The 57,671-nt window shown below is 39.4% G+C and carries 52 protein-coding genes and 14 pseudogenes (2 of these 66 only partly in view); 36 read left to right on the forward strand and 30 right to left on the reverse strand.

All coding sequences use genetic code 11. From position 1 onward, the window contains the following. From ftsW to lpxC, 8 genes are all read left to right on the forward strand, one after another. Positions 1-1,129 carry the 3' portion of a cell division protein FtsW gene (ftsW, locus tag V3224_RS11750; protein WP_180816745.1) on the forward strand. Its footprint begins 62 nt before the window's first position, so only the last 1,129 of its 1,191 coding nucleotides appear in the window; its start codon lies beyond the left edge, outside the window; its stop codon occupies positions 1,127-1,129. Beyond that, the gene (gene murG, locus V3224_RS11755) at positions 1,126-2,193 is read left to right on the forward strand and encodes an undecaprenyldiphospho-muramoylpentapeptide beta-N-acetylglucosaminyltransferase (RefSeq protein WP_334470654.1); all 1,068 of its coding nucleotides are present in this window, start codon (positions 1,126-1,128) and stop codon (positions 2,191-2,193) included. Before ftsW ends, murG begins: the two co-directional genes overlap by 4 nt. 103 nt (positions 2,194-2,296) lie before the next feature. Beyond that, on the forward strand, positions 2,297-3,730 hold the full coding sequence (gene murC / locus V3224_RS11760) for a UDP-N-acetylmuramate--L-alanine ligase (protein ID WP_442890318.1): 1,434 nt from the start codon (positions 2,297-2,299) through the stop codon (positions 3,728-3,730). After that, positions 3,723-4,643: a D-alanine--D-alanine ligase gene (locus tag V3224_RS11765; RefSeq protein WP_334470656.1), complete on the forward strand. Its 921-nt coding sequence runs from the start codon at positions 3,723-3,725 to the stop codon at positions 4,641-4,643. Before murC ends, V3224_RS11765 begins: the two co-directional genes overlap by 8 nt. A 1-nt stretch (position 4,644) precedes the next feature. After that, positions 4,645-5,442 carry a cell division protein FtsQ gene (ftsQ, locus tag V3224_RS11770; RefSeq protein WP_180816748.1) on the forward strand — a complete coding sequence of 266 codons (798 nt, stop codon included), beginning with the start codon at positions 4,645-4,647 and terminating at the stop codon, positions 5,440-5,442. A 49-nt stretch (positions 5,443-5,491) separates the two neighbouring features. Then, complete coding sequence (gene ftsA, locus V3224_RS11775) at positions 5,492-6,748, forward strand: cell division protein FtsA (RefSeq protein WP_334470658.1); 1,257 nt, start codon at positions 5,492-5,494, stop codon at positions 6,746-6,748. Positions 6,749-6,802: 54 nt separating this feature from the next. Further along, positions 6,803-7,969 carry a cell division protein FtsZ gene (gene ftsZ / locus V3224_RS11780; RefSeq protein WP_334470660.1) on the forward strand — a complete coding sequence of 389 codons (1,167 nt, stop codon included), beginning with the start codon at positions 6,803-6,805 and terminating at the stop codon, positions 7,967-7,969. Positions 7,970-8,065: 96 nt separating this feature from the next. Further along, a complete protein-coding gene (lpxC, locus tag V3224_RS11785) occupies positions 8,066-8,983 on the forward strand; it encodes a UDP-3-O-acyl-N-acetylglucosamine deacetylase (RefSeq protein ID WP_334470903.1) in 918 nt (305 codons plus the stop codon). A gap of 290 nt (positions 8,984-9,273) precedes the next feature. Here the strand turns inward: lpxC and V3224_RS11790 are convergent, their stop codons facing one another. Continuing rightward, positions 9,274-9,792, reverse strand: a complete 519-nt coding sequence (locus V3224_RS11790) for a DUF721 domain-containing protein (protein ID WP_334470662.1) — start codon at positions 9,790-9,792, stop codon at positions 9,274-9,276. A gap of 34 nt (positions 9,793-9,826) precedes the next feature. Between V3224_RS11790 and secM the strand changes: the two genes are divergently transcribed. The 3 genes from secM to mutT all read left to right on the forward strand — a co-directional run bounded on the left by secM (position 9,827) and on the right by mutT (position 13,665). Further along, on the forward strand, positions 9,827-10,330 hold the full coding sequence (gene secM, locus V3224_RS11795; protein ID WP_334470664.1) for a secA translation cis-regulator SecM: 504 nt from the start codon (positions 9,827-9,829) through the stop codon (positions 10,328-10,330). A 134-nt stretch (positions 10,331-10,464) separates the two neighbouring features. After that, entirely contained in the window at positions 10,465-13,176 is a 2,712-nt protein-coding gene (gene secA, locus V3224_RS11800) for a preprotein translocase subunit SecA (protein ID WP_334470666.1), read from the forward strand. A gap of 87 nt (positions 13,177-13,263) precedes the next feature. Then, positions 13,264-13,665 (forward strand): 8-oxo-dGTP diphosphatase MutT, encoded by a 402-nt coding sequence (gene mutT, locus V3224_RS11805; RefSeq protein ID WP_032115247.1) that lies wholly within the window; start codon positions 13,264-13,266, stop codon positions 13,663-13,665. Between the two features lie 106 nt (positions 13,666-13,771). Here mutT and yacG read toward each other — a convergent pair. From yacG to V3224_RS29940, 5 genes and pseudogenes are all read right to left on the reverse strand, one after another. Next, a pseudogene (gene yacG / locus V3224_RS11810) lies at positions 13,772-13,983 on the reverse strand (DNA gyrase inhibitor YacG). Between the two features lie 8 nt (positions 13,984-13,991). Then, positions 13,992-14,743: pseudogene (gene zapD, locus V3224_RS11815) on the reverse strand (cell division protein ZapD). Then, entirely contained in the window at positions 14,736-15,359 is a 624-nt protein-coding gene (gene coaE / locus V3224_RS11820; protein ID WP_334470669.1) for a dephospho-CoA kinase, read from the reverse strand. The pseudogene zapD and the gene coaE overlap by 8 nt, the downstream one beginning before the upstream one ends. Positions 15,360-15,481: 122 nt before the next feature. Next, on the reverse strand, positions 15,482-16,675 hold the full coding sequence (locus tag V3224_RS11825; RefSeq protein ID WP_334470671.1) for a type II secretion system F family protein: 1,194 nt from the start codon (positions 16,673-16,675) through the stop codon (positions 15,482-15,484). Next, the gene (locus V3224_RS29940) at positions 16,672-16,971 is read right to left on the reverse strand and encodes an ATPase, T2SS/T4P/T4SS family (RefSeq protein WP_442890321.1); all 300 of its coding nucleotides are present in this window, start codon (positions 16,969-16,971) and stop codon (positions 16,672-16,674) included. Before V3224_RS29940 ends, V3224_RS11825 begins: the two co-directional genes overlap by 4 nt. 62 nt (positions 16,972-17,033) lie before the next feature. Between V3224_RS29940 and V3224_RS11830 the strand changes: the two genes are divergently transcribed. After that, positions 17,034-17,906 carry an IS982 family transposase gene (locus tag V3224_RS11830; RefSeq protein WP_334470673.1) on the forward strand — a complete coding sequence of 291 codons (873 nt, stop codon included), beginning with the start codon at positions 17,034-17,036 and terminating at the stop codon, positions 17,904-17,906. A gap of 10 nt (positions 17,907-17,916) precedes the next feature. Here V3224_RS11830 and V3224_RS11835 read toward each other — a convergent pair. Beyond that, positions 17,917-19,134 (reverse strand): annotated as a pseudogene (locus V3224_RS11835) (ATPase, T2SS/T4P/T4SS family). A 35-nt stretch (positions 19,135-19,169) separates the two neighbouring features. Further along, positions 19,170-20,144 carry an IS701 family transposase gene (locus tag V3224_RS11840; RefSeq protein ID WP_334469652.1) on the reverse strand — a complete coding sequence of 325 codons (975 nt, stop codon included), beginning with the start codon at positions 20,142-20,144 and terminating at the stop codon, positions 19,170-19,172. Positions 20,145-20,696: 552 nt separating this feature from the next. Between V3224_RS11840 and pdhR the strand changes: the two are divergent. The 5 genes and pseudogenes from pdhR to V3224_RS11865 all read left to right on the forward strand — a co-directional run bounded on the left by pdhR (position 20,697) and on the right by V3224_RS11865 (position 29,008). Continuing rightward, a pseudogene (gene pdhR, locus V3224_RS11845) lies at positions 20,697-21,467 on the forward strand (pyruvate dehydrogenase complex transcriptional repressor PdhR). Positions 21,468-21,633: 166 nt separating this feature from the next. Next, complete coding sequence (gene aceE, locus V3224_RS11850; protein ID WP_334470675.1) at positions 21,634-24,297, forward strand: pyruvate dehydrogenase (acetyl-transferring), homodimeric type; 2,664 nt, start codon at positions 21,634-21,636, stop codon at positions 24,295-24,297. Between the two features lie 12 nt (positions 24,298-24,309). After that, positions 24,310-25,929, forward strand: a complete 1,620-nt coding sequence (gene aceF / locus V3224_RS11855; RefSeq protein ID WP_334470677.1) for a pyruvate dehydrogenase complex dihydrolipoyllysine-residue acetyltransferase — start codon at positions 24,310-24,312, stop codon at positions 25,927-25,929. A 203-nt stretch (positions 25,930-26,132) separates the two neighbouring features. After that, positions 26,133-27,557: a dihydrolipoyl dehydrogenase gene (lpdA, locus tag V3224_RS11860; RefSeq protein WP_334470679.1), complete on the forward strand. Its 1,425-nt coding sequence runs from the start codon at positions 26,133-26,135 to the stop codon at positions 27,555-27,557. A 279-nt stretch (positions 27,558-27,836) separates the two neighbouring features. Beyond that, positions 27,837-29,008: pseudogene (locus V3224_RS11865) on the forward strand (tyrosine-type recombinase/integrase). A gap of 37 nt (positions 29,009-29,045) precedes the next feature. Here the strand turns inward: V3224_RS11865 and V3224_RS11870 are convergent. Both V3224_RS11870 and V3224_RS11875 read right to left on the reverse strand, forming a co-directional pair. Next, entirely contained in the window at positions 29,046-30,254 is a 1,209-nt protein-coding gene (locus V3224_RS11870) for an IS256 family transposase (RefSeq protein WP_334470681.1), read from the reverse strand. A 58-nt stretch (positions 30,255-30,312) separates the two neighbouring features. Next, positions 30,313-30,501 carry a helix-turn-helix transcriptional regulator gene (locus tag V3224_RS11875; RefSeq protein WP_334470683.1) on the reverse strand — a complete coding sequence of 63 codons (189 nt, stop codon included), beginning with the start codon at positions 30,499-30,501 and terminating at the stop codon, positions 30,313-30,315. A gap of 303 nt (positions 30,502-30,804) precedes the next feature. On the opposite strand from V3224_RS11875, the pseudogene V3224_RS11880 reads away from it, so the two are divergent. Next, positions 30,805-31,726, forward strand: a pseudogene (locus V3224_RS11880) (IS701 family transposase). Positions 31,727-31,787: 61 nt separating this feature from the next. Here V3224_RS11880 and V3224_RS11885 read toward each other — a convergent pair. From V3224_RS11885 to V3224_RS11930, 10 genes and pseudogenes are all read right to left on the reverse strand, one after another. Further along, positions 31,788-31,940 (reverse strand): annotated as a pseudogene (locus V3224_RS11885) (ORF6N domain-containing protein); the annotation flags it as partial. Between the two features lie 158 nt (positions 31,941-32,098). Continuing rightward, on the reverse strand, positions 32,099-32,365 hold the full coding sequence (locus tag V3224_RS11890; protein ID WP_334470687.1) for an ORF6N domain-containing protein: 267 nt from the start codon (positions 32,363-32,365) through the stop codon (positions 32,099-32,101). A 13-nt stretch (positions 32,366-32,378) separates the two neighbouring features. Next, complete coding sequence (locus tag V3224_RS11895) at positions 32,379-32,594, reverse strand: KilA-N domain-containing protein (protein ID WP_334470689.1); 216 nt, start codon at positions 32,592-32,594, stop codon at positions 32,379-32,381. Positions 32,595-32,678: 84 nt separating this feature from the next. Then, complete coding sequence (locus V3224_RS11900; protein WP_334470691.1) at positions 32,679-32,924, reverse strand: hypothetical protein; 246 nt, start codon at positions 32,922-32,924, stop codon at positions 32,679-32,681. Positions 32,925-32,947: 23 nt separating this feature from the next. Beyond that, positions 32,948-33,124 (reverse strand): hypothetical protein, encoded by a 177-nt coding sequence (locus V3224_RS11905; protein WP_334470693.1) that lies wholly within the window; start codon positions 33,122-33,124, stop codon positions 32,948-32,950. Between the two features lie 429 nt (positions 33,125-33,553). Then, complete coding sequence (locus V3224_RS11910; protein WP_334470695.1) at positions 33,554-34,351, reverse strand: antA/AntB antirepressor family protein; 798 nt, start codon at positions 34,349-34,351, stop codon at positions 33,554-33,556. A 106-nt stretch (positions 34,352-34,457) separates the two neighbouring features. Beyond that, positions 34,458-34,661 (reverse strand): annotated as a pseudogene (locus V3224_RS11915) (helix-turn-helix transcriptional regulator); the annotation flags it as partial. Between the two features lie 266 nt (positions 34,662-34,927). Next, positions 34,928-35,155 carry a hypothetical protein gene (locus tag V3224_RS11920; RefSeq protein ID WP_334470697.1) on the reverse strand — a complete coding sequence of 76 codons (228 nt, stop codon included), beginning with the start codon at positions 35,153-35,155 and terminating at the stop codon, positions 34,928-34,930. A gap of 286 nt (positions 35,156-35,441) precedes the next feature. After that, on the reverse strand, positions 35,442-35,738 hold the full coding sequence (locus V3224_RS11925; RefSeq protein WP_334470699.1) for a helix-turn-helix transcriptional regulator: 297 nt from the start codon (positions 35,736-35,738) through the stop codon (positions 35,442-35,444). 20 nt (positions 35,739-35,758) lie between these two features. Further along, positions 35,759-36,238 carry a DNA breaking-rejoining protein gene (locus V3224_RS11930; protein ID WP_334470701.1) on the reverse strand — a complete coding sequence of 160 codons (480 nt, stop codon included), beginning with the start codon at positions 36,236-36,238 and terminating at the stop codon, positions 35,759-35,761. Between the two features lie 55 nt (positions 36,239-36,293). Between V3224_RS11930 and V3224_RS11935 the strand changes: the two are divergent. Continuing rightward, positions 36,294-37,269: pseudogene (locus V3224_RS11935) on the forward strand (IS701 family transposase). A 25-nt stretch (positions 37,270-37,294) separates the two neighbouring features. Here the strand turns inward: V3224_RS11935 and V3224_RS11940 are convergent. The 4 genes and pseudogenes from V3224_RS11940 to V3224_RS11955 form a co-directional block, all read right to left on the reverse strand. Further along, positions 37,295-37,819 (reverse strand): annotated as a pseudogene (locus tag V3224_RS11940) (RecT family recombinase); the annotation flags it as partial. Between the two features lie 77 nt (positions 37,820-37,896). Further along, the gene (gene istB / locus V3224_RS11945) at positions 37,897-38,457 is read right to left on the reverse strand and encodes an IS21-like element helper ATPase IstB (protein ID WP_334470905.1); all 561 of its coding nucleotides are present in this window, start codon (positions 38,455-38,457) and stop codon (positions 37,897-37,899) included. A 116-nt stretch (positions 38,458-38,573) separates the two neighbouring features. Then, positions 38,574-38,855, reverse strand: coding sequence for an ATP-binding protein (locus tag V3224_RS11950; protein ID WP_334470705.1), 282 nt, complete (start codon positions 38,853-38,855; stop codon positions 38,574-38,576). Next, positions 38,842-39,432, reverse strand: coding sequence for a hypothetical protein (locus V3224_RS11955; RefSeq protein ID WP_334470707.1), 591 nt, complete (start codon positions 39,430-39,432; stop codon positions 38,842-38,844). Before V3224_RS11955 ends, V3224_RS11950 begins: the two co-directional genes overlap by 14 nt. A 66-nt stretch (positions 39,433-39,498) precedes the next feature. Between V3224_RS11955 and V3224_RS11960 the strand changes: the two genes are divergently transcribed. Beyond that, positions 39,499-40,473, forward strand: coding sequence for an IS701 family transposase (locus V3224_RS11960; protein WP_334470709.1), 975 nt, complete (start codon positions 39,499-39,501; stop codon positions 40,471-40,473). Here the strand turns inward: V3224_RS11960 and V3224_RS11965 are convergent. Continuing rightward, complete coding sequence (locus V3224_RS11965) at positions 40,470-40,949, reverse strand: helix-turn-helix domain-containing protein (RefSeq protein WP_334470711.1); 480 nt, start codon at positions 40,947-40,949, stop codon at positions 40,470-40,472. The genes V3224_RS11960 and V3224_RS11965 overlap by 4 nt on opposite strands. A 75-nt stretch (positions 40,950-41,024) precedes the next feature. On the opposite strand from V3224_RS11965, the gene V3224_RS11970 reads away from it, so the two are divergent. From V3224_RS11970 to V3224_RS11985, 4 genes and pseudogenes are all read left to right on the forward strand, one after another. Beyond that, positions 41,025-41,864, forward strand: coding sequence for a replication protein (locus V3224_RS11970; protein ID WP_334470713.1), 840 nt, complete (start codon positions 41,025-41,027; stop codon positions 41,862-41,864). A 110-nt stretch (positions 41,865-41,974) separates the two neighbouring features. Continuing rightward, a complete protein-coding gene (locus V3224_RS11975; protein WP_334470715.1) occupies positions 41,975-42,826 on the forward strand; it encodes an ATP-binding protein in 852 nt (283 codons plus the stop codon). A gap of 415 nt (positions 42,827-43,241) precedes the next feature. After that, a complete protein-coding gene (locus V3224_RS11980; RefSeq protein ID WP_334470717.1) occupies positions 43,242-43,586 on the forward strand; it encodes a hypothetical protein in 345 nt (114 codons plus the stop codon). 147 nt (positions 43,587-43,733) lie between these two features. Further along, positions 43,734-43,880: pseudogene (locus V3224_RS11985) on the forward strand (phage terminase small subunit P27 family); the annotation flags it as partial. A 28-nt stretch (positions 43,881-43,908) separates the two neighbouring features. On the opposite strand, the gene V3224_RS11990 reads toward V3224_RS11985, so the two are convergent. Continuing rightward, entirely contained in the window at positions 43,909-44,781 is an 873-nt protein-coding gene (locus V3224_RS11990) for an IS982 family transposase (protein ID WP_334467716.1), read from the reverse strand. A gap of 72 nt (positions 44,782-44,853) precedes the next feature. On the opposite strand from V3224_RS11990, the gene V3224_RS11995 reads away from it, so the two are divergent. The 7 genes from V3224_RS11995 (at position 44,854) to V3224_RS12025 (ending at position 50,971) form a co-directional block, all read left to right on the forward strand. Further along, positions 44,854-45,234: a phage terminase small subunit P27 family gene (locus V3224_RS11995; RefSeq protein ID WP_334470719.1), complete on the forward strand. Its 381-nt coding sequence runs from the start codon at positions 44,854-44,856 to the stop codon at positions 45,232-45,234. Further along, the gene (locus tag V3224_RS12000) at positions 45,234-46,991 is read left to right on the forward strand and encodes a terminase large subunit (protein ID WP_334470720.1); all 1,758 of its coding nucleotides are present in this window, start codon (positions 45,234-45,236) and stop codon (positions 46,989-46,991) included. Before V3224_RS11995 ends, V3224_RS12000 begins: the two co-directional genes overlap by 1 nt. Before the next feature lie 147 nt (positions 46,992-47,138). Next, positions 47,139-48,377: a phage portal protein gene (locus V3224_RS12005; RefSeq protein WP_334470722.1), complete on the forward strand. Its 1,239-nt coding sequence runs from the start codon at positions 47,139-47,141 to the stop codon at positions 48,375-48,377. Further along, positions 48,370-48,969 (forward strand): HK97 family phage prohead protease, encoded by a 600-nt coding sequence (locus tag V3224_RS12010; RefSeq protein WP_334470724.1) that lies wholly within the window; start codon positions 48,370-48,372, stop codon positions 48,967-48,969. The genes V3224_RS12005 and V3224_RS12010 overlap by 8 nt, the downstream gene beginning before the upstream one ends. A gap of 10 nt (positions 48,970-48,979) precedes the next feature. Then, a complete protein-coding gene (locus V3224_RS12015) occupies positions 48,980-50,200 on the forward strand; it encodes a phage major capsid protein (RefSeq protein ID WP_334470726.1) in 1,221 nt (406 codons plus the stop codon). 82 nt (positions 50,201-50,282) lie between these two features. Further along, positions 50,283-50,606: a head-tail connector protein gene (locus V3224_RS12020; protein ID WP_334470728.1), complete on the forward strand. Its 324-nt coding sequence runs from the start codon at positions 50,283-50,285 to the stop codon at positions 50,604-50,606. Next, positions 50,603-50,971, forward strand: a complete 369-nt coding sequence (locus V3224_RS12025) for a head-tail adaptor protein (protein WP_334470729.1) — start codon at positions 50,603-50,605, stop codon at positions 50,969-50,971. The genes V3224_RS12020 and V3224_RS12025 overlap by 4 nt, the downstream gene beginning before the upstream one ends. Positions 50,972-51,109: 138 nt before the next feature. Here V3224_RS12025 and ampG read toward each other — a convergent pair. Continuing rightward, positions 51,110-51,334 (reverse strand): annotated as a pseudogene (gene ampG / locus V3224_RS12030) (muropeptide MFS transporter AmpG); the annotation flags it as partial. A gap of 116 nt (positions 51,335-51,450) precedes the next feature. Between ampG and V3224_RS12035 the strand changes: the two are divergent. Beyond that, complete coding sequence (locus tag V3224_RS12035) at positions 51,451-52,323, forward strand: IS982 family transposase (RefSeq protein WP_334467716.1); 873 nt, start codon at positions 51,451-51,453, stop codon at positions 52,321-52,323. A 10-nt stretch (positions 52,324-52,333) separates the two neighbouring features. On the opposite strand, the gene V3224_RS12040 is transcribed toward V3224_RS12035, so the two are convergent. From V3224_RS12040 to V3224_RS12050, 3 genes and pseudogenes are all read right to left on the reverse strand, one after another. Then, complete coding sequence (locus V3224_RS12040; protein ID WP_442890273.1) at positions 52,334-52,501, reverse strand: hypothetical protein; 168 nt, start codon at positions 52,499-52,501, stop codon at positions 52,334-52,336. 165 nt (positions 52,502-52,666) lie between these two features. After that, positions 52,667-53,296: pseudogene (locus tag V3224_RS12045) on the reverse strand (MFS transporter); the annotation flags it as partial. Between the two features lie 73 nt (positions 53,297-53,369). Continuing rightward, positions 53,370-53,959: pseudogene (locus V3224_RS12050) on the reverse strand (YajG family lipoprotein). 293 nt (positions 53,960-54,252) lie between these two features. Between V3224_RS12050 and bolA the strand changes: the two are divergent. From bolA to clpX, 4 genes are all read left to right on the forward strand, one after another. After that, positions 54,253-54,555, forward strand: a complete 303-nt coding sequence (gene bolA / locus V3224_RS12055) for a transcriptional regulator BolA (RefSeq protein ID WP_334470907.1) — start codon at positions 54,253-54,255, stop codon at positions 54,553-54,555. Between the two features lie 360 nt (positions 54,556-54,915). Further along, complete coding sequence (tig, locus tag V3224_RS12060) at positions 54,916-56,220, forward strand: trigger factor (protein ID WP_334470731.1); 1,305 nt, start codon at positions 54,916-54,918, stop codon at positions 56,218-56,220. Positions 56,221-56,488: 268 nt separating this feature from the next. Then, entirely contained in the window at positions 56,489-57,112 is a 624-nt protein-coding gene (clpP, locus tag V3224_RS12065) for an ATP-dependent Clp endopeptidase proteolytic subunit ClpP (protein WP_310512948.1), read from the forward strand. A gap of 116 nt (positions 57,113-57,228) precedes the next feature. Beyond that, positions 57,229-57,671, forward strand: partial view of an ATP-dependent protease ATP-binding subunit ClpX gene (clpX, locus tag V3224_RS12070; RefSeq protein WP_334470732.1) — the 5' end (the start) only. 844 nt of this gene lie beyond the right edge of the window; the window shows 443 of its 1,287 coding nt (coding positions 1-443); the start codon lies at positions 57,229-57,231; its stop codon lies beyond the right edge, outside the window.

Raw genomic sequence — 57,671 nt, forward strand, 5'->3', positions numbered from 1 at the left:
GGATACGATCCTTTATGATCGTACTTTGGTTTGGCTTACATTAGGTCTGGCTATAATTGGTTTTATTATGGTGACATCAGCATCGATGCCAGTTGGGCAGCGTTTAACGCAAGATCCTTTTTTCTTTGCTAAACGCGATGTTATCTATCTTATTTTATCATTTGGTTTAGCTTTATTAGTCTTAAATATTCCAATGGTGTGGTGGGAAAAATATAATTTTTTATTATTGATAACCTCCCTAATATTGTTATTAGTGGTATTGGTTGCCGGAAGCTCAGTTAATGGAGCTTCTCGTTGGATTAATACCGGTATTGTCCGTATACAGCCGGCTGAGATCGCAAAATTAGCCTTATTTTGCTATGTATCCAGTTATTTAGTCAGAAAAACCGATGAGGTGAGAACGCGGTTTTTGGGCTTTATCAAACCGATGTGCATTTTAATATTAATGGCTATTTTACTGCTATTACAACCTGATTTAGGTACAGTAATTGTGCTGGTTGTGACAACTTTAGCACTGCTATTCCTGGCAGGTGCTAGATTAGCACCGTTTATTATCGGTATTGTTATTTGTGCGGTAGGTGTTATTGGCTTGATCTATTTTGAGCCTTATCGTTTGCGTCGAATAACCTCTTTTCTCAATCCATGGGCGGATCCTTTTGGCAGTGGCTATCAATTAACACAATCTTTGATGGCGTTTGGGCGTGGTGAATTATGGGGCCAAGGTTTAGGTAATTCTATCCAAAAATTAGAATATTTGCCTGAAGCACATACTGATTTTATTTTCTCAGTTTTAGCGGAAGAACTTGGTTATATCGGTGTTGTGTTAGTGCTTTTAATGTTATTTTTTGTTGCTTTTCGTAGCATGATGATTGGCAAACGGGCATTAGATGCAAAGCAACATTTTTCCGGTTATCTAGCCTGTTCAATCGGTATCTGGTTTACTTTCCAAGCGTTGGTTAATGTTGGCGCTGCAGCCGGAATGTTACCAACTAAAGGGTTGACACTACCGTTAATTAGCTATGGTGGCTCTAGCTTATTAATTATGTTTATTGCCATTGCTATCTTGTTACGTATCGATTTTGAAACACGCCTTAAGAGAGCACAAGCATTTGTAAGGAGAACGAAATGAGCCAACCAAAACGCCTCCTGGTGATGGCAGGCGGTACTGGAGGACATGTTTTTCCCGGACTGGCAGTGGCTAATTATTTAAAGCTACAAGGTTGGGATGTTCGTTGGTTAGGAACTGCTGACCGGATGGAGGCAGATTTAGTTCCTAAGCATGGCATTGAGATTGAATTTATAAACATTTCTGGTTTACGTGGTAAAGGTATCAAAGCATTGCTTGTAGCTCCGTTTAAAATTATTAAATCAATAAAGCAGGCAAAAGTGATTATGCAGCGTTATCAACCTGATGTCGTATTAGGCATGGGAGGATATGTTTCTGGCCCAGGCGGTATTGCTGCCTGGTTATCTAATATTCCAATTGTACTGCATGAGCAAAATGGGGTAGCAGGTTTAACCAATCGGTGGTTAGCTAAAATTGCTAAGCGTGTTTTACAAGCATTTCCAAGTGCATTCCCTAATGCTACGGTAGTCGGAAACCCAGTTCGTGAGACGGTATTAGCCTTACCTGAACCCGAAGAACGTTTAATTGATCGTGATGGCGCTATTCGAATTTTAGTGATAGGGGGTAGTCAAGGGGCAAGAATTTTAAACCAAACATTACCCGAAGTAGCCGCTCAACTAGATGGAAAGGTGACTATTTGGCATCAAGCGGGCAAAGGTGCTCAGCAAATGACGGAAACTTTATATAAAAAGTTATGTTGTAAATCAGATAATTATAAAGTAACTGAATTTATTGATGATATGGCTGAGGCTTATGCTTGGGCTGATATCATCATCTGTCGAGCAGGTGCTTTAACGGTAAGTGAAGTTGCTGCTGCCGGCTTACCAGCAATTTTTGTTCCTTTTCAGCATAAAGATCGGCAACAGTACTGGAATGCGTTACCGTTAGAGAAGGCTGGAGCAGCGAAAATTGTTGAGCAGCCGCAATTTTCAACGGATGTGTTGGTGAATCTATTAAATCAATGGTCGCGTCCGCAGTTATTGGATATGGCAAAAAAAGCACGAGCGACATCGATTACTGACGCAACTAAACGTGTGGCGGCAACCTTAATTGAAGTTGCTAAATGAAACCGATTTTACATTGCAGAATGTTGAAATCAGCGATAGAAATAGTGAAGAGAGTAAAGTGAATACACAACAATTAGTCAAATTAAGAGCAACAGTGCCTGAAATGCATCGGGTTAGGCATATCCATTTTGTTGGCATTGGTGGTGCTGGCATGGGCGGTATTGCTGAAGTATTGGCTAACGAAGGTTATGAAATTAGTGGTTCTGATTTGTTACCTAATACGGTTACTGAGCAATTAATAGAGCTTGGCGCAAAAATTTATTTTAATCACCGACCAGAGAATGTTGCAAATGCTTGCGTTGTTGTCGTATCTACGGCAATCGCTGCCGATAATCCAGAAATTATTGCAGCACGCGAAGCTCGTATTCCGGTCATTCGACGCGCTGAAATGTTGGCTGAATTAATGCGTTTTCGTCATGGAATTGCTATCGCAGGAACCCATGGCAAAACAACGACTACCGCAATGATTGCCAGCATCTATGCGCAAGCAGGGTTAGATCCAACTTTTATCAATGGCGGATTAGTGAAAGCAGCAGGAGTTCATGCACGTCTAGGGACTAGCCGCTATTTAATTGCAGAAGCCGATGAGAGTGACGCTTCTTTCTTACATTTACAACCACTAGTTGCTGTTATAACAAATATAGAAGCAGATCACATGGAGACTTATGATGGTGATTTTGAGAAATTAAAACAGACTTTCATTAGTTTCTTACATAATCTGCCATTTTATGGTCGAGCAATATTATGTATCGATGATCCTGTGGTGCGTTCACTGTTACCGCAAATAGGTCGTTATATTACCACTTATGGTTTTAGTGATGACGCAGATGTGCGCATTAAATCCTATGAACAACGAGGCAATCAAGGTTTCTTTACTGTAGCGCGAGAAAACCGAACTGATTTAGCGTTTATCTTGAATGCACCAGGTCGTCATAATGCATTAAATGCAACTGCGGCTATTGCGGTAGCGACGGAAGAAGGAATTGATGATAGTGCTATTTTGACTGGGCTAGAAAAATTTCAAGGCACGGGTCGACGTTTTGATTTCTTAGGTAATTTCCCTTTAGCTGAAGTTAATGGCAAAAAAGGTAGCGTTATGCTGGTGGATGATTATGGTCACCATCCAACAGAAGTTAATGCTACTATTAAAGCAGCAAAAGAAGGATGGCCAGATAAACGTATCGTGATGGTTTTTCAACCTCACAGATATACTCGCACGCGTGATTTATATGATGATTTTGCCAATATTTTAGAGCAGGTTGATGTATTGATAATGCTAGATGTCTATCCGGCAGGAGAGGAGCCTATTCCTGGTGCAGATAGTCGCTCATTATGTCGGACAATCCGCAATCGAGGCAAATTGGATCCTATTTTTGCCGCTGAACATGAGCAAATTAGCGAAACATTAGCACAAATTATCGAAGATAACGACCTGATACTTATACAGGGAGCTGGTAATATCGGCAAGATAGCACGTAATTTGGCTGACACAGATTTACGGCCAATGCTAACAAATGAGGGAAAGGATCATGGCTGATAAAGTTGCCGTGCTTTTAGGCGGAAATTCAGCCGAAAGAGAGGTGTCACTGCAATCTGGTGAGGCGGTAGTAAATGGTTTGCGTGATGCTGGAATAGATGCCTATCCAGTTGATATTAAAGATTTTGCTGTCATCAAATTAAAAGAAGCTGGTTATAATAGAGTTTTTATTGCTTTACATGGACGCGGTGGTGAAGATGGCACGGTGCAAGGGGTTTTAGAATTTTTAGGTTTACCCTATACCGGTAGTGGTGTTTTAGCTTCATCACTTTCGATGGACAAGCTACGTACTAAGCAGTTATGGACGGGGATAGGTTTACCGATTGCACCCTATATAGCACTGGAGAAGCAACAGTTAGCAATGATGTCAGATGAAATGCTTTTTGAGTCTGCTTATCATTTGGGCTTACCGCTTATTGTGAAGCCAAGTCTTGAAGGTTCAAGCGTTGGTATGAGTAAAGTAACCACTTTGCCTGAATTAAGAATAGCGCTCGAGTTTGCTTTTCGTTATGACAAAGATGTGCTGATTGAGAAATGGCTAAATGGGCCTGAATATACCGTGGCAATTGTAGGGGAGCAGGTACTGCCTTCGATTCGTATTCAACCGGTAGGCGTTTTTTATGATTATGATGCCAAATATCTCTCTAATGAAACACAATATTTTTGTCCTAGTGGGTTGAAAACTGAAGAAGAACAACAATTGAATGAATTAGCGTTAGCGGCTTATAAGGCGGTTGGTTGTACTGGTTGGGGACGCGTTGATGTCATGAGGGATAACAATGGTATTTTTTATTTATTAGAAATTAATACCTCACCGGGAATGACCGGTCATAGTTTAGTACCCATGGCTGCCAAACAAGCAGGAATGAGTTTTTCACAGTTAGTTAAAAAGATTTTGGAATTGGCTAAGTAATATGCCGCAGGCATCATTGAACGTTCATAATAAAGAGCCTAAAGAGCGTCACAACGATGGCGGCCGAAGTAATGGTTCTTATTTGGCAGGCATTATCTTCTTCTTGATAGTATTGGGTACTATTATATGGAGTGGGTGGATGGTATTAAATTGGATGAAAGACGTTAATCGATTGCCTATTTCCAAGCTGGTGATCACTGGAGAACGCCTTTACACCCGTGATGATAATGTTAGAAAAGCAATATTGGCACTAGGTATGCCGGGTACATTTATGACTATTGATGTGAATGCGATCCAGAATCAAATAAAAACCATGCCATGGATAAGGCAAGTTACGGTACGTAAACAATGGCCGGATGAACTAAAAATTCATTTAGTGGAATATAAGCCTTATGCCAAATGGAATGATACCTTTTTTATTAATGCAGAAGGCTCTGTTTTTAGCTTACCAGCGTTACTAAATGTTAAAGGTAATTTCCTAATGCTATATGGTCCACAAGGCAGCCAGCAAGAAGTATTAGAGATGTATCGTGTTATGCAAAAGCAACTAGCGCCACATAATTTTAGCATTAAGTCAGTATCAATGACTGCACGACGCGCGTGGCAATTAGTTTTAGCGAATGATATTCGATTAAATATCGGTAAACAGGATATTAAAGAAAGATTAAACCGTTTTGTTGAGCTTTATCCACTATTAAAACAAGTGACAGATAAACGTATTGGATATATAGATTTGCGATATGGTAGCGGTGCTGCGGTAGGTTGGTTACCACTTTTAGCCGAACCTGTTACACACTGAATTGAAATAGTTTGAGACTGCTGATTGATCAGATACAGGCAAATTAACGATGATTAAAACGACGGACAGAAAATTAGTAGTTGGTCTTGAAATTGGAACTTCCAAGGTTTCTGCGCTGGTTGGTGAAATTCTGCCTGATAGGATGGTAAATATTATTGGTGTCGGCAATTGTCCATCTCGAGGGATGGATAAAGGCGGTGTGAATGATTTGGAATCAGTCGTTAAATGTGTGCAGCGAGCTATTGATCAAGCAGAATTGATGGCGGATTGCCAAATATCATCGGTTTATCTGGCGCTTTCTGGCAAGCACGTTAGTTGCCAAAATGAAATAGGTATGGTGCCTATTTCTGAGGATGAAGTTACTCAAGATGACGTAGATAGCGTAGTTCATACTGCTAAATCTGTCCGGGTCCGTGATGAGCATAGAATTTTACACGTTATACCACAAGAATATGCGATTGATTATCAAGAAGGAATTAAAAATCCAGTAGGACTTTCAGGTGTACGTATGCAAGCTAAGGTACATCTAATTACTTGCCATAATGATATGGCCAAAAATATTGTCAAAGCAGTTGAACGTTGTGGTTTAAAAGTAGATCAATTAATTTTTGCCGGTTTAGCGTCAAGTTATTCCGTTTTAACGGAAGATGAACGTGAATTGGGGGTATGTGTCGTCGATATTGGCGGAGGAACTATGGACATAGCCGTTTATACTGGCGGTGCACTGCGCCATACCAAGGTTATACCTTATGCTGGTAATGTCGTGACAAGTGATATTGCTTATGCATTTGGTACTCCCCCTAGTGATGCGGAAACAATAAAAGTTCGCCATGGATGCGCATTAGGTACTATTGTTAGTAAAGACGAAAATGTTGAGGTACCAAGTGTAGGTGGGCGGCCGCCAAGAAGTTTACAACGTCAAACATTAGCTGAAGTTATCGAGCCACGTTACACAGAGTTGCTAAACTTAGTAAATGACGAGATTTTGAAATTGCAAGAACAATTACGTCAGCAAGGTGTTAAACATCATCTGGCAGCGGGTATTGTCTTAACAGGAGGCGGTGCTCAAATTGATGGTCTAGTCGAATGCGCCCAAAGAGTATTCCATACTCAGGTACGCATCGGTAAGCCATTAAATATAACTGGTTTAACGGACTATGCCCAGGAGCCTTATTACTCCACAGCTGTCGGGCTTCTGCATTACGGCAAACAGACTCATCTTGGGAATGAAGCCGAAATGGATAAGCGTACATCAGTGAGTAGTTGGTTTCATAAAATCACTAGTTGGCTGAGAAAAGAATTTTAATTTTGTAAGAAGCAAATCTTCGCTTCTATATAAGGCACAAAACGGAGAGAGATTATGTTTGAACCAATGGAATTAACCAATGACGCGGTGATTAAAGTCATCGGCGTTGGCGGTGGCGGTGGCAATGCCGTTGAACACATGGTGCGTGAACGCATCGAAGGTGTTGAATTCTTTGCTGTTAATACAGATGCTCAGGCATTACGTAAAACAGCAGTAGGACAAACTATTCAGATCGGCAATGGTATTACTAAAGGCTTGGGAGCAGGAGCGAATCCTGAAGTTGGTCGTAATGCTGCTGAAGAAGATCGTGAAGCCTTGCGCAATGCGCTTGATGGGGCAGATATGGTCTTTATTGCTGCTGGTATGGGTGGTGGTACGGGCACCGGCGCAGCCCCTGTTGTAGCCGAAGTTGCTAAAGAGCTTGGTATACTGACGGTAGCGGTTGTGACCAAACCTTTCAACTTTGAAGGTAAAAAACGCATGGCATTTGCTGAAACAGGGATCTCAGAACTGTCTAAGCATGTTGATTCCTTGATTACCATTCCGAATGATAAATTATTAAAAGTGCTTGGACGCGGTATTTCTTTGCTAGATGCATTCGGTGCCGCCAATGATGTGTTGAAAGGCGCGGTTCAAGGCATTGCTGAGCTGATTACTCGTCCAGGTTTAATGAATGTCGATTTTGCAGATGTTCGTACCGTCATGTCTGAAATGGGTTATGCTATGATGGGATCAGGCTTAGCACGAGGTGAAGATCGAGCTGAGGAAGCGGCAGAAATGGCAATTTCCAGCCCCTTATTGGAAGATATCGATTTATCGGGCGCTCGTGGTGTATTAGTTAATATTACCGCAGGTTTTGATTTACGGCTTGATGAATTTGAAACAGTGGGTAATACCATTCGTGCATTTGCCTCTGATAATGCAACAGTTGTTATCGGTACTTCACTGGATCCTGAAATGAATGATGAGTTACGGGTGACCGTGGTTGCTACAGGAATTGGTATGGATAAGCGGCCAGAAATCACATTGGTTACTAACAAAACAGCCCAAAAATCATCGCTAGAGCAGCGTTATCAGCAGATGCAAGGCTCAATGCCGGCTATGACGCCGTTAACGGAGGAAAAATCTGCTGCTAAAGTGGTGAATGAGCAAAATATGCAATCAAATAAAGAGCCGGACTATCTTGATATTCCAGCTTTTTTAAGAAAACAGGCTGATTAGTTAACAATTGATTGGTTTCTCTGCTTTTTGTGCTAAAATATCTTGCTAATCCTGGAGTGAGGATTAGCAAGACTGTTAACGATGTGAGAGAAAATGATCATCAAACAAAGGACACTAAAACGTATTGTTCAAGCGACGGGCGTCGGTTTACATACTGGCAAGAAAGTCACTTTAGCATTGCGTCCAGCACCGGCCAATACCGGGGTCATCTACCGCCGTACAGATTTAAATCCACCGGTTGATTTCCCGGCTGAGGCAAAATCGGTACGTGATACTATGCTATGTACCTGCTTGGTCAATGAAGATGATGTACGTATTTCAACGGTAGAACATCTGAATGCTGCATTGGCAGCGCTAGGAATTGACAATATTATCATTGAGGTAGATGCACCAGAAATTCCAATAATGGATGGAAGTGCTGCGCCTTTTGTATTTTTATTGTTAGATGCAGGCATTGAAGAGTTAAACAGCGCCAAGAAATTTCTTCGTATTAAAGAGAGTGTCCGAGTTACAGATGGTGATAAATGGGCTGAACTAGCACCTTATAACGGATTTAGCTTAGATTTCACTATCGATTTCAATCATCCTGTTATTAATAGTAGTACTCAACGTTATAAACTAGATTTTTCGGCAAAATCTTTTGTTAGAGATATTAGCCGTGCGCGTACGTTTGGCTTCATGCGTGATATTGAGTATTTACAATCTAAAGGGTTATGTTTGGGCGGTAGCTTTGATTGTGCGATTGTTGTTGATGATTATCGCGTATTAAATGAAGATGGCTTGCGTTTTGAAGATGAATTTGTGCGTCATAAAACGCTAGATGCTATTGGTGATTTATTTATGTGTGGTCATAATATCATTGGTGCTTTTACCGCGTATAAATCAGGCCATGCATTGAATAACAAATTATTGCAGGCTGTTTTAGCGACGGAATCTGCTTGGGATATGGTGACGTTTGAAGATGAATCTGAAATGCCAGTCGCATTTAAAACACCTTCGACAATAATAATCTGAGATATATTATTTTAAGCAGGATATTCTAACTATGGTACATCAGTGGATTATTCTCTCTCACGAGTTTCGCACCAATAAAAAAACGCGCTATTTTTAAGTTTAATTCAGCATAATATATAAATAGATAAAACCTTATAAATCAAATACAACTTATTGTAATTTAAGAAAATTCATGTGTTTTAGTAACTTGCAGATTGATCATTGCTTTTAAGCCATTTCTAGAATTTTATATGCCTGTGCGAAACTCGTGTCTCTCTTACGTTACTTTCGTTGATGCTTTTTACTCAACACTAATCTTTATTGCTAGTTGCTTTGGTATTCTCTCCGGCCAATGCAGCTAACCGCTCTAATTTTTCCTTTAGTTTTTTTGGACTTCTTTTTGCTAGGTTACGAATTGTCTTTGCACTTTCTTTGCTTAGCTGGCTTATTATCTGTTTTGATGGTTTTATAGCTATTTGCTGAAATGATAAGCAATTTTTTGAATTTTTAGATGATAATGATGGATTAATCATTATGTTGATTGAAGATAAAGATGGTAAAATAGTGTTACGTAATGTTGAGAGTAGCGTAGGAAGTTCATAGTTTAGTCGTACTTTTCGGCTAGCATTTGTAACTTCTAGAATAAGAATATGCTGACGATAATTAGCGACTCGACACCAAACCTTTAACTCGATAGGAAGTAGGCTGATAACAGTATTATTGAGTTTAATTAATGCCTGCGCGCGCTGTTGAATCGTTTGTAAGGTATTGGACTCAAGGTTGCTCTCTTTTAACAAAATATTTAAAGATTGGGGATAACTATCGCGCATTTTTTACTCCAACTCTTATATTATATGATATTTAATGAATATATTAGATCTTTGTCGACATTTTGGTAAACGATATTTTTGGCCGCACCTGCTATTAGGTATTGTAACGGCTAGTATTGGTATACCTACAACTTTGGCAAAAGTGACTGAAAATATGTCACATACTAGCCAGTTATTACCCCATTATCAGCAAAATTTAGCATTAGATCATCTAATAGCTGCCAGTAAATATCGTATTTTTTATAATTGTGGCGCAAATTATTGGCATCAGCATGCTTTACGTAATATGATTCGTCAGCTGACTTTTGTTTTTTCAGCCCAAGAGACACAAAAGCAGCTGGATGCCAACTTAAGTGCGCACAACAAACCAATTTCGCTTTATAATATGCCTGACACTCTTTACTCTATGATTAATTTGAGTGTTTTTCATCCAAATGAGCAAAATTTCAGCTATTTATTAACACAATCTTCTTACCACGTTACCTACCAAACTGCGCTATGGGTTGCTTGGGGTCAGGGTATTCGAGCTGGGCCTTAACACAAATTTCATAGACTTTTCGTTGATTCTTATAGCAACCATTGTTCAACTGAATATATTAATTATATTGGTTGAAAATAGATAATATAGGCGGATTCTAACAAGAACACCGCCTTAATTGAGAAAAAATATTTATGTTAACTAAGTTACTAACAAAAATTTTTGGTAGTCGTAATGATCGTACTTTACGTCGTTTAGGTAAATTTGTTGATATTATTAATCAGTTAGAGCCTGAATTTGAAAAATTTTCCGACCAAGAACTTAAAGCCAAGACTGATGAATTTCGCCAGCGCCTTAAATCAGGTGCAACATTAGATGATTTAATCCCAGAGGCGTTTGCCACCGTTCGCGAAGCCAGTAAACGGGTATTTAATATGCGGCATTTTGATGTTCAGTTGCTAGGGGGGATGGTACTCAATGAGCGCTGTATTGCAGAGATGCGTACTGGTGAAGGAAAAACATTAACATCTACATTACCTGCATATTTAAATGCTTTAACGGGTAAGGGTGTCCATATTGTTACTGTAAACGACTATTTAGCTAAGCGTGATGCAGAAAATAATCGGCTATTGTTTGAATTTCTTGGTATGACAGTCGGTATTAATTTACCCTGTATGCCTGCTACATTGAAGCGTGAAGCCTATGCCGCAGATATTACCTATGGGACTAATAATGAATATGGTTTTGATTATCTGCGTGACAACATGGCTTTTAGTCCGGAAGAGCGTGTGCAGCGTAAACTCCATTATGCATTAGTCGATGAGGTTGATTCTATTTTAATTGATGAAGCTCGTACCCCATTGATTATTTCAGGACCGGCAGAAGATAGTTCAGATCTATACAAAAAGGTGGATAAACTAATCCCTAATCTTAAGCAGCAAGAAAAAGAAGATTCAGACACTTTTCAAGGAGAAGGTCATTTTTCTGTTGATGAAAAATCACGTCAAGTTACATTGACAGAACGTGGATTAGAATTAATTGAGCAATTATTAGCGAAAGCGAATTTAATGGAAGAGGGGGAGTCATTATATTCTCCAGCTAATATTATGCTTATGCACCATGTCATGGCTGCCCTACGTGCTCATGCACTTTTCAGTCGGGACGTAGATTATATTGTTAAAGACGGTCAGATTATTATTGTTGATGAACATACTGGACGGACAATGGAAGGACGCCGTTGGTCAGATGGATTGCATCAAGCCGTTGAGGCAAAAGAAGGTGTTGAAATACAAAATGAGAATCAAACATTGGCATCAATTACCTTCCAAAATTATTTTCGGCTATACGAAAAACTCGCCGGTATGACCGGTACTGCTGATACAGAAGCTTTCGAATTTAGATCTATCTATAAATTGGACACAATTGTTATTCCAACTAATCGTCCGATGATCCGTAATGATTTACCTGATTTAGTTTATATGACTGAAGCGGACAAATTTGCTGCCATTATTGATGATATTCGTGAATGTACTAGCCGAGGCCAACCGGTATTAGTAGGTACTATTTCAATCGAAAAATCAGAGCTAATTTCTCAGGAACTAACTAAAGCTAAAATTGCACACAATGTTTTAAATGCTAAGTTCCATGCAATGGAAGCAGATATTATTGCTGAAGCCGGGCAGGCAGGTTCAGTGACTATTGCAACTAATATGGCGGGGCGAGGTACAGATATTGTATTAGGAGGCAGCTGGCAAGCAGAAATCAATAAACTAGAGGACGCTAGTCAGGAGCAAATTGATAAAATAAAGACAGCATGGCAAGAGCGGCATGAAGCGGTAATTGCTGGTGGTGGTTTACATATCATTGGTACAGAACGCCATGAATCCCGTCGTATTGATAACCAATTACGTGGGCGGTCTGGACGCCAAGGTGATCCCGGTTCATCCCGTTTTTATCTTTCAATGGAAGATTCTTTGATGCGTATTTTTGCCTCTGATCGAGTGGCAGGAATGATGCGTAAATTGGGTATGAAACCTGGTGAAGCGATTGAACATCCTTGGGTAACGAAAGCAATTGCTAATGCACAACGTAAGGTTGAAAGCCGTAACTTTGATATTCGAAAACAACTTTTGGAATATGATGATGTTGCTAACGATCAGCGTCGAGCTATCTATTCACAGCGCAATGATTTATTAGATGGTGGTGATGTTAGTGAAACGATTGACAGTATTCGTGAAGATGTTATAACCGTAACTATTGATGCTTATATCCCTCCCCAATCTTTGGAAGAAATGTGGGATATTGATGGTTTACAAAAACGATTAAGCAACGATTTTAGTTTAGAATTACCTGTTCAAGAATGGTTGGATAAAGAATCCGAATTACATGAAGAAACTTTGCGTGCACGTATTCTAGAAAAAACGGTTGCAGCTTATAAGGAAAAAGAGACAATTGTAGGTAGTGAGATGATGCGTAATTTTGAGAAGGGCATCATGTTACAAACTCTTGATACATTATGGAAAGAGCATTTGGCTGCAATGGATTATTTGCGTCAGGGTATTCATTTACGAGGCTACGCACAAAGAGATCCAAAACAGGAATATAAGCGCGAGTCATTTGGTATGTTTGCCAATATGCTAGAAACTCTGAAATATGAAGTAATTAGCACATTAAGCAAAGTAGAAGTTCGATTACCAGAGGAAGTATCTATACTTGATCAGCAAAGACGTGAAGAGGCAGAACGTCTTATGAAAAAGCAGCACCTGAGCCATGAAATTGAAAATGAAGCATTGATGTCAAAAACAGAAGCTCAAATGGCGGCCCAAGGCCATAAAATTGGTCGTAATGAACCTTGTCCATGTGGCTCAGGTAAAAAATATAAGCATTGTCATGGTAGCTTAGGTTAAAGCTCAGTTGCTAAAACAATTAAAAACAGGAGCGGAAAATATATCCGCTCTTTTACTGTAAACTTCAAAAATAATTAAATTATTTTTATGAAAAAAAAACAATTACATATTGCTGTTGGTATTATTAGAAATACGAAACAAGAAGTTTTTATTACCCAACGGGCAGCTAATTCACATATGGGTGGTTTTTGGGAATTTCCTGGTGGTAAATTAGAAATAGGCGAAACACCAGTAGAAGCATTGTTGCGTGAACTTAAAGAAGAAATTGGGATAGATGTTATTAACAGTCAATTGTTGCAGGTTGTTGAACATGAATTTCCTGATCGTAGAATAACATTACATTTTTTTCTGGTAGAGCAGTGGGATTGCCAGCCTTATGGAAAAGAAGGCCAATCTTCACGTTGGCTTTTGCAAAAATCACTGGTAGCCGAAGAATTTCCACCTGCTAACCGAGTAATTGTTGATATGCTAATCAACAACGTGATTTGAGTTTGCCTATCCCACAGATAAGTTAATATAACTAAGTTTTGAAATTATCTTATCTAAGGGTTATATAATGGTACAGGTGAAATTTATAGCATTTTTGACTTTAAGCTTATTTTTTAATGTCATGATCATCGGATATTTCACTCCAATCATCTATTTCGGAAATATTTCGTTGACTTGAGATCCTTTTTTCCTCACCAGCCCATTCACCAAGATCGATTAATCGACATCGTTTGCTACAAAAAGGGCGATAGGGCTACTCTCTTGCCAAATAACAATTTTATGGCAAGTCGGACATTTTACCGTGAGCTTATCTGGCATAATGACTCCTAACAACAGGCTAATTTAAATGGTAATTCATCAGGTACAATACCATTTTCACTGTCTTCATGTAAGAATCGGATAGCAAAACGTGTTTTATGTCCAGAAATCTGAGGATATAGAGATAGATTTATCGGTAACTTTATTCGGATCAGATCCGCATTTTCTACACTACCTTGATAGAAGCCATTATAACTTTTTTGACTGGTGAATGTATTGGACTTGCGGATCAAATTTAATAGCATATTTAAAGCGGAACGTAACGGAAGGATGCCGTCAATCCAAAAGTTAATTCTAGTTTCTATCTCTTTTTTAGGCGTATTTAACCATAAATGTAAGGCTGGTAAATCAAAACTACAACAACCTCCGGGTATACTTAACCGCTGGCGAGCAATACTAATAACTTTATCTTGCCGTAAGTGTTGACCAATGCGTGGTGCTTCTCTTAATGAAGTGAGATTTTCTTGCAGTTCTTTTAGAAGATTTTTAATCAGAGTTTTATCTGCATGGGGATCACTGCACCATTGATTAAGTTTGTTTTTTTGTTTATCTAATTCTTTAATAATGTCTGCACGTATATCGCTGCGATCTAATACTTCGATTAATTCAGAAACGGCAGGAAAAAAGCTAATCCACTAGCTAATGAGTTGATGTTTTTCAAGTCAATGAGTTGCTGAAGAAAACATTCCATGCGCAGCCAAGAGCGCATTTTATCATTTAATGGATGTTCATAAATAATGGTAGAAATAGTATTACTCATTGTGTGTTTCCTGAGAAGCATTCATAGCTAATTGCAAATATTTCTGATGTAATTTCGCTAAAGTTTCATCAAGTGTTAAGTTATTATCGTGATTATTAATTATATCATCAGCTTTTTCTAAACGCCTTGTTCGGCTAACTTGGTTAGATAAAATATTTTTTGCTTCTTGTTGGCTAATTCTATCACGTTTCATTATACGAGCTATTTGTTCTTCAGGTGTTACGTCAATGACTAGCACGCGGTTGGCAAGGTGCTCTAGATTATTTTCAATTAACAACGGGACAACCCAAACTACATAAGTGGAATTAAGTAAAGTTAGCTGGCGTTGGGTTTCTTGATGTATTAATGGATGAAGCAAATTATTTAACCAATTTTTTTCTCTTGGATCGCTAAATATTTTTTTTCTTAACTTGGCGCGATTTAAAGAGCCATCGTTATTGAGAATAGTTGAACCAAAATGTTGTTTTATCATGTTAAAAGCATAAGTATTAGGCATAACTATTTGTCTTGAAATGATGTCTGCATCAACAATTGGTATTCCTAAGGATGCAAATTTATCTGAAACGGTACTTTTGCCGCTTCCTATCCCGCCTGTGAGAGCAACAATATAGCTCATGCATCCTCTCTTTCAATAAATTTAAATGGTAAATTCCAGGCAAAGGTCTGATAATTTTTTTATGTTTATTATAACGGGTTTTAACATAATAATATTTTTTATTTTATTGTTACATTGATTACTTAAGAAATAATATTACCTAAATTAAAAATCGGCAAATACATAGTGAATAATAATCCAGTAATTACAACTGCGAGTAATAGTATTAGCATTGGTTCAATTAATTTTATCTTTTTATTAACATAGTTGATTAGGTTATCTTGATACCAATTAGCTAGTTTTTCTAAAAATAATACTAAATTACCAGATAATTCTCCGGCTGTAATAAATTGCAAGCATAGATATGGGAATAGTTTTTCTCTTTTTATACTGTCACTAAAAGAAATACCTCGTTGAATTTTTTGATATATAGAATGGATGGCATCGTGATAAACGGGATGTTTTAGTGTTTTTAATACATATTCGAATCCTTCTAATAATGTTAATCCTGATTTTTGGGTAATATGTAGTGTTTGAAAAAAATAGTAAAGTTGTTGCCAACCAATAAGCTTATTGAGTAATGGCAAATGTAAGATAACCTTTTGTTCTTGTTTAATTAAATTTGGCGTATATTTTCTATATGTAAAATATCCTAAACAAATGCAAGCTAAGGTAACAACGATATACAGAGCATTGTCAGCAATTTTATCAGAAATGGTAATAAGCAACCTAGTCGCTATTGGAAGTTGAGCATCAAATGTTTGGTATATTGCTTTAAATTCAGGTAAAACGAAAAATAACATTAGCGAAACCACGATTGAAGCGATAATTAAAATAATGCATGGATACTGTAGTGCTTTAGCTATTTTTTGTTTTAATATTTGTTGTTGTTGAAGTTGTTGGTAAATAAGTTGGCAATTTTTTTCCAGGCTATTGGTTTGTTCTCCTATTTCTACTAGTCGATAAATTATTTCTGGAAAAAGTTTAGGATAATGTTTTAATGCCGAAGAGAATGCTTCCCCTTGATTAATACGTTTAATGATTTCTGTTAATATACATTTCCAAACGGACATATTACATTCTTTTTGAATAATATTTAGACTTTGAATTAAAGAAATATTGGATTTAAGTAATACACTAAGTTGATACATAAAATGCAAACGATAGCTACGAATTTTTGTGGTATATAGCGCAATTTCTCGGATTTTAATTGAAATAGGTATTAAATTGCTTCTAAGAATATATTTAAAAACCTCTTGTTTAGAATGAGATATTTTATAATTTTCTATTAATATTCCCTGAGTATTAATTGCTCGATATATATAGATAAAATTCACTGAATTATCTCCTGTCCTGTTACTTCATACAATTCTTTTAGTGTTGTTATGCCGGCTTTGACTAGAAGTAATCCAGAAGCAAATAAACTAACGAAAGGTATTTTTTCTGTTTTTCTTGCTAGCTGATAAAATTGCGTAGCAAGAGTTTCTTCCTTAAGCTCTAAAAACTCACAAATTGCGGTTCGACCTAAATATCCACCGAAACAATGGTCACATCCAACCGCCCGCCAGGTTGTAATTAACCTGAGTTCGGGATAAGAAATAAAGAGAAAGTCTTGATATTCAAATAGTTGAATGAGCCTGTTTTGTTAAAATACTCTAACAGTCTGGTTAAAGAGTAGAGCATTGTTAAACAATTATGGAAAATCTTACTGAACTTTATTGCCTGATGGATGATTTTTGCAAAGACTTCGAGCCAAAAATGCATGAATATTTGCTGACTAACGGTACTAAGCGTCGTAGACGGTCTACTCAGCTTTCGTTGGCGGAAATGATGACACTGGTTGTGTTGTTTCATCAACTCCGATTCAGGCAATTCAAGGTATTTTATCTCTATTATGTCCGCTTATATCTCCGGAAGGAATTTCCTAACTTGCCATCCTATTCACGCTGTGTAGAGTTACTTCCGCGTAGTGCCTTAGCGTTAACGGCACTGTTTGAGTCAATTAAGGGAAAATGCACGGGGCTATCGGTTGCCGATTCTACTCCGATAGCGGTGTGTGATAACTTACGGATCCGCAGACATAAAGTCTTCAATGGGATAGCTGAACGGGGAAAAAATTCAACAGGTTGGTTCTTTGGTTTCAAGCTTCATGTAATTATCAATCATTTGGGGGAAATACTCAGTTTTCGACTCACACCAGGAAACACCGATGATCGGAAACCATTGCCTGAGCTGACAAAGGATCTTTCTGGTTGTTTGTACGCAGATAAAGGGTATTTATCGACTTCACTGAAACAGCAACTCAAAACGATGGGAATTAGCCTTATAACGAATATCAAGAAGAAAATGAAGCCTATTAAACAGACTTGTTTCGACAAAGCCATCTTGCGTCATCGTTCTGTCATTGAAACGGTATTTGATGAGTTAAAAAATCTTTGTCAAATAGAGCATACGCGACATCGCTCTCCGGCTAACTTTGTAGTGAATTTATTAGGCGGACTGGTTGCATATTGTTTAATGCCATCTAAACCAAAGATACCTGTTGCAGGTACGTATCTTCAAGTATAATTGATAATGCTTATCCCGAACTCAGGTTAATTACTGTTTCAATATTATCATATTGAATAGTAACAGGATTTTCCTTATGACGTTTACAGCTAGGACATAGTTTTCTAACCAGTCTCTGAGCAATAATTAATTTCACACAAGAATTTATCAAATGTGGTGATATGCTTAAATTTTCTAGTCGTTCTAGTGTACTTTTCGTTGAATTTGTATGGAGGGTTGATAATACTAAATGGCCGGTTTGGGCAGCTTTTATAGCAATTTCGGCTGTTTTTTGATCGCGGATTTCGCCTACCATAATAATATCAGGATCTTGGCGAAGTAATGCTCTTAAGATGGTTGAAAAATCTAATCCTATTTTTTCGCTTACAGGTATTTGATTAATCCCTTTTATTGGTATCTCTACTGGATCCTCAATCGTTGAAATATTTAATTCACTGTGATTAAGATATTCAAGACAGCTATAAAGCGTTACTGTTTTACTACTTCCAGTTGGCCCAGTGACAAGAATCATGCCTTGTGGCAGAGAAAGTTTTTGTTTTAAAATGACAAGAAAATTATTTTTTATACCTAGTTGTTCTAAAGAATAATGGTTTTTATTATTTAATATCTTTAAAACTATTTTTTCACCATAAAGAGTTGGTAATGTTTAAATGCGAATAGCATAGTGGATATCACGGCTGATCCATTCAAGTTGCCCATCTTGAGGCAAGCGCTTTTCTGCAATATTCAATTTTGCCAATATTTTTAATCGGGCAAATATTTCTGCACAATTTTCGACTGGCGGCGAAGGAACATAAAATAATTTACCATCAACTCTGATTCGAATTTTGGCACCGGTCTTAAATGGCTCAATATGAATGTCTGATGCCCGTTTTTCAATAGCAGATCCAATAAGATAATCGACATAATTTACTGCTGGTGAATTAGGTTTTTCTTCATTGTTAATTGAAGGATCATAACGTATAGGTTCTTCTTGTATTTCAACTTCATGATTACAGCGATTAAAATAATGCTCAATTTTTTCTTTTGGCCAGATATCATAACAAACAGGAACACTAGAAATAAAACGTAATGCTGTTAACAATTCGTCATTGGGTTTTCTATAACTCGCAATGGAAAGTTTTTTTGAATTGAACTCGATCATTACAATATCATGACGATAACAAAGTTTTTTTAATTCATCTTCGATAACATTAAAGTCTTTGGGAATAGCTGTTATGAAAGTCATAATAGAATCCTATTATTCACGAGTTTCGCACAAAACTAATTTGGGTACGCTAATAAAACACGGATTTGCTCAGTAATAGCACTTTTGATTACGTCCCAATTTTGTTGATAAAGGGTTATTTTTTCAGATATACGACGTTTATGTTGTTCAAACCACGCAGAAATAGCGAGAAAAATATGATTTCTTTGCGCTCGGCTCGTGCGAGCCTGACAGCGTTCAATACCACAGTTTTGTTTAACTTCTCGATGATAAACTTCAACAGACCAACGGGCATCCATGATAGATTTGAGGTATTGACGGGTGGGATTCTCTTTGTTTGTTACTATGTAATCAATACGGCCGTTTTTGGCTGTAAATTTGAAAACGGTTACCCAACCATATCCTCGCAAGTGTATTGACGTTCCTTCTTCTGAGATGTCTAACTTGTTCAGTTGTTTGTTATGGTTAACAATCCTATTTTTCCTCAACGTGGTTACCCAGATCCAACCATGAGAGCGAATTGATTTCAGGTTATCCAGGCTAGAATACCAAGCATCCATCACTACGGCTTCTGGCATGATCCCTCTTTTTTTAGCAAGAGTGAGCATTTCGGAAAAGTGCGTGTTTTTTGTTTTTCCATCAGAATCTTTATCATAAATACGATAATTGATAGGAATTGATTCAACCTTCGTCAGATCATGCCAAAGCAAATTAACTAAACCTATGCCAGCAATAACCTCATGTTCATTACCTGAATATTGATAATGGACCATCACTATTTTTTTACTACGTGTTTTGGCAATCAATGTATCATCGGCAATTAGTACGCAAGGGCTTTTTTTGTCTATAGAAGGTTCAACTAATCGCCATAGGTCTTTAGGTCTAAAACATCTACTTTTTAGCCATCGGCTAACAGTGTCATGAGATAAAGGCGATGGGCTTACTTCTGATAACGCTAAACCAGAGTATCTTAAACTGCTTACTTGTAAGAATGTTTTATAGATATCTTTAATACATGGATAACCCGACAAAATATGAACACCCTGATTTTTTCTTGTTTTTAAATTTATACTTCTTTTTTGGAGATTGCGAAACTCGTGTATTTATTCAATCAACATATTGATATCAAAGAAACTTTATTAATTAAATTTTTTTTAATTATTTTAGATATTTTGAAAAATTAAGGATATTTTTAATATCAACTCTATCAATCGTTTTCACTGAAAACCATTAATGTTATTTATAATAAAATTGTTATGTTCTTAACTGCTGGATTGAATATTAATTCATTTATATTGATTAATAATTTAATTAAAGGTAAATAGTAACGTTTCAGTTGATTAATTATATGTATAAAAAAATTAACATCGTTGCTAAAAAACAAATTAAAACTATCATTTATTTTTAATTTTTAAAAATTTTTATCAAAAAATGCGACTTTCTTAAGGTTAAATATAAGCTCTTATGGACAGTTGGTGAATACTTTGTTACTTTATGTACATCTAGGATAAATTGGTATTACCAATTGACTTTGGTAGTGTTAAATAAGTATTTACGCAAAATATAAGTGGCCTATTGTAAATATGGTTTATAGCAAAATTCGCCAACATAAATTATCTGATGTCATTGAACAGCGCCTTTAGCATTTAATCCTTGAAGGAATATTGCGCCCCGGAGAAAAATTGCTACCTGAACGTGAGTTGGCTAAGCAATTTGATGTTTCTCGTCCCTCTTTGCGTGAGGCGATTCAGAGGCTTGAAGCAAAAGGTTTTCTTCTTCGCCGACAAGGAGGGGGGATGTTCGTCCAAACAAATCTATGGCAAAGCTTTAGTGATCCGCTTACCCAGTTATTATCTGGGCATATGGAATCATAATTTGATCTTTTAGAAACACGTCATGCACTTGAAGGTATTGCTGCTTATTATGCTGCTTTAAGAGGAACCGATGAGGATCTGGCTCGGATTAAGATCAGTCATTTACAAATTCAGGATATTGAAGAGCGTGGGGATGTTAATGCTGAAGTTGAGGCTGTTTTGCAATATCAGCTGGTTGTTACTGAAGCGGCTCATAATGTGGTATTACTTCATATACTTCGCTGTATGGTTCCATTGTTAGAGCAGAATATTAGACAAAATTTTGAGTGCTTATATACCCGTAAAGAAATGCACGCAGCAGTAAGTAAACATAGAACTCAAATTTTTGAAGCTATTATCGCACGTGAACCTGAAAAAGCACAGGAAGCTTCACATCGTCATTTAGCATTTATTGAGGAGATTTTGCTGGACATCAGTTGTGAGCATACACGTCGTGAGCGTTCTTTACGTCGAATACAACAATATCAAAATTTAATTTAGTAGTGCAGATTTTTTTGTTGCTGCGTCTGCATTACCGCTCTGATTTATTAGAGACAAAGTTGCGGCAATAGTGACTATCTTTTGTTCTTCTTTCTAGTTTAGTAAATATGTTCAAAAGATGGCTCAGTAACTACATTAGAAACAGATAATAGATAAGGAATAGACCATGTCAGATATGTCGAAGAATGACGTGGATCCGATCGAAACTCGCGACTGGTTACAGGCGATCGAATCGGTCATCCGTGAAGAAGGTGTTGATCGTGCTCAGTATCTTATTGATCAAGTATTACAACAAGCACGCAAGGGCGGCGTTAATATCGCAGCTGGTTCTGGAAACTGTGATTATATCAACACTATTTCCGTAGAGGATGAGCCTGATTATCCAGGCAACATGGATTTAGAGCGTCGTATTCGCTCTGCGATTCGTTGGAATGCTGTAATGGCAGTTTTACGAGCTTCTAAAAAAGATCTGGAGTTAGGTGGTCATATGGCATCTTTCCAGTCTTCTGCAACTTTATATGAAGTCTGTTTTAATCACTTCTTCCAGGCAAAAAACAATAAAAATGGTGGAGATTTAGTTTATTTCCAAGGACATATTTCGCCTGGTATTTATGCACGCGCATTTTTGGAAGATCGTCTCACTGAAGAGCAAATGGACAATTTCCGGCAAGAAATTGGTGGCAAAGGTCTTTCCTCTTATCCTCATCCTAAATTGATGCCTGAATTTTGGCAATTTCCTACGGTGTCGATGGGATTAGGTCCAATAGGTGCTATTTATCAAGCAAAATTCTTAAAATACTTACAACACCGAGGTTTAAAGGATACCGCAGATCAGACAGTTTATGCTTTCCTTGGTGACGGTGAAATGGATGAACCTGAATCTAAAGGTGCTATCACAATTGCGACTCGTGAAAAGTTAGATAACCTAGTTTTTGTGATCAACTGTAACTTACAACGCCTTGATGGGCCAGTTACTGGTAATGGTAAGATTGTTAATGAATTAGAAGGTATCTTTAGCGGTGCTGGATGGCAGGTCATTAAAGTCCTGTGGGGTGGCCGATGGGATGAATTATTGCGTAAGGATACTTCAGGTAAACTAATTCAGTTGATGAATGAAACTTTGGATGGTGATTATCAAACATTTAAGTCTAAAGATGGCGCTTATGTGCGTGAACACTTCTTCAATCGTTACCCTGAGACAAGTGCACTAGTCAAGGATATGACCGATGATGAAATCTGGTCGTTAAACCGTGGTGGTCATGATCCGAAAAAAGTTTATGCCGCTTTTAAAAAAGCGCAAGAGACTAAAGGCAAGCCAACAGTCATTTTAGCTCAAACAGTTAAAGGCTACGGCATGGGCGATACTGCTGAAGGTAAAAATATTGGCCATCAGGTGAAAAAAATGAACCTGGAAGGGGTTCGTTATTTCCGTGATCGCTTTAATGTGCCGGTAGCGGATGATCAAGTAGAAAAATTACCTTTTATTACTTTTAAAGAAGATTCAGCTGAATATAAATATCTGCATGAGCGTCGTCAGGCATTAGGTGGATATTTACCTGCACGAAATCCTACATTTGATGAAAAATTGGATATTCCTAGCCTAGAAGATTTTGGCCAATTATTAGCAGAGCAAAATAAAGAGATCTCTACTACGATCGCATTTGTACGTGCTTTGAATGTAATGTTAAAAAATAACTCAATTAAAGATCGCCTAGTGCCAATTATTGCTGATGAAGCACGTACTTTTGGTATGGAAGGTTTATTCCGTCAAATTGGGATCTATAGTCCAAATGGACAACAGTACACCCCTCAAGATCGTGAACAAGTTGCTTACTACAAAGAAGACGAAAAAGGTCAAATTCTTCAAGAAGGCATCAACGAATTGGGTGCCGGCGCTTCTTGGTTAGCTGCTGCTACATCGTATAGCACAAATAATCTGCCGATGATCCCATTTTATATTTATTACTCCATGTTCGGCTTTCAGCGGATTGGTGATCTGTCATGGGCGGCTGGAGACCAGCAAGCGCGTGGCTTCCTAATTGGCGGAACCTCAGGACGTACCACATTGAATGGTGAAGGCTTGCAGCATGAAGATGGGCATAGCCATATCCAGTCACTAACCATACCTAACTGTATCTCTTATGATCCAGCTTATGCTTATGAAGTTGCTGTTATTATGCATGATGGTTTAGTTCGTATGTATGGTGAGAAACAAGAAAATGTTTACTACTATATTACTACCTTGAACGAAAATTATCATATGCCAGCGATGCCTACTGGTGTTGAGGAAGGTATTCGTAAAGGTATCTATAAACTGGAGTCACTAAAAGGCGAAAAAGGCAAAATTCAATTGTTGGGATCGGGTTCAATGATGCGCCATGTTCGCGAAGCTGCAAAAATTTTGTCTAGTGAGTATGGTATTGCTTCCGATGTTTATAGTGTAACGTCATTTACCGAATTAGCTCGTGAAGGACAGGATTGTGAGCGTTGGAATATGTTACATCCATCTGATAAACCTCGTGTACCTTATGTTGCTCAAATCATGAATGATGCTCCGGCAGTTGCATCAACAGATTATATGAAATTATTTGCAGAACAAATTCGTTCCTACATTCCTGCAAGTGATTATCGTGTTTTGGGTACTGATGGTTTTGGTCGTTCAGATAGCCGTGAAAACCTCCGTCATCATTTTGAGGTTGATACTTCCTATGTGGTAGTAGCAGCGTTGGGTGAATTAGCTAAACGTGGTGAAATGGATGTAAAATTGGTGAATGAAGCCATCAAAAAATACAACATCAACCCAGAAAAAATTAACCCGCGTTTGGCATAAGAGGTAAAATCAATGTCTATTGAAATTAACGTTCCTGATATTGGTGCAGATGAAGTTGAAGTTACCGAAATTATGGTAAAAGTGGGCGACAAAGTTGATGTTGAGCAGTCGTTAATTACCGTAGAAGGTGAAAAGGCGTCAATGGAAGTTCCGTCACCACAGGCTGGTGTTGTGAAAGAAATTAAAGTCGCAGTTGGTGACAAAGTCGCAACCGGTAAGTTGATTATGGTTTTTGATACAGAGGAAAAAGTAACAGAAGCTAGCGCTAAAACAACCTCTGATGCAAACACGGATAAAGCAGATAGCAAAGATGTGGGTCAAGCAAAAAGTGAATTAACGGAAGTTATTGTACCGGATATTGGTAATGATGAAGTTGAAGTTACCGATATAATGGTTAACGTTGGTGATAAAATCTCCGTTGAGCAATCGCTAATTACTGTAGAAGGTGAAAAGGCATCGATGGAAGTGCCAGCGCCTTTTGCCGGCGAAGTTAAAGAGATAAAAATTGCTAAAGGCGATAAAGTTAAAACCGGCTCACTAATTATGATTTTTGCGGTTGATGCCACCGCAGCTTCGCCAGCTGCCAGTGCGGAAACTAGCAGTGCTGAAATAGCGAAAAAATCAGAGGCCTCGCCTTCTGAACCCCCTCAAGTCTCATCTACAGCACAGGCAAGTAATGTTTCTGAGACTAAAAATGAATTTATTGAAAATGATGCGTATGTGCATGCAACACCGCTTATTCGCCGTTTAGCGCGTGAATTTGGTGTTAATTTGGCTAAGGTAAATGGAACAGGGCGTAAAGGTCGCATTCTGCGTGAGGACGTTCAGACTTATGTCAAAGAGGCGGTAAAACGTTCTGAAGCTGGAGCGACTACTGCGGGTGGTTTGCCAGGCATGCTACCATGGCCAAAAGTTGATTTTAGTAAATTTGGTGAAGTTGAAGAAGTTGAACTTGGCCGCATTCAAAAGATATCTAGCGCTAATTTGAGTCGTAACTGGGTAATGATCCCGCATGTGACTGTCATGGAAGATGCTGATATTACCGAAGTAGAAGCTTTCCGTAAGCAGCAAAATAAAGAGATGGAAAAGTTGCAAACGGGAGTAAAAATTACACCATTAGTTTTTGTCATGAAAGCGGTTGCTCGAGCATTAGAAGAAATGCCTCGTTTCAATAGTTCAATTTCTGCCGATGCTCAGCGATTAACATTGAAAAAATATGTTTATATTGGTATTGCTGTTGATACCCCAAATGGTTTGGTTGTGCCTGTTATTCGCGATGTTAATAAGAAAGGTATTATCGAGCTTTCCAAAGAATTGATGGAAGTATCGAAGAAAGCACGTGCCGGCAAGTTGACCGCGTCTGATATGCAAGGTGGCAGCTTTACTATTTCTAGCTTAGGTGGTATCGGTACAACAAGTTTTACACCAATTATTAATGCGCCAGAAGTGGCTATTATGGGGTTATCTCGCTCATCTATGAAGCCAGTATGGAATGGCGGTGAATTTATTTCACGTCTGATATTACCTATGTCACTCTCCTTTGATCATCGTGTCATCGATGGTGCAGATGGCGCTCGTTTTGTCACTCGTATTGCACAGTTAATGAGTGATATTCGCCGTTTGGTTATGTAATTTATAGACCGACTGAATGTCGGTCTGTTTTATTATTAGTAATTACAGAATTTTTTCTAATTCGTCCTATAGGTTGAGAGTTATGTCACGTTAGAGCACTTTCAAGGATGTTAACAATTCTGTAAACTGCCTTTAGTACACAAGTCTCGGTGGTTATAAATTTTTTCGTCTGACCCGCCGGACAACAAAAGTAAGAGGTCATGATGAGTACTGAAATTAAAACCCAAGTAGTGGTTCTAGGAGCGGGACCTGCGGGTTATTCAGCAGCTTTTCGCTGTGCAGATCTTGGTTTAGAAACTGTTTTAGTCGAGCGTTATGAGACATTAGGCGGTGTTTGCCTTAATGTCGGTTGTATTCCTTCCAAAGCATTATTGCATGTTGCAAAAGTTATTGAAGAAGCGAAGGCATTGGCGGCACATGGGATCGTATTTGGCGAACCGAAAACAGATATTGATAAAGTACGGCTGTGGAAAGAAAAGGTTATTGGCCAATTAACAACTGGTTTAGCCGGGATGGCAAAGGGTCGTAAAGTTAAAGTTGTTAATGGATTAGGTAAATTTACCGGTGCTAATACATTGGTTGTTGAAGGTAAAAAAGAAACAACAACCATAAACTTTGACAATGCTATTATTGCTGCAGGTTCACGTCCGATCCAGCTTCCATTTATTCCTCATGACGACCCGCGAGTATGGGATTCTACTGATGCTTTGCAACTAACAAAAGTACCCAAGCGTATGTTAGTGATGGGCGGCGGTATCATCGGTTTAGAAATGGGTACTGTTTATCATGCATTAGGATCGGAAATTGATGTGGTTGAAATGTTCGATCAGGTTATTCCTGCAGCAGATAAGGACATTGTTAAGCTTTTTACTAAACAGATAAGTAAGAAGTTTAATTTAATGCTCGAGACGAAAGTGACTGCGGTGGAAGCCAAAAAAGATGGTATCTATGTAACGATGGAAGGCAAGAAGGCACCGGCCAAACCACAATGTTATGATGCTGTTTTAGTGGCAATTGGTCGTGTACCGAATGGCAAATTAATTGATGCGGGTAAAGCCGGAGTAGAAGTGGATGAGAGAGGTTTTATCCACACAGATAAACAGATGCGTACCAATGTGCCCCATATTTATGCGATTGGTGACATTGTCGGTCAGCCAATGCTGGCTCATAAAGGTGTTCATGAGGGTCATGTGGCGGCTGAAGTGATTTCTGGTTTGAAACACTATTTTGATCCAAAAGTCATTCCTTCAATTGCTTATACTGAGCCTGAAGTTGCTTGGGTTGGTTTGACGGAAAAAGAAGCTAAAGAAAAAGGTATCAGTTATGAAGTAGCCACTTTCCCATGGGCTGCTTCTGGTCGTGCTATTGCATCTGATTGTTCAGAGGGTATGACTAAGCTTATTTTTGATAAGGAAACCCACCGCGTTATTGGTGGGGCGGTTGTCGGTGTTAATGGTGGCGAATTACTAAGTGAAATTGGCTTAGCAATTGAAATGGGGTGTGATGCAGAAGACATTGCATTGACTATTCATGCTCACCCGACATTATACGAATCAATCGGTATGGCAGCTGAAGTATTTGAGGGAAGTATTACTGATTTGCCTAATCCAAAAGCAAAGAAAAAGTAATTTATTTTATTCTCGTAAAATAAATTTGTTGTAAGCATTATTCGACTTATTACTAGCTCTTTTATTTGATTTAAATAAGGGAGCTATTTTATTCATTGTTTATAATTGTTTTGTATTGTTTTAATCCTATTTGTTACTGCCCTCTATAATCAAGTAATTCTATCTTCTTTGTTGTTCTTTTTTTTATCTTGTTTCTATTGTTTATTACCTTGTTCACTTGTTATTTTGTACATATTGAGTACATAATAGATTAATAAAGTGTGTACACATGGTAAGGCTATGGCGCTTAGTGATACAAAACTTAGAAGTATAAGTGATAAACCCTATAGAGGAAAACCAGAGTTGACTGATAGTGATGGTCTTAGTGCTCGTATTTCTCCTAATGGAGTTGTTGCATTTCAATATCGTTATCGATGGGAAGGTAAGCCAGTAAGGTTGACGATTGGTCATTATCCCTCTTTGTCACTTAAAGATGCTCGGATCATAGTTAGTGATATGAGAAATTTGTATAAAAAAGGACTTAATCCAAAAATCTATTTCTCTAAAGATGAAGGTGAAGCAACGTTAAAAGATTGTCTTGACTACTGGTGGGATAAATATGCGTCAACATTAAAAAAAATACACAAATACTTTATCGTTCAGTTGTGTATAACACCATGTATATACAGTTTCAGTCTGTACCTGTTGCAAATATACCTGTATCTTCATGGGTAAAATTTTTTGATAAACAAGAAAAAGACAATCAAATAAAAGCAAGAGTTTTGCTTATACAATTAAGATCAGTTATTAATTGGTGTATAGGCCGACAGTTCATACCTTCATGTGAAATAATGAAATTAAGTGCTAAGAATATTGGGAAAAAACCTGAGATAGGAAGCAGAGTTTTAACATATACAGAGCTGGCCAAAATTTGGTTAGCATTAGAAAACAATAAAATTGTTTCATCAAATAAAGCATTACATCAATTGTTATTATTGTGGGGGGCTCGTTTATCTGAGCCTAGACTTGCAACAATTAATGAATTTAATATGGATGATCTTATATGGACAACTCCAGCTAAACACTCCAAAATGGGTAATGTAATAAGACGTCCGATATTTTCACATGTTAAACCGTATATAGATAGACTAGTTAATTATGGTAATGAAGTTTTGTTTCCTGGGCAGAAATTAGATAAGTCGATAGATAGATCATCAGCAAACTTATACATGCGAAAACTAAGAGATAACATAGATATTCCTGAGTGGCGTACGCATGATTTTAGAAGATCACTAGTGACTAATCTATCAAGTGAAGGAATAATGCCCCACGTAACAGAAAAAATGCTCGGTCATGAGTTAGGTAGGGTGATGGCTGTATATAATAAACATGATTGGATAGATGAGCAAAGGGCGGCATATGAGCTATATGCAGATAAAATTCTTTGGCATGTTGATCAACTTAAAATTTGATTAGACCCTGTACACGATTCTGTGTAAATGCCTTTTCTCAGTAGTGACCGTCCAGGCGGTCACCGAACTCGATAATAAAGCGGCTCATCGCCATACGCGAGTCCCTCAGCGGCATTGTCCATTTCTGTGACGCCGCCTGGATTGCCAGCCACACCACCTTTTTCACTGCGTCATCCGTCGGGAACACCTTACGCTTTTTGATGGCATGCCGGATCACGCTGTTCAGCGACTCTATGGCATTCGTTGTGTAGATCACCTTGCGGATGTTTGCCGGGTAAGCGAAGAACGTCGCCAGGTTGGCCCAGTTTGTCTGCCAGCTCCGGCTTATCTGCGGGTAGCGGCTGTCCCATGCGCTGGCGAACGCTTCCAGCGCCTGCTGGCCTGCTTCTTCTGTGGAAGCCTGATAGATGGCTTTCAGGTCGCGAGTGACGGCTTTGTAGTCCTTCCAGGAGACGAACCGCAGGCTGTTACGCACCATATGCACGATGCACAGCTGAATGCGGGTTTCCGGATACACGGTGTTGATGGCGTCCGGAAAGCCTTTCAGACCGTCGACACAGGCGATGAGGATATCGTTCAGACCACGGTTTTTTAGTTCTGTCAGCACACTGAGCCAGAACTTCGCGCCCTCGTTTTCGGCCAGCCACATACCCAACAGTTCTTTCTGACCTTCGATGTTGATACCCAGGGCCAGAAACACGGATTTATTGATAACGCGACTGTCCTGCCGGACCTTCAGGACGATACAGTCAAGATAAACAATAGGATAGACTGCATCCAGTGGGCGATTTTGCCATTCGGTAACCTGCTCCATCACGGAATCGGTGACCTTCGAGACCAGCGCCGGTGAGACATCCGTGTCATACAGTTCTTTGAACGCAGCCGCTATCTCGCGGGTGGTCATCCCTTTGGCGTACAACGATAAAATCTGGTTATCCATCCCGGTGATCCGGGTCTGGTTTTTCTTCACCAGTTGCGGTTCGAAAGAACCGTCACGATCGCGCGGAGTGCGTAGTTCCAGAGGACCATCGCCGGTGGTAACGGTCTTTGTGGAATAGCCGTTGCGGGAGTTGGCACCCGGTTTGGGCTGATTTTTATCGTAGCCCAGATGGTGGGACATTTCGGCGTTGAGAGCCGCCTCAACGCTGATTTTCTTCAGCAGACGATCGAACTGGCTGAGATCGTCAGGGGTTTTGAGATTTTTGGCCAATTTATTAGCCAGAGCCTGCAATTGTTTTTCGTCCATAAATTAACCTTCATTTGATGCTGGATTGAACATATCAAAATCAGGCAATTACACAAATTTATGTACAGGCTCTTTGATTAATCCCCCCTCGTTCTATCCATGCTTGTATAGCTGATAATCTATATCTTGCGGGATAATTTAAAACAGGTTCAGGAAATCCACATTTTTTGCGGAGCCTCCATAAAGCGGATCTACTGCGTTTTAATTTCTTTAAAACTTCTTTTTCTTCTATTAGGTCATTAAGCATTGTTCATTCCTCTTATAATATTTTAAAAAATTTAATACCACGAGTTTCGCACCAATAAAAAAACGCTCTATTTTTAAGTTTAATTCAGCATAATATGTAAATAGATAAAACCTTATAAATTAAATATAACTTATTGTAAATTAAGTGAATTTATGCATTTCAGTAACTTGCAGATTAATCATTACTTTTAAGCCATTTCTAGAATTTTATAGGCCTGTGCGAAACTCGTGACTACACGAGTTTCGCAATCTCCAAAAAAGAAGTATAAATTTAAAAACAAGAAAAAATCAGGGTGTTCATATTTTGTCGGGTTATCCATGTATTAAAGATATCTATAAAACATTCTTACAAGTAAGCAGTTTAAGATACTCTGGTTTAGCGTTATCAGAAGTAAGCCCATCGCCTTTATCTCATGACACTGTTAGCCGATGGCTAAAAAGTAGATGTTTTAGACCTAAAGACCTATGGCGATTAGTTGAACCTTCTATAGACAAAAAAAGCCCTTGCGTACTAATTGCCGATGATACATTGATTGCCAAAACACGTAGTAAAAAAATAGAGATGGTCCATTATCAATATTCAGGTAATGAACATGATGTTATTGCTGGCATAGGTTTAGTTAATTTGCTTTGGCATGATCTGACGAAGGTTGAATCAATTCCTATCAATTATCGTATTTATGATAAAGATTCTGATGGAAAAACAAAAAACACGCACTTTTCTGAAATGCTCACTCTTGCTAAAAAAAGAGGGATCATGCCAGAAGCGGTAGTGATGGATGCTTGGTATTCTAGCCTGGATAACCTGAAATCAATTCGCTCTCATGGTTGGATCTGGGTAACCACGCTGAGGAAAAATAGGATTGTTAACCATAACAAACAACTGAACAAGTTAGACATCTCAGAAGAAGGAACGTCAATACACTTGCGAGGATATGGTTGGGTAACCGTTTTCAAATTTACAGCCAAAAACGGCCGTATTGATTACATAGTAACAAACAAAGAGAATCCCACCCGTCAATACCTCAAATCTATGTGGTATTGAACGCTGTCAGGCTCGCACGAGCCGAGCGCAAAGAAATCATATTTTTCTCGCTATTTCTGCGTGGTTTGAACAACATAAACGTCGTATATCTGAAAAAATAACCCTTTATCAACAAAATTGGGACGTAATCAAAAGTGCTATTACTGAGCAAATCCGTGTTTTATTAGCGTACCCAAATTAGTTTTGTGCGAAACTCGTGTTTCTGACTCAACGAGTGCTTCCAATGCTTGAATATAATTTCCTGGTAGTGTTTTTTGGTATTGGATAGGATGAAAATAAGCGTTTTCCATTTTTTCAAAGAAAGACCATGCTTCGTCGGTATCAACAATTTTTGACATACGAGCTGCGCCTTTCTCCGTCCATAAAATCTGCTGGCTTGTATATTTACTAACCAATCCGATATTATCGGGTACCCTCACGAGTTTCGCACAGGCATATAAAATTCTAGAAATGGCTTAAAAGCAATGATCAATCTGCAAGTTACTAAAACACATGAATTTTCTTAAATTACAATAAGTTGTATTTGATTTATAAGGTTTTATCTATTTATATATTATGCTGAATTAAACTTAAAAATAGCGCGTTTTTTTATTGGTGCGAAACTCGTGACCCTCTTAAACTGTTGTAATTCATTACCTTCCAGCTTGAAATAATGGATACCTTCGATAAAACGAGCTTTATGGTTTGCTAGATTATCTTGAATGTTTTTCATGCTGGCACCATAACCCTTAGAAAGGGTTTCAGTAGTTACCACTCGAGCATTTTGCCACTCGATAACGGGTAATTGACTTGAATCGATAGTAATTAATTCAGCTTTCATCGTGATTCTCCTTTTAAGCTTTGATTACTTCTTGACCTAAGGCGGAATTCTGCCTTAGCTCTTCAATTGATTTTTTGGCTTGTTTTGTCTCAAGCCATGTTTTAGGGCATTTAGCATCTTTGCCACCACTAGCTTTATGTAACGCATTCAGGTTGAAACGACCTTCTGAGTCTGTCGTGATTTCTACACCCGAAATGATAGGGTAATGTTCATTTGCTAAATTTTGCATATCGTAATTCCTCAAAGTTAATTGATGAATGGGTATTGATTAAGTGGAATAGGTTAGGGTGGGTAATGACTTCTTGTTCTGTAACTATTTCTTCAATGTGTCGAGGAATATCCCAAAATAAACCATAAGAGCTGGCACTATCATGATGCCAATAACCAGTAGCTCTTGCCCACCTAAATGGATATTGCCTAATTCACCACGCTTAAACCTGATTTGTGGGTCAATGACGGCATCGGCATGGGCAATGTGACCAACTATCAGTTCGAAGGCGAACGCTGCACTGATAAACAATAATGTCGTTATTAATAATTTGATGATGTTAAGTTTCATGATTGAACCTCGGTAAAATTAGCTTATTTCTTAACGCAAATCGCTTTGGCGTTAATATCCTTGAAAGTCTCAAATTCCTTCTCAAACTGATTAGCGGCGAATTGGCACAAATTCTCAGTGTCAAATTCCTGAGTATGAACACTTGCAAAGTTACTTGATGCATAGGGGCTTGCGTACATGGCTAAGATTAATATCCACATAATCTTTTTCCTCGAATAGTTAAATTTTTGTATCTATCAATGTTTTCACTTTTAAAGTGATTAAAAAAAGAATTCCATACATCTTCTAAATCGTCGTGGCTAAGTTTTCTAATAACAGATGAAGGGATACAGTCATAAATAGGTTGAACTAGTTCACTAATCTCTTCATCTAGTCTGTCTTCCTCATAAGCTATTTCTTGTTGTTGTTTGTACCAGTAATCTTACATGGCATAAGGATTCATTTGACCTCCTATCTTGCTAACAGTAGAATGAGACTTGCCAACGTGATGATTAGCAGGGTGGGGATGATTTTTATGGAGTCTTTTCTAACGAAGCTGTCGCTATTTAAGATATAGCGAAGCTCCTGCTGCTTAAGCTGGTTCATATTTTTAACTCTTTGTTAATTAATGATTGAACAGAGAAAAGTGATTAATGTTTGAGGTAAATACCCTGAATAAACTTGTCATGAGTATGTGAACCATTCCACGTTAACTTCATGGGTAACTTATAATCCAGATATAAATCATAGAGACGCTGCGCTCCCTTTTTGAGCAGGACAGGCTGATAACTGATGAATCTGTCAGCAACATGAGGACTTATTTCATTCTGTTTTTCAGTTAAATATTTATCCCGCGCATAAGAAGAAACACGCCAGCGTATACCCGATTTACTTTCATTGTAGAGCCATTTGCGCTCAGCTAAAAAATGATTTATCTGCTGACTATTTACACCGTTAAGCATTTTGCTAAATTGGGTAGGGGTCATACCTTCCTTAAAGAGATTTTTAAGACAATCGTTTTCGGTTGATAGGCTTTTATTTTCCAGTAATAACTTTTCTTTCTCTTCCTCGGCATGAGCAACCATAAGTGCCAGTTCTTTTGCTGTTGGTAGTAATGTTTGAGGTTGTAAAACGCGTCTTTCGCATTCAATAAAATACTGCCTTGCTTGTTTCCCTTTTTCATTTCGCTCAACCATCGATAATTCTTTCGCCATGTCGAGTGAAATGTGGTATTCCTTTGCTGGACGGCCTCCGAAGGGGTTTTCCACAGAATTATGGAAAACTATATAGTCGATATTTTCAACAAATCCATAATCTGAAATTCGCTTTTTTATCCATGTAGAAAAGTCTTGCTTACTTTCCAAAAACGCATGTAGATCACGAGCATTTACCGTCTGGATTAATTCGCCGTTGATGTTTTTTGTTTCGATAGTGATTAAATTTGACATAAAGGTATTCCTCAATAGTTAAATTGATGAAAGATTGCCCCTATAGCAAGGGGCGTTAAGATTGATTAGTGACGTTTGTGTATTACTTTTTACTAAAAATTAAGGTTTATTCGGTAATAACGGGTTCGATAAGATTGCGCTCAACACAGATTTTAATTGCCTGTTTTACACTATATACCCCGATTTTTTTTAATATGTTGCCTATGTGAAATTTAACCGTGACTATTTTTATACCCAGTATCATTGCGATTTCCGGATAAGTTTTCCCCATACTCACCCAGTAAATAACCTCGTTTTCACGCTTGGAAAATGGTTTGGTCTTTTCTATAGGCGGTTTATCCTGACTTCTGCAATTACTCACGATACTAAAATGAAACATTCTTACCTGAAAAGTTGTGCGTAAGTGGCTGACGGAATCTGTTTCGTACACGAGTTTCGCACCAATAAAAAAACGCGCTATTTTTAAGTTTAATTCAGCATGATATATAAATAGACAAAACCTTATAAATTAAATACAAATTATTGTAATTTAATAAAATTTATGTGTTTTAGTAACTTGCAGATTAACCATTGCTTTTAAGCCATTTCTAGAACTTTATATGCCTGTGCGAAACTCGTGTCGTATATCTCTTTTACTTTTTCAAGCGTTTTTCTGACGGTGATATCCGTAGCAGATTTGAAATACGCAATTTGCTTCTCAGGTATTCCCATTGCGTATAAAACGGCGCTTTCAAGTTGCTCGGGAGCAAGTTCTGGAAAGATTTCTTTATAGCATGTGAGTTGTTGTTCCGTGAGAGGCAACATTAGATCACCTCCACAAAAACTTTACAGACAGAGATAACGGTAATAGAATTTTTCATAGCCTTACTCCTATCAACAGTAGGTTTAGGGTTAGCTGGCTGTTAGGATTATCATTCCTTTCAGTCAGCGACGATTTCTCATTGAGTTCACAATAAGATTGGTTGTGTTATACTTCCAGCAAAAGGAGGTATCGTTATAGGTCAGGTTGCATTTGATACATTACAGGCGTCAGAATTCGCCAGGATTAGTGATGCTCTTATTGGCGCAGGAAGGTTTGATTAAGCTTGAACTAATCTTTAGCGGTACTTCTCGCTATTTTTTTAAGGTGATTGGGGTTATTTTTATTTGCATTTTCCATTGTGATTTTTTCTTTAGCTCCAAGCGGATCTTGAGCTTTGGCTGTTAACCATAAGTTAACCTCTTCTTTTTTCCATACACTACACCGTTTCGTTAAATAAATACGTTGAGGAAATTCCCCTTTACTCTCAAGAGAATCTATTGTTCCTGGAGCTAGCCCTGTTTTCGCGTACACTTCAGAGCGTTTTACAATATCATCAAGCGTCAATATTTTTTCTAAGTCCATCATTATTTTACTCCACAGTACATTTATTGATATTCATCTTTCATGTCATTTAACGTTAGGCTGAAAGCATCGTATAATTCAGCGCCCAGCTTATTTTTGTTTGCCTCAAAAATTTGTAAGACTTTATTAAACGCTATTTTTGCTTCTTCAGTACCACCAGGAGGTAAACTATTAATCTGCGCTTCAAGATGGTTATGAGCATCGATCCGGTGATATGCCTGAACAGATTTATTTTTTAATTCTGTATAGATAGCCGCACTCATTACGGGTTTAAGTTCTTCAATTGTTGCTCTTATATTTTTCGCTTGTTCTAATGTTTTTGCCGTATTAATCTCATGACGGATATCATCAGTATTGAAGCTTTCATTAACGATTTCCCCTGTTTCAATCTTCGATCTATCATTGTCATTATCATCAGTTTGTATCTGTTCCTGTTGAGTGATTTCTGATAGCGAAAGGTGTTCTTTTTGCGGGGCAATGTCTTTTACACACGAGTTTCGCAATCTCCAAAAAAGAAGTATAAATTTAAAAACAAGAAAAAATCAGGGTGTTCATATTTTGTCGGGTTATCCATGTATTAAAGATATCTATAAAACATTCTTACAAGTAAGCAGTTTAAGATACTCTGGTTTAGCGTTATCAGAAGTAAGCCCATCGCCTTTATCTCATGACACTGTTAGCCGATGGCTAAAAAGTAGATGTTTTAGACCTAAAGACCTATGGCGATTAGTTGAACCTTCTATAGACAAAAAAAGCCCTTGCGTACTAATTGCCGATGATACATTGATTGCCAAAACACGTAGTAAAAAAATAGAGATGGTCCATTATCAATATTCAGGTAATGAACATGAGGTTATTGCTGGCATAGGTTTAGTTAATTTGTTTTGGCATGATCTGACGAAGGTTGAATCAATTCCTATCAATTATCGTATTTATGATAAAGATTCTGATGGAAAAACAAAAAACACGCACTTTTCCGAAATGCTCACTCTTGCTAAAAAAAGAGGGATCATGCCAGAAGCGGTAGTGATGGATGCTTGGTATTCTAGCCTGGATAACCTGAAATCAATTAGCTCTCATGGTTGGATCTGGGTAACCACGCTGAGGAAAAATAGGATTGTTAACCATAACAAACAACTGAACAAGTTAGACATCTCAGAAGAAGGAACGTCAATACACTTGCGAGGATATGGTTGGGTAACCGTTTTCAAATTTACAGCCAAAAACGGCCGTATTGATTACATAGTAACAAACAAAGAGAATCCCACCCGTCAATACCTCAAATCTATCATGGATGCCCGTTGGTCTGTTGAAGTTTATCATCGAGAAGTTAAACAAAACTGTGGTATTGAACGCTGTCAGGCTCGCACGAGCCGAGCGCAAAGAAATCATATTTTTCTCGCTATTTCTGCGTGGTTTGAACAACATAAACGTCGTATATCTGAAAAAATAATCCTTATATCAACAAAATTGGGACGTAATCAAAAGTGCTATTACTGAGCAAATCCGTGTTTTATTAGCGTACCCAAATTAGTTTTGTGCGAAACTCGTGTTACAGTTCGTTCTTCCAATTCGTCTGCGGTGTAGATACCGAGAATCACTTCGGGACAATAGAGGCGCGCCCAATGTTTTACTGCTAGATAAGCAAGTTGTTGTTTTGGGTTAGTCGCCCACAACGAGGAATTACGTATAATTACACTCGAAAGATAAACAGGTTCTCCCCAAGTGATTTCTGAATCGTTGCGTAGTATTGCGCCGACACGGATAAATAACCCTTCTTCGTCACTATCGTTCCAGTCACGTACACGATAACTTGTTTCACGTCCATTTCTGTTTGATTTGGCTTCTCTGCTTTTGGTGAGTTTTCCCCATCCATCACCGCCATATTCATAATGAAAACGGACTTGAATGGCGGCAGAGCTTGATATTAAGGCATTAACGAGTTGGGCTTCATATCCGAGCGTACCGCTTATGATGTGTGTTTTCTGGGCAACAGCGAAAGGGTTCATTCCCCATTGAGCAGCTTGCATCGTGATAGCCAGGCAATCTGAAACCTGACCCCTTAAATGATTAGGGACGGTTACTGTTCCTTTAGTGTCAACGATCACCGAAAACTGATCCACTTTTTAGCTAAATCCGATCAATCAAAATTGATCCACTTTTACTCAGTCATTGCTCCTGAGCGCCGCTTATCTTTCAATCGATAGCTTTCACCGCTTAATTGCAGTACATGCGAATGATGAAGTAAACGATCAAGCATAGCGGCAGTTAATGTTGCGTCATCAGCAAAAGCATTTGGCCATTGCCCAAATGATAAGTTACTCGTCAATATGACACTGCCATGCTCATAACGCTTGGCAATCACATTGAAAAACAGGTTTGCTTCTTCTCGCCCAAACGGCAGGTATCCAATCTCATCGATAATCAACAATTTCGGGGCCATCACCGAACGTGATAGATATTGTTTGAGCTTATTTTGTCGTTTGGCAGTTGAGAGTTGCAACATCAGTTCAGCTGCCGTGGTAAAGCGGGTTTTCTTCTTGGCCTGTACTGCTTTTAATCCTAACCCAATAGCTAAATGCGTTTTGCCTACACCGCTTGGGCCAAGCAACACGACATTTTCATTACGTTCAATAAACGTTAATGCGCTTAATTCCTGTATGTGTTGTTTGGGGATCCCCGTTGCAAACACGAGTTTCGCACCAATAAAAAAACGCTCTATTTTTAAGTTTAATTCAGCATAATATGTAAATAGATAAAACCTTATAAATTAAATATAACTTATTGTAAATTAAGTAAATTTATGCATTTCAGTAACTTGCAGATTAATCATTACTTTTAAGCCATTTCTAGAATTTTATAGGCCTGTGCGAAACTCGTGGCAAACTTAAAATCGAACGTATTAAGTTCTTTATGTGCTGGGAATCCTGCCATCCGACTCAAAAGATTACGGGTTCGTTCATCTCGTTGTTGTTGCTCACATTTTAATAGGGACAGTAAAAACTCTCCGTAGCTTTTGTCTTGGGCAATGCATTGTTCGGCAAGTGATGACCAATGAGTCGGAATAGAATTTAATTTCAATGACTCACACAGGTGTTCAATTTGTTCATGCAATAACATGTTCACCTCCCAGCAATGCTTCGTATACGCTGATTGAGTGTTGCAAACTGACAGATTCAAGGGGCGGTACGATACGGATATTAAGCGTATCAGTCTGCGGGATAGATTGGCAAACCCTTGCTGGTAAGGGTAGAAGATACTTAACTTCCTTAGCTAGTCTATCTGCTGGCTTCTCTAACGTTGTTCCATGAATCCGCTGATGGGCAACGCGTTGTAACCAGGGCCCCACTCTTGCATTAGCTATCTCAATATCCAGTTCAAGATTATGAGCACGAAGGTCGGTATTTAATGGTACGATAAAGCTGTTTTTTAAATAGTGGTTAAAGCGCTCTACTTTCCCTTTAGTTTTTGCCCTGTAGGGCTTGCAAGCACACAATTTAAACCTGTAATCTTTCGACATTTGAAGCATTTCGACATGTAATTTATGTTCACCTTCTGCATAAGCATCCCGTTCGATGATGAGGGATTTTGCGTTATCACACAATATTTCCTGTGGTACACCACCAAAATAGTCGAAAGCTTCTCGTAAACCTTGTTGCCAGGATTCTGCTCGTTCATTATCAAAGAACTTTACCACGAGTTTCGCAATCTCCAAAAAAGAAGTATAAATTTAAAAACAAGAAAAAATCAGGGTGTTCATATTTTGTCGGGTTATCCATGTATTAAAGATATCTATAAAACATTCTTACAAGTAAGCAGTTTAAGATACTCTGGTTTAGCGTTATCAGAAGTAAGCCCATCGCCTTTATCTCATGACACTGTTAGCCGATGGCTAAAAAGTAGATGTTTTAGACCTAAAGACCTATGGCGATTAGTTGAACCTTCTATAGACAAAAAAAGCCCTTGCGTACTAATTGCCGATGATACATTGATTGCCAAAACACGTAGTAAAAAAATAGTGATGGTCCATTATCAATATTCAGGTAATGAACATGATGTTATTGCTGGCATAGGTTTAGTTAATTTGCTTTGGCATGATCTGACGAAGGTTGAATCAATTCCTATCAATTATCTTATTTATGATAAAGATTCTGATGGAAAAACAAAAAACACGCACTTTTCCGAAATGCTCACTCTTGCTAAAAAAAGAGGGATCATGCCAGAAGTCGTAGTGATGGATGCTTGGTATTCTAGCCTGGATAACCTGAAATCAATTCGCTCTCATGGTTGGATCTGGGTAACCACGCTGAGGAAAAATAGGATTGTTAACCATAACAAACAACTGAACAAGTTAGACATCTCAGAAGAAGGAACGTCAATACACTTGCGAGGATATGGTTGGGTAACCGTTTTCAAATTTACAGCCAAAAACGGCCGTATTGATTACATAGTAACAAACAAAGAGAATCCCACCCGTCAATACCTCAAATCTATCATGGATGCCCGTTGGTCTGTTGAAGTTTATCATCGAGAAGTTAAACAAAACTGTGGTATTGAACGCTGTCAGGCTCGCACGAGCCGAGCGCAAAGAAATCATATTTTTCTCGCTATTTCTGCGTGGTTTGAACAACATAAACGTCGTATATCTGAAAAAATAACCCTTTATCAACAAAATTGGGACGTAATCAAAAGTGCTATTACTGAGCAAATCCGTGTTTTATTAGCGTACCCAAATTAGTTTTGTGCGAAACTCGTGTTTACATAACTCGCACGCGAATAGCCTAGCGTTGCACCAAACGCTTTTAGTGATTTTTTACCTCGCCGGATGCTGGTGAAGTCGATTTGCATTTGTTGACCTGGCTGTGTTTCAAAACGGACGACAGCTTCGGGAACAATGCTTGGTTTAAATTGACAAACAAATCGGCGTAATTGAGCAATACCGCCTTGATAGCCGCTTTCAACTACTTCATCAAATAAGACTGTTGCAGGGATCCAATCAGGTTTAGCCAGTTCAATTCGATGAAGCAAATAAGGTTTAAAGGGTGCTAATTTAGTCGGTTGTTGACTTCTTTTAGCATAAGTTGGCATTGTCTGTTGTTGTAAATGATGTTTTACGGTGTTACGGGATATGCCCAATTCACGGGCAATTTTTCGAAGGCTTTGTCCTTGTGCAAAGCGAACATGAATATCCACAAATATCTCCTTGGTTAACATAAATTATCCGTACAAAAATGTGCGAATAATACCAAGTGGATCAGTTTTAGATGATCGTTAGTGGATCAGTTTTGCATGATCGGTGACAACGTTACCTATGCCTATTTTAAATCAAAAGATGAAGAGCAAGCGCTTCTCATGACTGGAAACGATATTGGATTTACTAAATGGGATAATGAGCTAAAAGAAGCATTACTACGCGCCCCTATTACATTTCGTCAATATAAAATATTTGATGCAATTCACAGAATGACTATTGGCTGGGGTAAAGATTTTGACCGTATAACAGATATGCAAATTAGCCAAATGACAGGGATTGAGCGTGTTAACGTCAATAAAGCTAAATCTGAAATGATTAAACTAGGCTTGCTATTAATGCAAGGGTCAAAAATAGGTGTGAATCAAAATGTTCAATCGTGGAATTTCACCTCAAATGTGGCTGAATCAACCCAGTATCAAAATAACCACACTGTGGTTAAATCAACCACAGAAAAACCGCAAAGTGTGGTCGAATCGACACTGTATCAAAACAACCACAGTGTAGCTAAATCAACCACAAAAAGTGTAGCCGAATCAACCACATCTTTGTGGTCAAATCAATCACACACCAAAGAAAGGAAAGAAAGTAAAGAAAATATATTAAAACATAAACTACCCCAAACCCCTTCTTTGGCAAAATCAAAATCGTTTGACCCAAGCTCGGTAGAACTACCTGACTGGCTACCACAACCGATCTGGGATTCCTGGGTGCAGTACCGCAAGGAAATCAACAAGCCGATTAAATCCCAGCAGACGGTGATTCAGGCTATCAAGCTGCTAGGCAAGTGCCGCTATAACGGACATCAGCCTGAAGAAATTATTAACGCCAGTATCGGCAACGGTTGGCAAGGACTCTTCGAGCCTAATCAACTCTGAAGAACTCAGCAAACGAAACCCCACTCTGTCGCAGATAGCTTTGCTGACAAGGACTATGGGGAACCGCAGCTACCTGATTGGGCGAGGGAATGTCTAGCGAGGGAGGGTCTATGAACTACAGTGCAGAAATTACAACCGTGCGTCAAAAACTGGCAGACCTGAATGCGCCACCCAAGCGACTAGAGCACACGGTTTTCGAGGAGAAAGAGGCCATCTGTGACAGGCACGGCTTATTCAAACAACGTTGCCGCAGGATGGCACTTCACGGCAAAGGGATTGAAACAAGAAGCGAATGCCCTGCTTGCCTGACCGAAAAATTATCTCAGTTGGAGCAAGCCGAAGCCGAGCAGGAAAAACACCGCAAGCACAGCAAAATTAAAATGCTCATGGATAACCTGAACCTGCCGGAATGCTTTGCCAATGTGACCCTGGATAATTACGAACGAGTGAATACTGATGCGGCATGTTGCTTAAAACTTTGTAACGACTATGCCGCCCATTGGCCTGAACGCCTTAAGCGTGGTGGTGGTTTGGTGATGTGTGGAAAGCCCGGTACAGGCAAGAATCATCTGGCACTGTCGATTGCGAAACACGTTATCAACGAACATCAAAGTTCAGCGCTATTCACGACAGTTTTGCGAATTGCCCGCGAATTTAAATCAACCTGGAGCAAGAACGCAGAATGTTCAGAGGCCGATGTCATCAAGCGCTATACCCAGCCTGACTTGCTCATCATCGACGAGGTAGGTGTTCAGTTTGGTAGCGAGGCGGAAAAAATGATCTTGTTTGAGGTTATCAACACGCGCTACGAGAGCATGAAGCCAACGATAATCATCAGCAATCTGGCATTGAACGAACTGGCGGGGTTTATCGGGGAGCGTGTTATCGACCGGATGAACGACGGTGGTGGTTGCACTTTGACGTTCACGTGGAGCAGTTACCGTTCAAGCATGGCTGCATGAATCGATTTTAAGGCACCTAGAACGTCCGTGACGGCGTTTTCTAACCCCAAGACACCCAGCTGTAACAGTTAGAATTAAAAATCGCTTAAAGAGGCGTACAGGATAAATCCGACCGCATCGAAATCCACTAGTTTGGTTAGTCGGTCACGCCACAAAACAAGAAGGGTAAACAAAAATGAAAATTACTGATGAAACGAGACGTGTTGTTCGTCTCGAGATTAGTAAAACTGATTTGTTCACGAGTTTCGCACAGGCCTATAAAATTCTAGAAATGGCTTAAAAGTAATGATTAATCTGCAAGTTACTGAAATGCATAAATTCACTTAATTTACAATAAGTTATATTTAATTTATAAGGTTTTATCTATTTACATATTATGCTGAATTAAACTTAAAAATAGAGCGTTTTTTTATTGGTGCGAAACTCGTGTCTATATAATTTAGTAGCGTGGTTAGAAAATGAAGCTAAAAAATTAAGTGATAGAGCATCGTCATTACACAAAATAGAAAATGACACCGAAGAATTGGTTAAAAAACTTAGCATATTCAAAGAAACCTCTAATCTGAATTTTTCAGATAGTCTTTACCTGAACCAAGAGTCCAATTTATTTTACGATTCCAATCGATGCTCTCAAAATATTGAGGCAGCTTTATCTTATTTAAAAAGTTTTGGGCTTCTACCGGAAGATTTTCTTGGTTTAGGTCTTCCAGAAGAGAAAAAACAATCTCTTCGAGAGCGAGCGCATCCAGACGATCTATAGCATACGTCCGGTGTTTAGAGGAGGGGAGGTAAAATCACTATATAAACAATAGGTTAGGAGCGGATGGCCTCCTTTTCTTACATCCCCGCAGGTTAGAAAACCTTTTTATCGGTACCCCCACCGCGTGATTAATAGGAGTTTTCAATTATGTCTGGGCCACCTAAAACCCCGACCCATCTACGTTTGGTTAGGGGGAACCCATCAAAACGCCCAATTAATAAAAGCGAGCCACAACCCACAAAAGGGGTTCCCCCAACACCAAAACATTTCAACAAGCAGGAAAAATACTGGTTTAACCTGAGTTCGGGATAAGCATTATCAATTATACTTGAAGATACGTACCTGCAACAGGTATCTTTGGTTTAGATGGCATTAAACAATATGCAACCAGTCCGCCTAATAAATTCACTACAAAGTTAGCCGGAGAGCGATGTCGCGTATGCTCTATTTGACAAAGATTTTTTAACTCATCAAATACCGTTTCAATGACAGAACGATGACGCAAGATGGCTTTGTCGAAACAAGTCTGTTTAATAGGCTTCATTTTCTTCTTGATATTCGTTATAAGGCTAATTCCCATCGTTTTGAGTTGCTGTTTCAGTGAAGCCGATAAATACCCTTTATCTGCGTACAAACAACCAGAAAGATCCTTTGTCAGCTCAGGCAATGGTTTCCGATCATCGGTGTTTCCTGGTGTGAGTCGAAAACTGAGTATTTCCCCCAAATGATTGATAATTACATGAAGCTTGAAACCAAAGAACCAACCTGTTGAATTTTTTCCCCGTTCAGCTATCCCATTGAAGACTTTATGTCTGCGGATCCGTAAGTTATCACACACCGCTATCGGAGTAGAATCGGCAACCGATAGCCCCGTGCATTTTCCCTTAATTGACTCAAACAGTGCCGTTAACGCTAAGGCACTACGCGGAAGTAACTCTACACAGCGTGAATAGGATGGCAAGTTAGGAAATTCCTTCCGGAGATATAAGCGGACATAATAGAGATAAAATACCTTGAATTGCCTGAATCGGAGTTGATGAAACAACACAACCAGTGTCATCATTTCCGCCAACGAAAGCTGAGTAGACCGTCTACGACGCTTAGTACCGTTAGTCAGCAAATATTCATGCATTTTTGGCTCGAAGTCTTTGCAAAAATCATCCATCAGGCAATAAAGTTCAGTAAGATTTTCCATAATTGTTTAACAATGCTCTACTCTTTAACCAGACTGTTAGAGTATTTTAACAAAACAGGCTCATTCAACTATTTGAATATCAAGACTTTCTCTTTATTTCTTATCCCGAACTCAGGTTGGTTTAAGGTTTTGAGCGAGCGTCTCGATAGTATCGGAGTGCTCACCGTGCTTGATGCTATGGCGCTTGAATTGTTGGTTGGTGCTTATATCGAGTGGAGACGTCACCGTGACGTTATCGAGCAGGAGGGGGAGTCTTACAAAACCACCTCGGCTGATGGCAGCGTGATGATCCGTCCTCATCCGCAAGTTGCCATGATGGCTGATGCGTGGAAGCGTATTTGCAGGATGCAAGCCGAATTCGGCATGACGCCAGCGAGTCGCTCAAAAGTCAATGTTAACGAAGCAGAGACCATAGATCCGTTCGCGGCCTTGTTAAGCAAAAGGGAGGACTGATGGCAACGGTTGCCGAAGGTATCCGCTATGCCGAGCGCGTGGTGTCTGGCGAGATACTAGCGTGTCAATATGTCCGTCTGGCCTGTCTACGCTTTCTGGATGACCTTAAAAACGGCGAAGAGCGCGGCATTTATTTCAGCCAGCCTCGCGCCCAGCATGTACTTAATTTCTATAAAGTTATCCCCCACGTCAAAGGTAATCTTGCTGGTCAGTCGATTGATCTGATGGATTGGCACACCTTTATTCTGATCAATATTTTTGGTTTCGTTATTCCATTGATTGACGAGAAAACCGGTGAAATGGTTCTTAAGTCTGACGGCAGCGGCAAGCCTGTGATGGTACGGCGTTTTCGTACTGCCTACAACGAAGTGGCGCGAAAGAACGCCAAGTCCACGCTTTCATCGGGGATTGCCCTGTACATGACGGGGGCGGACGGCGAAGGGGGTGCAGAAGTCTATTCCGCAGCGACCACGCGAGATCAGGCTCGCATTGTATTTGATGATGCCAAGAGCATGATTAAAAAGGCTCCATTAACACTTGGACGTTTTTTTGAATTTAACAAGCTGGCTATCTATCAGGAACATTCTACCTCTCGTTTTCAACCGCTATCCTCAGATGCTCACAGCCTGGATGGTTTAAATATTCACTGTGGCATAGTGGATGAACTTCACGCTCACAAAACCCGTGATGTGTGGGATGTACTGGAAACAGCAACCGGGGCTCGTCTGCAATCGCTAATTTTTGGTATCACCACGGCGGGATTTAACAAGGAAGGCATTTGCTACGAACTTCGAGACTACGCCATTAAGGTATTGCGCGGTGTTGATAGCAAGGTTGAAGGGGCAATCAAAGATGATACCTTTTTTGCCATCATCTATACGCTCGATGAAAACGACGATCCCTTTGATGAAAGCGTCTGGTTAAAAGCGAATCCCGGATTGGGTATCTGTAAACGCTGGGATGATTTACGCCGCTTGGCAAAAAAAGCACAAGAGCAGGTTTCCGCCCGTGTGAACTTTTTTACCAAGCATATGAATATGTGGGTGACGGCGGAATCAGCATGGATGGACATGATCAAGTGGGAAAAATGCAAATATATCGCGCCACAGTATGAATTAAACACCTATCCACTGTGGGTAGGCGTTGATCTATCAAACAAAATTGACATTTGTGCGGCAGTTAAAGTCTGGCGGACGAATGAGGGTCATGTTCCTCTCGATGGTAAATTCTGGCTCCCAGAGGGACGGCTAGCGCGCTGCTCACGCCAAATGGCAGAAATGTACCGCAAGTGGGCGGCGCTGGACATGCTTACTTTGACGGAGGGGGATGTTATCGACCATGCGCAAATCAAGGAAGCGCTACAGGCTTGGGTGTCAGGCGAAAGTTTGAAAGAAATTGCTGTCGATCCGTGGAGTGCGACCCAATTCAGTTTATCGCTTGCTGAAGCGGGTTTGCCGCTGGTTGAGGTGCCGCAAACGGTAAAAAACTTATCCGAAGCCATGAAAGAGGTGGAGGCGCTGGTTTATAGCGAACGTCTGCATCATACACAAAATCCGTTAATGAACTGGATGATGTCGAATATCACGGTGAAAATCGATAAAAACGACAATATTTTCCCCAATAAATCAACACCTGAAGCAAAAATTGATGGCCCTGTGGCCTTATTTACCGCGATGAGTCGCGTATTAGTTAATGGTGGCAACAAAACTGATTTTCTCTCAACACTGGATCCTATCGAAGATCTCCTAATGCTATGAAACATTTAATCATTGATATTATCGGGCTGGTCGGTTTTGGCTTGCTCTCCGCTGGAGTGTACCTGCAATTTGGTCTGCCCTGTTCACTGATGTTTTCCGGTACTCTCGTGCTGGCATGGGCGCTATTAGCCGCCATGAGGAGGAGACATGCTACTTGATGCCATTTTCCGCCATGAACCACTGGAAAACCCCAAAACGGGCATGAGTACAGAGATGGCAGAGACAGACGGACTATTCCGATCAGGCACCTACGTTAATCCTGAAACCGCGCTGAAACTGGCTGCCGTCTATTCCTGTATCACCGTGCTAGCGTCAAACATTGCCCAGATGCCGCTGCATGTGATGAGAAAAACGGATAAAGGCGTCGATATTGCCCGCGATCATCCTGCGTTCTATCTGGTTCATGATGAGCCAAATACGTTGCAAACGAGTTACAAGTGGCGGGAATTAACGCAACGGCATATTTTGGGCTGGTGCAATGGTTTTACGCGCGTGATGCGTTCTCGCCGCGGCGAGGTGCTATCACTGGAAGCCTGTATGCCGTGGGAAACCACACTGATGAATACGGGAGGACGCTATACCTACGGCGTTTACAACGAACAAGGCCATTTTGCGGTATCGATGGACGATATGATCCACATTCAAGCACTGGGCAATAACCAGAAAATGGGGTTAAGTCCGATTTTGCAACATGCTTATACGATTGGCATCGGCATGAGTGGACAACACTATACTGCCAGTTTCTTTGCTCGTAATGGGCGACCTAGCGGCATCGTTTCAGTAAAAGGAGAAATTAAAGACGACGGCTGGCTACGATTAAAGGCGCTATGGACCAATGCTATGTTGGCATTACGGCGTGAGGAGAATAAAACGCTATTTTTGCCAGCGGATTTAGATTACAAGGCGCTGACCGTTTCGCCAGTCGATGCACAAATTATCGATATGATGAAACTCAATCGTTCCATGATTGCCGGTATTTTTAATTTGCCGTCACATATGATTAACGATTTGGAGAAAGCCACCTACAGCAATATCACTGCACAAGCCATTCACTTTGTACGTTATAGCATTATGCCCTGGGTGGCTAATTGGGAGCAGGAGCTTAATCGGCGTCTATTTACTCGCGCTGAGCGACGTGCAGGCTTTTACGTACGTTTTAATCTCGCTGGTTTGATGCGCGGAACCCCCCAAGAACGTGCTCAATTCTATCATTACGCCATTATTGATGGTTGGATGAGTCGCAATGAAGCACGGGCCTTTGAAGACATGAATCCAATAGATGGACTGGATGAAATGCTGGTGAGCGTTAATGCCGCCAACCCAATCCCTTTAACGATCGATGAAGAGACAAAAGAAAAAATCAAAGAGGAAATTGCCGATGCTTGACAGGGAAACGCGCTGTTATAGCGGAAATATTAGAACGGAACAACAAGATGCCCACCCCTCACGAATTATTGGCTATGGCTCTGTGTTCAATAGTCGCTCCGAGCCGCTATGGGGTTTTAGAGAAATCATAAAGCCCAACGCATTTGATGGTGTGCTTAATGATGATGTGAGAGCGCTATTTAATCACGATGCCAATTTCATTCTTGGCCGCACGGTAGCCGGAACACTGGCGTTATCGGTGGATGAACGCGGTTTGCAGTACGACATCTGTGCACCCGATACCCAGATAATCCGCGATTTGGTGCTGGAGCCAATGCGAAGAGGCGATATTGACCAATCATCATTTGGATTTCGCGTTGCTCACGATGGTGAGCATTGGTATGAGGACGACGAAGGCATTGTAATACGTGAAATCCATCGGTTTTCCCGGCTTTTCGATGTCAGTCCCGTCACTTATCCGGCCTATCAGGATACGGACTCGGCTGTCCGATCACTAAAAGCCTGGCAGGAAGCAAAAGAAACCGGTGTGCTTCAACACGCCATCAACCAAAGAATGGCGCGCGAGCGTCTATTGACTTTATTAAATGTTTAAAGGATACAAGATGAAACTCCACGAGTTGCAACAAAAACGCCAGACTGTAGCGACCGATATGCGGGCGCTCAATGAAAAAATTGGCGATAACGCCTGGACGGATGAACGACGTACTGAATGGAATAAGGCCAAGGCATTGCTGCAAAGTATCGATGAACAGATAACCCGTGAAGAGGAATTACGCCAACTGGATCAGGCGGTTGTCGATGAGCGGGCCGACGAACAGCGTCAGGCACTGAATAAAGCCAACCCAGAACAGGAAAGCGAGCGACGCACCGCTGCGTTTGACAAATTCTTGCGTTGTGGGCTGGGTGAGATGAGTCCAGAAGAGCGGCAAGCATTGCGAGAGCTTCGCGCACAAGGTACGACACCTGAGGACAAAGGCGGCTATACCGTCCCGAAAGTGATGTTAAACAAAATCGTCGATTCAATGAAAGCCTATGACGGTATTGCCAGCGTAGCACAAATTCTCATGACATCTGACGGCCAGACGATTAATTGGAGCACATCGGACGGGACAGCCGAAGAAGGTGAATTGTTAGCAGAAAACACAGCAGCCAGTGAAGGTGAGGTCACCTTTGGTACAGCCAGCCTGGGTGCAAAAAAGTTATCATCAAAAATGATTAAAGTTTCCAATGAATTATTGCAAGACAGTGGCGTTGATATTGAGGGCTACCTGGCTGCTCGTATTGCCCAACGGCTGGGACGCGGCGAAGCAAAATATCTGGTGCAAGGTAGTGGTGCGGGTACCCCCTTGCAACCCAAAGGACTGGAAGCTTCGGTGACCGGGACAACAAATACCGCAGCAGTAGACAAGTTCACGTGGCAAGAAATATTGGCATTAAAACACAGCATTGACCCGGCTTATCGTAATGGCGGCACCTTCCGTTTGGTGTTTAACGATAATACGTTAAAAATGCTCAGTGAAATGGTAGATACCCAGAAGCGCCCCCTATGGCTACCGGAAATTGTCGGCGTTGCGCCTGCAACGGTGCTTAATATCCCTTATGTGATTGATCCGGCCATTGCCGATATCGGTAAAGGGAAAAAGTTCATTTACTGCGGTGACTTTAACCGTTTTATCGTCCGACGCGTTAGCTATATGACGTTAAAACGCTTGGTTGAGCGTTATGCCGAGTATGACCAGACTGCCTTTGTCGCTTTTCATCGATTTGATTGTGTGCTGGAAGATACAGCCGCTATCAAGGCGCTGGTTGGCAAGCCCACTTAATCCCTGGACGACTTAAAAAACCAAGATGACCGCCATTTGCGGTTTTTTTATGCCCGTCATTCGGCGGGCATAGGAGCTACTTATGTTGCTAAAACTGGAAGAAATTAAGGCACAATGCGGAGTGGAACCCGATATGACGGATGCAGATGCTTTGCTTGAATTTTATGGCAGCGCTGTACAAGCGAGAACCGAAACGTATTTGAATCGAAAATTGTACGCACCCAAATCCGCAATCCCTGCTGATGACCCTACCGGCATGCATCTCACGGATGATATCAAACTCGCCATGTTGTTACTGGTCTCGTATTACACCGAAAATCGCTCGACAGTATCGGAGGTACAAAAAATCGAGTTGCCGATGAGTTTTAAATGGAATGTGCAGCCTTATCGGATTATCCCGCCATGAAACTACGACATGTAGAAACCAGTGCCACGTATAGGTATCCCGATCCAGGAGAACTCAATACGCGGATTACGGTTCGTCGTCATCGGAATACGCCTGATGACAAGGTGGGATTTGATGATAGCTATCCTGATGGCTTTAAGGCATGGGCAAAGGTCATGCAGGTTGGCGCAACAATCTATCAAAACTCTGCGCAACTTAATGATTTAATCACCCATTTTATTACGCTTCGTTATCGCCACGACCGTCATATTAAGCGTGATTATCAAGTGATTATTCAAGATAAGGTGTTCCAGGTTAAGCGAGTCCGTGACACGAGTTTCGCACCAATAAAAAAACGCGCTATTTTTAAGTTTAATTCAGCATAATATGTAAATAGATAAAACCTTATAAATTAAATATAACTTATTGTAAATTAAGTGAATTTATGCATTTCAGTAACTTGCAGATTAATCATTACTTTTAAGCCATTTCTAGAATTTTATAGGCCTGTGCGAAACTCGTGTAAAGATAACGCTGCTGGTGGTATAAATATTGGCGGGAGTTACTGCCAGAAACCAATAACCAAAATTAGAAATAGTCTGTAAAATACCGAAAATAAGTAAGGCTTTAAATAACGACATTTTTTGCATAATATAGCCGCCATATAAAGCGCCAAGAATAGTTGCAAATAGTCCAAAAGTTTTATTAATGGTGCCAACTTCAGCCAGCGAAAAGCCAAGTTTATTTAACCTGAGTTCGGGATAAGAAATAAAGAGAAAGTCTTGATATTCAAATAGTTGAATGAGCCTGTTTTGTTAAAATACTCTAACAGTCTGGTTAAAGAGTAGAGCATTGTTAAACAATTATGGAAAATCTTACTGAACTTTATTGCCTGATGGATGATTTTTGCAAAGACTTCGAGCCAAAAATGCATGAATATTTGCTGACTAACGGTACTAAGCGTCGTAGACGGTCTACTCAGCTTTCGTTGGCGGAAATGATGACACTGGTTGTGTTGTTTCATCAACTCCGATTCAGGCAATTCAAGGTATTTTATCTCTATTATGTCCGCTTATATCTCCGGAAGGAATTTCCTAACTTGCCATCCTATTCACGCTGTGTAGAGTTACTTCCGCGTAGTGCCTTAGCGTTAACGGCACTGTTTGAGTCAATTAAGGGAAAATGCACGGGGCTATCGGTTGCCGATTCTACTCCGATAGCGGTGTGTGATAACTTACGGATCCGCAGACATAAAGTCTTCAATGGGATAGCTGAACGGGGAAAAAATTCAACAGGTTGGTTCTTTGGTTTCAAGCTTCATGTAATTATCAATCATTTGGGGGAAATACTCAGTTTTCGACTCACACCAGGAAACACCGATGATCGGAAACCATTGCCTGAGCTGACAAAGGATCTTTCTGGTTGTTTGTACGCAGATAAAGGGTATTTATCGGCTTCACTGAAACAGCAACTCAAAACGATGGGAATTAGCCTTATAACGAATATCAAGAAGAAAATGAAGCCTATTAAACAGACTTGTTTCGACAAAGCCATCTTGCGTCATCGTTCTGTCATTGAAACGGTATTTGATGAGTTAAAAAATCTTTGTCAAATAGAGCATACGCGACATCGCTCTCCGGCTAACTTTGTAGTGAATTTATTAGGCGGACTGGTTGCATATTGTTTAATGCCATCTAAACCAAAGATACCTGTTGCAGGTACGTATCTTCAAGTATAATTGATAATGCTTATCCCGAACTCAGGTTATTTAATAGGAAATTGGTACTCAGTGCCATAACAAATGCATCACCCATTTTATAAAAAATGATCAATAACAAGGTGATCCAGGCATTATTACGACTAAAAAATTCGACAAAGGGTTCATAGATAGCTTCATACAGCCACGAGTTTCGCACCAATAAAAAAACGCGCTATTTTTAAGTTTAATTCAGCATGATATATAAATAGACAAAACCTTATAAATTAAATACAAATTATTGTAATTTAATAAAATTTATGTGTTTTAGTAACTTACAGATTAACCATTGCTTTTAAGCCATTTCTAGAACTTTATATGCCTGTGCGAAACTCATGGTTTTGGGTGGTGGCGATTTTATTAGTGGTTCTTTAGCGGACAGTGTTGCATAGAGACCAATTAGCATTAGGCTGGCCATCAGTAGATAGAGTTGCTGCCAAGTAACAAAATGGTCGACCAATCATAAAGCCAATCCGCCTGAAACCAACATACTAATACGATAACCCATAACGGATATTGCCGCGCCGGCGCCGCGCTCTTCTGTTGACAATAAATCGGTTTTATAAGCATCAAAAACAATATCTTGTGAGGCGGAACAGAAAGCGACCAGCACCGCAGCAGCTGCCAACCACCAAAGATGCTCTTTGGGATCGATAAACCCCATCGCCGCAATGCTGATAATCAGTAAAATCTGAGTGGTTAATAACCAACCACGCCGGCGACCTAGCCAGGGCAGGGTGTAGCGATCCATTAATGGTGACCAAAGAAACTTTAATACATAAGCCTGGCCGACTAATGAAAAAAAACCGATCGTTTTAATATCAATATTTTCGACGGTTAACCAGGCTTACAAAGTACTTGCGGTAAGTGCCAGCGGTAACCCTGACACAAAACCTAGCAAAAGCAGCACTCGGGAACGATGTTGGGTAAAAACGGTCAGGTAGTTTTTTTTCATAGTCGTACTGTTGCTCTGTTATTGTCAGACAGAGCGATTGCTGGCAGCACTCTCACTTAACACGCTGAAAAATTCATTGTGCGTTTTGTTTTATAAACTGGCTTGTTTCAGGATCATTAGCCATATCAGCAATAATGTCGGTTAAAGCTTTATTGATAGCTGAAGCAATTTTTTCGTTACTAGCATCAAGAGGCCCTTGTTCATTATAGCTACGCGTATAGGTACGTGTACTGGTTGACCCATTAGATGCCATAGCTAAGACACCAATCGCAACATCGATAGTGATATTATGACGTATAAGCTGCCTTCTTGTACATCGGCATACAGCTTATTTAGCGCAATTTGTAAATTAATATTAGCCGGAGCACTAACTGTATAACCTCTGGCGATCATCTGTTTTTCTAATGCTTCTTGTAAAAGATAGCGTAAATCGCGAGAGGGTTTTAATACCGCTAGTGCTGCATTACGATTAATTTCGGTAAGTGCCGTTGAGCTTCTTTTATCAATGCTAGTAATATTTATTGAAACTGCTCTTATGGTTGGATCTTGAGTTGGCAGGCTAATATTTGGCTCGATAGACAGGGTGTTACTTGGGGCAACACATCCTATTAAACTCAATGAGATTAACAGAGCAATGATTAGATGAAAGGTATTTTTTAACATGTTTTCTCAACCTATTTTGGTATTACTTGATTTAATCGTTACCATACTTTGGTATTTTACTGTTAGTATGCCAGAAAGTTATCGGCATTTGGTGAAGAAACCTACTAAAAAATTGGTCTGGATTATGCTTTAATCGTAATTTAGTAATATCTAATCCTATTTCTAACCGATATTGGATAAATCGTAGTGAGTTATAATAAAAAACAGATTAATCATTTTTGCTGGCATATATATTTACTTAGTAAATTAAGTCGAAAGAGTCTATTAATATGGTAACTAAACCTATGCAAACCATGTGTAAGCAAATTGAAGAAAAACTGGAATACGCTTTTTCACCGGTATATTTGATGGTATTAGATGAAAGTGATCAACATAATGTTTCGCCGGGTACGGAAAGTCACTTTAAAGTTATTTTAGTGACAGAAAAATTTGCAGCACAAAGGATGGTTGCTCGTCACCGAGCTGTTTATCAATTATTAGCAGATGAATTATCTAATAGTGTTCATGCATTGGCATTACATGCTTATACCCCAACTGAGTGGCAACAGCGCCAACAGCAGGTTTTTTCTTCACCAGCTTGCCGTGGCGGAGAGTAAGTCAATCGAGGTTAAGAAATAGATAATTATGCTGACTTAACCAGATATTATTTAGCAGTAATTGCTGGTATAAAATATTTTTATCGTTATATCTTACCGTGTTAGTCATATCAATTTTGCTACAAAAGCCAGTATTTAGAACGTTTACTATTTATTATTCACCTTTGCTCGACTCACCCCATATGCATCTGTATAATGTCGCGTCTAATTTTCTATAAGGTTTCGGAACGCTTCTACTTAACAGGGAGCCTCAAAAATAGAGGGTAAACCCGGGTTTGGGGAGCAGTATGTTATCAGGAAATGTCTGATAACATTCACTCTGGAGTTGTCCGAGTACTAAGATTCTTTTGAGGTAACAAGATGCAAGTTTCTGTTGAAACAACTCAAGGCCTGGGGCGTCGTGTAACAATTACCGTTCCTAATGCTGATATTGAAAAAGCGGTGAATAGTGAATTAATTAATGTGTCAAAAAAAGTGCGCATTGATGGTTTTCGTAAAGGCAAAGTGCCAATGAATGTCGTTAAACAACGTTATGGTACTTCTGTATTGCAGGACGTGCTGGGCGATATAATGCAGCGTAATTTTGTCAGTGCAATCATAGAACAAAAAATTAATCCAGCTGGGGCACCAAAATATCAACCTGAACAATTTAAAACGGGTGAAGATTTTACCTATACCGTTGAATTCGAAGTCTATCCAGAAATTGAGTTAAAGGGTTTAGAAAATATCAAGGTTGAAAAACCTATTGTTGCGGTAAAAGATGAAGATGTTGACACCATGCTGGAAACATTACGCAAGCAACAAGCTACTTGGCAAGAGATAAAAGAAAAAGTTGCTGCAGATTCGCGAGTGACTATCGATTTTAAAGGCACAATTGATGGTGAAGTGTTCGAAGGTGGTAATGCGAACGATTTTGTGCTGGTAATGGGTGAAGGTCCTATGATACCTGGTTTTGAAGATGGTATTATGGGTCATCAGGAAGGTGAAGAATTTACTATTGATGTCAATTTTCCAGCCGATTATCACGCAGAAAATTTAAAAGGTAAAGCGGCTAACTTTGCTATCACTTTGAAGAAAGTGGAACAACGTGTATTACCAGAACTGACTGAAGAATTTATCAAACAATTTGGTGTTCCTGACGGTTCGATGGAGAGTTTACGTGCAGAAGTACGCAAAAATATGGAACGTGAACTAAAAACAGCTGTTCGTAATCGAATTAAGACGCAAGTACTTGATGGTTTAGTTAAGGAAAACGAAATTGAGGTGCCTATTGCTGTTGTTGACAGTGAAATAAATGTACTACGTCGACAAGCTGCACAACGTTTTGGTGGCAACGAAAAACAAGCGTTAGAATTACCACGTGAAATATTTGAAGAGCAAGCTAAACATCGCGTTATTGTTAGTTTATTATTAGGTGAAGTTATCAATAAAAACTCTCTAACTGCAGATGATGTTCGTGTAAAGTCACTGATTGAAGAGATGGCTTCAGCTTATGAAGATCCCACTGAAGTGATCGAATACTATAGCAAAAATAAAGAGTTAATGGATAGTGTCCGTAATTTGGCGCTAGAAGAACAAGCCATTGAAATATTATTAGAAAAAGCGGAAGTAACAGATAAAGAAACTCAATTCCAAGAGTTAATGAATCAGGCTCAGATGAGGTAATTGCTGAGTAGTGAAATGCTATTATCTGGTTTTGTGAAAACCCGTGGTTTTATGCTACGGGTTTTTTATCGTTAAAAAACTTTTCTTTTTTCTTGAAAAAAGAAAAGAATAACCCCAAATAATTTTCTATATTGTTGTATGACTTTCTTCATAAGGGCGAATATCCCTTTATGAATAATGGTTAAGTTTGTAATTATAGTCATTCTTATTTATCTCGAGTAGAATTAGATAGATTGGGCACCATAAAGCGTTTAATTAGGAGATGGAAATGTCATATCATAACAATCAAGATCAACTTGCGCCGCATATGGCATTGGTGCCAATGGTAATCGAGCAGACTTCACGCGGTGAACGTTCTTATGATATTTATTCGCGCCTACTAAAAGAAAGAATTATTTTTTTAACAGGTCAGGTCGAAGATCACATGGCAAATTTAGTGGTTGCTCAAATGCTGTTTTTAGAAGCTGAGAACCCTGATAAAGACATTCATCTTTATATTAATTCACCGGGTGGCGTCATTACGGCAGGTATGTCAATTTATGACACGATGCAATTTATTAAACCTGACGTTAGTACAATTTGTATGGGGCAAGCGTGTTCGATGGGCGCTTTTTTGCTTACCGCCGGTACTAAAGGAAAACGTTATTGTTTGCCCAATTCTCGTGTCATGATTCACCAACCTTTAGGTGGATTTCAAGGACAAGCGTCGGATATCGAAATTCACGCCAAAGAAATTTTAAAAATTAAATCGCGTATGAATGAATTAATGGCTAAACATACGGGTAAAAAAATAAAAGAGATTGAGAACGATACCGAACGGGATCGTTTTTTATCTGCAGAGGAAGCAGTTAGTTATGGTTTGGTAGATAAAATTTATACTAATCGTAATTAATTTACATAAATGTATGGCATGCCTGATATAGTTATATACATGATTAATTAGTAACAGTTTTCTGTTACCCTCTTTGTTGAAATTAGGGTGATGGTTAAAAAAGTGAGGTTATCTGAATGACAGATAAACGCAAAGAGAGTTCAGGAAAGTTGCTGTACTGCTCCTTCTGCGGAAAAAGCCAGCATGAAGTTCGTAAGTTAATTGCTGGTCCGTCAGTTTATATCTGTGATGAGTGTGTTGAGCTCTGTAACGATATTATTCGAGAAGAAGTTAAAGAGATTGCACCACATCGTGAGCGCAGCGCATTACCGACACCCCATGAAATTCGTTATCATCTTGATGATTATGTTATTGGCCAGGAAAATGCCAAGAAAGTATTGGCGGTAGCCGTTTATAACCATTATAAACGCCTACGTAATATTTCTAACGAAGGGATGAATGGTGAAGGGGTAGAGCTAGGTAAAAGTAATATTTTGCTTATTGGGCCGACGGGCAGTGGTAAGACACTATTAGCTGAAACTTTGGCTCGTTACCTGGATGTACCATTTACCATGGCTGA

Origin of the sequence: Arsenophonus sp. PmNCSU2021_1 (genome assembly GCF_036919435.1) — a bacterium.
Lineage (GTDB): Bacteria > Pseudomonadota > Gammaproteobacteria > Enterobacterales > Enterobacteriaceae > Arsenophonus > Arsenophonus nilaparvatae.

Excerpts from the sequence above, each read along its gene's own strand:
- murG (WP_334470654.1), top strand. The coding sequence starts at position 1,126 with ATGAGCCAACCAAAACGCCTCCTGGTGATGGCAGGCGGTACTGGAGGA.
- murC (WP_442890318.1), top strand. The coding sequence starts at position 2,297 with ATGCATCGGGTTAGGCATATCCATTTTGTTGGCATTGGTGGTGCTGGC.
- V3224_RS11765 (WP_334470656.1), top strand. The coding sequence starts at position 3,723 with ATGGCTGATAAAGTTGCCGTGCTTTTAGGCGGAAATTCAGCCGAAAGA.
- ftsQ (WP_180816748.1), top strand. The coding sequence starts at position 4,645 with ATGCCGCAGGCATCATTGAACGTTCATAATAAAGAGCCTAAAGAGCGT.
- ftsA (WP_334470658.1), top strand. The coding sequence starts at position 5,492 with ATGATTAAAACGACGGACAGAAAATTAGTAGTTGGTCTTGAAATTGGA.
- ftsZ (WP_334470660.1), top strand. The coding sequence starts at position 6,803 with ATGTTTGAACCAATGGAATTAACCAATGACGCGGTGATTAAAGTCATC.
- V3224_RS11790 (WP_334470662.1), bottom strand. The coding sequence starts at position 9,792 with ATGCGCGATAGTTATCCCCAATCTTTAAATATTTTGTTAAAAGAGAGC.
- secM (WP_334470664.1), top strand. The coding sequence starts at position 9,827 with ATGAATATATTAGATCTTTGTCGACATTTTGGTAAACGATATTTTTGG.
- secA (WP_334470666.1), top strand. The coding sequence starts at position 10,465 with ATGTTAACTAAGTTACTAACAAAAATTTTTGGTAGTCGTAATGATCGT.
- mutT (WP_032115247.1), top strand. The coding sequence starts at position 13,264 with ATGAAAAAAAAACAATTACATATTGCTGTTGGTATTATTAGAAATACG.
- coaE (WP_334470669.1), bottom strand. The coding sequence starts at position 15,359 with ATGAGCTATATTGTTGCTCTCACAGGCGGGATAGGAAGCGGCAAAAGT.
- V3224_RS11830 (WP_334470673.1), top strand. The coding sequence starts at position 17,034 with ATGGAAAATCTTACTGAACTTTATTGCCTGATGGATGATTTTTGCAAA.
- aceE (WP_334470675.1), top strand. The coding sequence starts at position 21,634 with ATGTCAGATATGTCGAAGAATGACGTGGATCCGATCGAAACTCGCGAC.
- aceF (WP_334470677.1), top strand. The coding sequence starts at position 24,310 with ATGTCTATTGAAATTAACGTTCCTGATATTGGTGCAGATGAAGTTGAA.
- lpdA (WP_334470679.1), top strand. The coding sequence starts at position 26,133 with ATGAGTACTGAAATTAAAACCCAAGTAGTGGTTCTAGGAGCGGGACCT.
- V3224_RS11870 (WP_334470681.1), bottom strand. The coding sequence starts at position 30,254 with ATGGACGAAAAACAATTGCAGGCTCTGGCTAATAAATTGGCCAAAAAT.
- V3224_RS11875 (WP_334470683.1), bottom strand. The coding sequence starts at position 30,501 with ATGCTTAATGACCTAATAGAAGAAAAAGAAGTTTTAAAGAAATTAAAA.
- V3224_RS11890 (WP_334470687.1), bottom strand. The coding sequence starts at position 32,365 with ATGAAAGCTGAATTAATTACTATCGATTCAAGTCAATTACCCGTTATC.
- V3224_RS11895 (WP_334470689.1), bottom strand. The coding sequence starts at position 32,594 with ATGCAAAATTTAGCAAATGAACATTACCCTATCATTTCGGGTGTAGAA.
- V3224_RS11900 (WP_334470691.1), bottom strand. The coding sequence starts at position 32,924 with ATGAAACTTAACATCATCAAATTATTAATAACGACATTATTGTTTATC.
- V3224_RS11905 (WP_334470693.1), bottom strand. The coding sequence starts at position 33,124 with ATGTGGATATTAATCTTAGCCATGTACGCAAGCCCCTATGCATCAAGT.
- V3224_RS11910 (WP_334470695.1), bottom strand. The coding sequence starts at position 34,351 with ATGTCAAATTTAATCACTATCGAAACAAAAAACATCAACGGCGAATTA.
- V3224_RS11920 (WP_334470697.1), bottom strand. The coding sequence starts at position 35,155 with ATGTTGCCTCTCACGGAACAACAACTCACATGCTATAAAGAAATCTTT.
- V3224_RS11925 (WP_334470699.1), bottom strand. The coding sequence starts at position 35,738 with ATGATGGACTTAGAAAAAATATTGACGCTTGATGATATTGTAAAACGC.
- V3224_RS11950 (WP_334470705.1), bottom strand. The coding sequence starts at position 38,855 with ATGTTATTGCATGAACAAATTGAACACCTGTGTGAGTCATTGAAATTA.
- V3224_RS11965 (WP_334470711.1), bottom strand. The coding sequence starts at position 40,949 with ATGTTAACCAAGGAGATATTTGTGGATATTCATGTTCGCTTTGCACAA.
- V3224_RS11970 (WP_334470713.1), top strand. The coding sequence starts at position 41,025 with ATGATCGGTGACAACGTTACCTATGCCTATTTTAAATCAAAAGATGAA.
- V3224_RS11975 (WP_334470715.1), top strand. The coding sequence starts at position 41,975 with ATGAACTACAGTGCAGAAATTACAACCGTGCGTCAAAAACTGGCAGAC.
- V3224_RS11990 (WP_334467716.1), bottom strand. The coding sequence starts at position 44,781 with ATGGAAAATCTTACTGAACTTTATTGCCTGATGGATGATTTTTGCAAA.
- V3224_RS12000 (WP_334470720.1), top strand. The coding sequence starts at position 45,234 with ATGGCAACGGTTGCCGAAGGTATCCGCTATGCCGAGCGCGTGGTGTCT.
- V3224_RS12005 (WP_334470722.1), top strand. The coding sequence starts at position 47,139 with ATGCTACTTGATGCCATTTTCCGCCATGAACCACTGGAAAACCCCAAA.
- V3224_RS12010 (WP_334470724.1), top strand. The coding sequence starts at position 48,370 with ATGCTTGACAGGGAAACGCGCTGTTATAGCGGAAATATTAGAACGGAA.
- V3224_RS12015 (WP_334470726.1), top strand. The coding sequence starts at position 48,980 with ATGAAACTCCACGAGTTGCAACAAAAACGCCAGACTGTAGCGACCGAT.
- V3224_RS12020 (WP_334470728.1), top strand. The coding sequence starts at position 50,283 with ATGTTGCTAAAACTGGAAGAAATTAAGGCACAATGCGGAGTGGAACCC.
- V3224_RS12025 (WP_334470729.1), top strand. The coding sequence starts at position 50,603 with ATGAAACTACGACATGTAGAAACCAGTGCCACGTATAGGTATCCCGAT.
- V3224_RS12035 (WP_334467716.1), top strand. The coding sequence starts at position 51,451 with ATGGAAAATCTTACTGAACTTTATTGCCTGATGGATGATTTTTGCAAA.
- bolA (WP_334470907.1), top strand. The coding sequence starts at position 54,253 with ATGTGTAAGCAAATTGAAGAAAAACTGGAATACGCTTTTTCACCGGTA.
- tig (WP_334470731.1), top strand. The coding sequence starts at position 54,916 with ATGCAAGTTTCTGTTGAAACAACTCAAGGCCTGGGGCGTCGTGTAACA.
- clpP (WP_310512948.1), top strand. The coding sequence starts at position 56,489 with ATGTCATATCATAACAATCAAGATCAACTTGCGCCGCATATGGCATTG.